This is a genomic window from Herbidospora yilanensis, from assembly GCF_001570565.1.
GTDB lineage: Bacteria > Actinomycetota > Actinomycetes > Streptosporangiales > Streptosporangiaceae > Herbidospora > Herbidospora yilanensis.
Genome location: NZ_BBXE01000038.1, coordinates 56,618 through 109,901 on the forward strand (window position 1 = coordinate 56,618; position 53,284 = coordinate 109,901).

General features: G+C 71.3%; 59 protein-coding genes (1 of these 59 only partly in view). 30 read left to right on the forward strand and 29 right to left on the reverse strand.

The window, feature by feature from the left end; all coding sequences use genetic code 11:
• Both pnuC and AW273_RS29520 read left to right on the forward strand, forming a co-directional pair.
• A protein-coding gene (gene pnuC / locus AW273_RS29515; protein ID WP_062355150.1) for a nicotinamide riboside transporter PnuC crosses the window boundary here: on the forward strand, window positions 1–383 show its 3' portion. Its footprint begins 235 nt before the window's first position; 383 of the gene's 618 nt are visible here — the last part of the coding sequence; its start codon lies beyond the left edge, outside the window; the stop codon is at window positions 381–383.
• Window positions 380–1,498 (forward strand): AAA family ATPase, encoded by a 1,119-nt coding sequence (locus AW273_RS29520; protein ID WP_062355154.1) that lies wholly within the window; start codon window positions 380–382, stop codon window positions 1,496–1,498. The genes pnuC and AW273_RS29520 overlap by 4 nt, the downstream gene beginning before the upstream one ends.
• On the opposite strand, the gene AW273_RS29525 is transcribed toward AW273_RS29520, so the two are convergent.
• The 4 genes from AW273_RS29525 to AW273_RS29540 are packed head-to-tail and all read right to left on the reverse strand — an operon-like array spanning window position 1,449 to window position 4,710.
• Window positions 1,449–2,123 carry a GNAT family N-acetyltransferase gene (locus AW273_RS29525; RefSeq protein ID WP_062355159.1) on the reverse strand — a complete coding sequence of 225 codons (675 nt, stop codon included), beginning with the start codon at window positions 2,121–2,123 and terminating at the stop codon, window positions 1,449–1,451. The genes AW273_RS29520 and AW273_RS29525 overlap by 50 nt on opposite strands.
• Window positions 2,123–3,091, reverse strand: coding sequence for an ABC transporter substrate-binding protein (locus tag AW273_RS29530; protein WP_062355162.1), 969 nt, complete (start codon window positions 3,089–3,091; stop codon window positions 2,123–2,125). Before AW273_RS29530 ends, AW273_RS29525 begins: the two co-directional genes overlap by 1 nt.
• 15 nt (window positions 3,092–3,106) lie before the next feature.
• Window positions 3,107–3,859: an amino acid ABC transporter ATP-binding protein gene (locus tag AW273_RS29535; RefSeq protein ID WP_062355165.1), complete on the reverse strand. Its 753-nt coding sequence runs from the start codon at window positions 3,857–3,859 to the stop codon at window positions 3,107–3,109.
• Entirely contained in the window at window positions 3,856–4,710 is an 855-nt protein-coding gene (locus AW273_RS29540; protein ID WP_062355168.1) for an amino acid ABC transporter permease, read from the reverse strand. The genes AW273_RS29535 and AW273_RS29540 overlap by 4 nt, the downstream gene beginning before the upstream one ends.
• Window positions 4,711–4,838: 128 nt before the next feature.
• On the opposite strand from AW273_RS29540, the gene AW273_RS29545 reads away from it, so the two are divergent.
• Complete coding sequence (locus tag AW273_RS29545) at window positions 4,839–5,678, forward strand: LLM class oxidoreductase (RefSeq protein ID WP_062355171.1); 840 nt, start codon at window positions 4,839–4,841, stop codon at window positions 5,676–5,678.
• Here the strand turns inward: AW273_RS29545 and AW273_RS29550 are convergent.
• Window positions 5,675–6,046, reverse strand: coding sequence for a hypothetical protein (locus tag AW273_RS29550; protein ID WP_062355174.1), 372 nt, complete (start codon window positions 6,044–6,046; stop codon window positions 5,675–5,677). The genes AW273_RS29545 and AW273_RS29550 overlap by 4 nt on opposite strands.
• Window position 6,047: 1 nt before the next feature.
• Entirely contained in the window at window positions 6,048–6,542 is a 495-nt protein-coding gene (locus AW273_RS29555) for a beta-class carbonic anhydrase (RefSeq protein ID WP_062355178.1), read from the reverse strand.
• Window positions 6,543–6,675: 133 nt separating this feature from the next.
• On the opposite strand from AW273_RS29555, the gene AW273_RS29560 reads away from it, so the two are divergent.
• Window positions 6,676–9,411, forward strand: a complete 2,736-nt coding sequence (locus tag AW273_RS29560; protein WP_062355181.1) for an alpha/beta hydrolase — start codon at window positions 6,676–6,678, stop codon at window positions 9,409–9,411.
• On the opposite strand, the gene AW273_RS29565 is transcribed toward AW273_RS29560, so the two are convergent.
• Window positions 9,372–10,061: a GNAT family N-acetyltransferase gene (locus tag AW273_RS29565; protein WP_062355194.1), complete on the reverse strand. Its 690-nt coding sequence runs from the start codon at window positions 10,059–10,061 to the stop codon at window positions 9,372–9,374. The two genes, AW273_RS29560 and AW273_RS29565, sit on opposite strands and share 40 nt — an antisense overlap.
• Window positions 10,062–10,109: 48 nt before the next feature.
• Window positions 10,110–10,646 carry a GNAT family N-acetyltransferase gene (locus AW273_RS29570; protein ID WP_062355197.1) on the reverse strand — a complete coding sequence of 179 codons (537 nt, stop codon included), beginning with the start codon at window positions 10,644–10,646 and terminating at the stop codon, window positions 10,110–10,112.
• Window positions 10,647–10,755: 109 nt separating this feature from the next.
• Between AW273_RS29570 and AW273_RS29575 the strand changes: the two genes are divergently transcribed.
• Window positions 10,756–11,307, forward strand: a complete 552-nt coding sequence (locus AW273_RS29575) for a 1,2-dihydroxy-3-keto-5-methylthiopentene dioxygenase (protein ID WP_062355200.1) — start codon at window positions 10,756–10,758, stop codon at window positions 11,305–11,307.
• Here AW273_RS29575 and AW273_RS29580 read toward each other — a convergent pair.
• The 3 genes from AW273_RS29580 to AW273_RS29590 form a co-directional block, all read right to left on the reverse strand.
• A complete protein-coding gene (locus AW273_RS29580; protein WP_062355203.1) occupies window positions 11,291–12,625 on the reverse strand; it encodes an NAD(P)/FAD-dependent oxidoreductase in 1,335 nt (444 codons plus the stop codon). The two genes, AW273_RS29575 and AW273_RS29580, sit on opposite strands and share 17 nt — an antisense overlap.
• 19 nt (window positions 12,626–12,644) lie before the next feature.
• Window positions 12,645–13,067: an ATP-binding protein gene (locus AW273_RS29585; protein WP_062355206.1), complete on the reverse strand. Its 423-nt coding sequence runs from the start codon at window positions 13,065–13,067 to the stop codon at window positions 12,645–12,647.
• A gap of 101 nt (window positions 13,068–13,168) precedes the next feature.
• A complete protein-coding gene (locus AW273_RS29590) occupies window positions 13,169–13,936 on the reverse strand; it encodes a SigB/SigF/SigG family RNA polymerase sigma factor (RefSeq protein ID WP_062355209.1) in 768 nt (255 codons plus the stop codon).
• Between the two features lie 185 nt (window positions 13,937–14,121).
• On the opposite strand from AW273_RS29590, the gene AW273_RS29595 reads away from it, so the two are divergent.
• Window positions 14,122–14,463 (forward strand): STAS domain-containing protein, encoded by a 342-nt coding sequence (locus tag AW273_RS29595; protein WP_232327662.1) that lies wholly within the window; start codon window positions 14,122–14,124, stop codon window positions 14,461–14,463.
• 7 nt (window positions 14,464–14,470) lie between these two features.
• On the opposite strand, the gene AW273_RS29600 is transcribed toward AW273_RS29595, so the two are convergent.
• Window positions 14,471–15,166 (reverse strand): GAF and ANTAR domain-containing protein, encoded by a 696-nt coding sequence (locus AW273_RS29600; RefSeq protein ID WP_231515257.1) that lies wholly within the window; start codon window positions 15,164–15,166, stop codon window positions 14,471–14,473.
• 68 nt (window positions 15,167–15,234) lie between these two features.
• On the opposite strand from AW273_RS29600, the gene AW273_RS29605 reads away from it, so the two are divergent.
• From AW273_RS29605 to AW273_RS29615, 3 genes are all read left to right on the forward strand, one after another.
• Window positions 15,235–17,010, forward strand: coding sequence for a SpoIIE family protein phosphatase (locus AW273_RS29605; RefSeq protein WP_062355216.1), 1,776 nt, complete (start codon window positions 15,235–15,237; stop codon window positions 17,008–17,010).
• 9 nt (window positions 17,011–17,019) lie between these two features.
• Entirely contained in the window at window positions 17,020–17,826 is an 807-nt protein-coding gene (locus AW273_RS29610) for an MEDS domain-containing protein (RefSeq protein ID WP_062355219.1), read from the forward strand.
• Between the two features lie 115 nt (window positions 17,827–17,941).
• Complete coding sequence (locus tag AW273_RS29615; protein WP_062355222.1) at window positions 17,942–18,985, forward strand: glycosyltransferase; 1,044 nt, start codon at window positions 17,942–17,944, stop codon at window positions 18,983–18,985.
• Between the two features lie 205 nt (window positions 18,986–19,190).
• Here AW273_RS29615 and AW273_RS29620 read toward each other — a convergent pair whose 3' ends face one another.
• Entirely contained in the window at window positions 19,191–20,204 is a 1,014-nt protein-coding gene (locus tag AW273_RS29620) for a PucR family transcriptional regulator (RefSeq protein WP_232327663.1), read from the reverse strand.
• Between the two features lie 83 nt (window positions 20,205–20,287).
• Between AW273_RS29620 and AW273_RS29625 the strand changes: the two genes are divergently transcribed.
• The 4 genes from AW273_RS29625 to AW273_RS29640 all read left to right on the forward strand — a co-directional run bounded on the left by AW273_RS29625 (window position 20,288) and on the right by AW273_RS29640 (window position 24,229).
• Window positions 20,288–21,199, forward strand: coding sequence for a proline dehydrogenase family protein (locus tag AW273_RS29625; RefSeq protein WP_062355226.1), 912 nt, complete (start codon window positions 20,288–20,290; stop codon window positions 21,197–21,199).
• On the forward strand, window positions 21,199–22,851 hold the full coding sequence (gene pruA / locus AW273_RS29630) for an L-glutamate gamma-semialdehyde dehydrogenase (RefSeq protein ID WP_062355229.1): 1,653 nt from the start codon (window positions 21,199–21,201) through the stop codon (window positions 22,849–22,851). Before AW273_RS29625 ends, pruA begins: the two co-directional genes overlap by 1 nt.
• A 15-nt stretch (window positions 22,852–22,866) precedes the next feature.
• Window positions 22,867–23,712 (forward strand): ROK family protein, encoded by an 846-nt coding sequence (locus AW273_RS29635; RefSeq protein WP_062355232.1) that lies wholly within the window; start codon window positions 22,867–22,869, stop codon window positions 23,710–23,712.
• Between the two features lie 124 nt (window positions 23,713–23,836).
• The gene (locus AW273_RS29640; RefSeq protein ID WP_062355234.1) at window positions 23,837–24,229 is read left to right on the forward strand and encodes a pyridoxamine 5'-phosphate oxidase family protein; all 393 of its coding nucleotides are present in this window, start codon (window positions 23,837–23,839) and stop codon (window positions 24,227–24,229) included.
• A 96-nt stretch (window positions 24,230–24,325) separates the two neighbouring features.
• Here AW273_RS29640 and AW273_RS29645 read toward each other — a convergent pair whose 3' ends face one another.
• From AW273_RS29645 to AW273_RS29665, 5 genes are read right to left on the reverse strand one after another with little or no spacing between them, the layout of a single operon-like run.
• Window positions 24,326–25,363: a YihY/virulence factor BrkB family protein gene (locus AW273_RS29645; RefSeq protein ID WP_063910148.1), complete on the reverse strand. Its 1,038-nt coding sequence runs from the start codon at window positions 25,361–25,363 to the stop codon at window positions 24,326–24,328.
• A gap of 19 nt (window positions 25,364–25,382) precedes the next feature.
• Complete coding sequence (locus tag AW273_RS29650) at window positions 25,383–26,243, reverse strand: LLM class F420-dependent oxidoreductase (RefSeq protein WP_062355237.1); 861 nt, start codon at window positions 26,241–26,243, stop codon at window positions 25,383–25,385.
• A 19-nt stretch (window positions 26,244–26,262) separates the two neighbouring features.
• A complete protein-coding gene (locus tag AW273_RS29655) occupies window positions 26,263–26,799 on the reverse strand; it encodes a DUF305 domain-containing protein (RefSeq protein ID WP_063910151.1) in 537 nt (178 codons plus the stop codon).
• Complete coding sequence (locus AW273_RS29660; RefSeq protein WP_062355241.1) at window positions 26,796–28,079, reverse strand: DUF1996 domain-containing protein; 1,284 nt, start codon at window positions 28,077–28,079, stop codon at window positions 26,796–26,798. Before AW273_RS29660 ends, AW273_RS29655 begins: the two co-directional genes overlap by 4 nt.
• Window positions 28,080–28,137: 58 nt before the next feature.
• Complete coding sequence (locus tag AW273_RS29665) at window positions 28,138–30,312, reverse strand: discoidin domain-containing protein (protein ID WP_232327664.1); 2,175 nt, start codon at window positions 30,310–30,312, stop codon at window positions 28,138–28,140.
• Window positions 30,313–30,742: 430 nt separating this feature from the next.
• Between AW273_RS29665 and AW273_RS29670 the strand changes: the two genes are divergently transcribed.
• Complete coding sequence (locus tag AW273_RS29670; RefSeq protein WP_157556298.1) at window positions 30,743–31,192, forward strand: hypothetical protein; 450 nt, start codon at window positions 30,743–30,745, stop codon at window positions 31,190–31,192.
• Here AW273_RS29670 and AW273_RS29675 read toward each other — a convergent pair.
• The 7 genes from AW273_RS29675 to AW273_RS29705 form a co-directional block, all read right to left on the reverse strand.
• On the reverse strand, window positions 31,182–32,132 hold the full coding sequence (locus AW273_RS29675; protein ID WP_062355247.1) for a serine hydrolase domain-containing protein: 951 nt from the start codon (window positions 32,130–32,132) through the stop codon (window positions 31,182–31,184). The genes AW273_RS29670 and AW273_RS29675 overlap by 11 nt on opposite strands.
• The gene (locus AW273_RS29680) at window positions 32,129–32,590 is read right to left on the reverse strand and encodes a Clp protease N-terminal domain-containing protein (protein WP_062355250.1); all 462 of its coding nucleotides are present in this window, start codon (window positions 32,588–32,590) and stop codon (window positions 32,129–32,131) included. The genes AW273_RS29675 and AW273_RS29680 overlap by 4 nt, the downstream gene beginning before the upstream one ends.
• A 1-nt stretch (window position 32,591) precedes the next feature.
• Window positions 32,592–32,810, reverse strand: coding sequence for a winged helix-turn-helix domain-containing protein (locus AW273_RS29685; protein WP_062355252.1), 219 nt, complete (start codon window positions 32,808–32,810; stop codon window positions 32,592–32,594).
• A 33-nt stretch (window positions 32,811–32,843) separates the two neighbouring features.
• Window positions 32,844–34,244 (reverse strand): rifampin monooxygenase, encoded by a 1,401-nt coding sequence (gene rox, locus AW273_RS29690; protein WP_062355255.1) that lies wholly within the window; start codon window positions 34,242–34,244, stop codon window positions 32,844–32,846.
• Between the two features lie 78 nt (window positions 34,245–34,322).
• Complete coding sequence (locus AW273_RS29695; protein ID WP_062355258.1) at window positions 34,323–35,072, reverse strand: lysophospholipid acyltransferase family protein; 750 nt, start codon at window positions 35,070–35,072, stop codon at window positions 34,323–34,325.
• 28 nt (window positions 35,073–35,100) lie between these two features.
• Window positions 35,101–36,741, reverse strand: a complete 1,641-nt coding sequence (locus AW273_RS29700) for a thiamine pyrophosphate-binding protein (protein ID WP_062355261.1) — start codon at window positions 36,739–36,741, stop codon at window positions 35,101–35,103.
• Window positions 36,738–37,511, reverse strand: a complete 774-nt coding sequence (locus tag AW273_RS29705) for a cyclase family protein (RefSeq protein WP_062355264.1) — start codon at window positions 37,509–37,511, stop codon at window positions 36,738–36,740. Before AW273_RS29705 ends, AW273_RS29700 begins: the two co-directional genes overlap by 4 nt.
• A gap of 120 nt (window positions 37,512–37,631) precedes the next feature.
• Here AW273_RS29705 and AW273_RS29710 point away from each other — a divergent pair, with 120 nt between their 5' ends.
• From AW273_RS29710 to AW273_RS29750, 9 genes are all read left to right on the forward strand, one after another.
• A complete protein-coding gene (locus AW273_RS29710) occupies window positions 37,632–37,922 on the forward strand; it encodes a hypothetical protein (protein WP_062355267.1) in 291 nt (96 codons plus the stop codon).
• Window positions 37,923–37,934: 12 nt separating this feature from the next.
• Entirely contained in the window at window positions 37,935–39,329 is a 1,395-nt protein-coding gene (locus AW273_RS29715) for a sensor histidine kinase (RefSeq protein WP_062355270.1), read from the forward strand.
• A complete protein-coding gene (locus AW273_RS29720) occupies window positions 39,326–39,988 on the forward strand; it encodes a response regulator transcription factor (protein ID WP_062355273.1) in 663 nt (220 codons plus the stop codon). Before AW273_RS29715 ends, AW273_RS29720 begins: the two co-directional genes overlap by 4 nt.
• A 90-nt stretch (window positions 39,989–40,078) precedes the next feature.
• Window positions 40,079–40,552, forward strand: a complete 474-nt coding sequence (locus AW273_RS29725; RefSeq protein WP_062355275.1) for a hypothetical protein — start codon at window positions 40,079–40,081, stop codon at window positions 40,550–40,552.
• Window positions 40,549–41,100 (forward strand): class F sortase, encoded by a 552-nt coding sequence (locus AW273_RS29730; RefSeq protein ID WP_198168426.1) that lies wholly within the window; start codon window positions 40,549–40,551, stop codon window positions 41,098–41,100. The genes AW273_RS29725 and AW273_RS29730 overlap by 4 nt, the downstream gene beginning before the upstream one ends.
• Before the next feature lie 56 nt (window positions 41,101–41,156).
• Window positions 41,157–42,149 carry a dihydroxyacetone kinase subunit DhaK gene (gene dhaK, locus AW273_RS29735; protein ID WP_062355281.1) on the forward strand — a complete coding sequence of 331 codons (993 nt, stop codon included), beginning with the start codon at window positions 41,157–41,159 and terminating at the stop codon, window positions 42,147–42,149.
• The gene (dhaL, locus tag AW273_RS29740; protein ID WP_198168427.1) at window positions 42,149–42,736 is read left to right on the forward strand and encodes a dihydroxyacetone kinase subunit DhaL; all 588 of its coding nucleotides are present in this window, start codon (window positions 42,149–42,151) and stop codon (window positions 42,734–42,736) included. Before dhaK ends, dhaL begins: the two co-directional genes overlap by 1 nt.
• Window positions 42,736–43,116, forward strand: coding sequence for a dihydroxyacetone kinase phosphoryl donor subunit DhaM (gene dhaM, locus AW273_RS29745; protein ID WP_062355283.1), 381 nt, complete (start codon window positions 42,736–42,738; stop codon window positions 43,114–43,116). The genes dhaL and dhaM overlap by 1 nt, the downstream gene beginning before the upstream one ends.
• A gap of 11 nt (window positions 43,117–43,127) precedes the next feature.
• Entirely contained in the window at window positions 43,128–43,511 is a 384-nt protein-coding gene (locus AW273_RS29750) for a cupin domain-containing protein (protein WP_062355285.1), read from the forward strand.
• A 24-nt stretch (window positions 43,512–43,535) separates the two neighbouring features.
• On the opposite strand, the gene AW273_RS29755 is transcribed toward AW273_RS29750, so the two are convergent.
• On the reverse strand, window positions 43,536–43,793 hold the full coding sequence (locus tag AW273_RS29755) for a Smr/MutS family protein (protein ID WP_062330266.1): 258 nt from the start codon (window positions 43,791–43,793) through the stop codon (window positions 43,536–43,538).
• Between the two features lie 106 nt (window positions 43,794–43,899).
• Window positions 43,900–44,328 (reverse strand): CBS domain-containing protein, encoded by a 429-nt coding sequence (locus tag AW273_RS29760; protein WP_062355288.1) that lies wholly within the window; start codon window positions 44,326–44,328, stop codon window positions 43,900–43,902.
• Window positions 44,329–44,462: 134 nt separating this feature from the next.
• Between AW273_RS29760 and AW273_RS29765 the strand changes: the two genes are divergently transcribed.
• A complete protein-coding gene (locus tag AW273_RS29765) occupies window positions 44,463–45,788 on the forward strand; it encodes an aminopeptidase P family protein (RefSeq protein ID WP_062355291.1) in 1,326 nt (441 codons plus the stop codon).
• On the opposite strand, the gene AW273_RS29770 is transcribed toward AW273_RS29765, so the two are convergent.
• A complete protein-coding gene (locus tag AW273_RS29770) occupies window positions 45,782–46,438 on the reverse strand; it encodes a L,D-transpeptidase family protein (protein ID WP_062355294.1) in 657 nt (218 codons plus the stop codon). The two genes, AW273_RS29765 and AW273_RS29770, sit on opposite strands and share 7 nt — an antisense overlap.
• 96 nt (window positions 46,439–46,534) lie before the next feature.
• Between AW273_RS29770 and AW273_RS29775 the strand changes: the two genes are divergently transcribed.
• On the forward strand, window positions 46,535–47,173 hold the full coding sequence (locus tag AW273_RS29775) for a 4'-phosphopantetheinyl transferase family protein (RefSeq protein ID WP_062355297.1): 639 nt from the start codon (window positions 46,535–46,537) through the stop codon (window positions 47,171–47,173).
• Here AW273_RS29775 and AW273_RS29780 read toward each other — a convergent pair.
• Window positions 47,170–48,108 (reverse strand): cation diffusion facilitator family transporter, encoded by a 939-nt coding sequence (locus AW273_RS29780; protein WP_062355336.1) that lies wholly within the window; start codon window positions 48,106–48,108, stop codon window positions 47,170–47,172. The two genes, AW273_RS29775 and AW273_RS29780, sit on opposite strands and share 4 nt — an antisense overlap.
• 60 nt (window positions 48,109–48,168) lie before the next feature.
• Here AW273_RS29780 and AW273_RS29785 point away from each other — a divergent pair, with 60 nt between their 5' ends.
• From AW273_RS29785 to AW273_RS29805, 5 genes are all read left to right on the forward strand, one after another.
• Window positions 48,169–48,624: a MarR family winged helix-turn-helix transcriptional regulator gene (locus AW273_RS29785; RefSeq protein WP_062355300.1), complete on the forward strand. Its 456-nt coding sequence runs from the start codon at window positions 48,169–48,171 to the stop codon at window positions 48,622–48,624.
• A 25-nt stretch (window positions 48,625–48,649) separates the two neighbouring features.
• Entirely contained in the window at window positions 48,650–49,288 is a 639-nt protein-coding gene (locus AW273_RS29790; protein ID WP_062355303.1) for an LppX_LprAFG lipoprotein, read from the forward strand.
• A 54-nt stretch (window positions 49,289–49,342) separates the two neighbouring features.
• Complete coding sequence (locus AW273_RS29795) at window positions 49,343–50,833, forward strand: MFS transporter (RefSeq protein WP_232327665.1); 1,491 nt, start codon at window positions 49,343–49,345, stop codon at window positions 50,831–50,833.
• 147 nt (window positions 50,834–50,980) lie between these two features.
• Window positions 50,981–51,433 carry a DUF6220 domain-containing protein gene (locus tag AW273_RS29800; RefSeq protein ID WP_062355310.1) on the forward strand — a complete coding sequence of 151 codons (453 nt, stop codon included), beginning with the start codon at window positions 50,981–50,983 and terminating at the stop codon, window positions 51,431–51,433.
• Window positions 51,430–53,284: multicopper oxidase family protein (locus tag AW273_RS29805; RefSeq protein ID WP_062355314.1), on the forward strand; the 1,855-nt coding region annotated here is incomplete at its 3' end. The genes AW273_RS29800 and AW273_RS29805, both read left to right, overlap by 4 nt.

Genomic DNA, 53,284 nt, shown 5'->3' on the forward strand with positions numbered 1-53,284 from the left:
GGCTCTTCGGCTGGTGGCAGTGGGCCTACGGCGGCGCGAACCGCACCGCCCTGCGGGTGTCCCGGACGGGCGCGGCCGAATGGGTCTGGCTGGGGCTCGCCGGAGTGGCGGTCACGGCCCTGCTGACGGCGGCGCTGTCGGCCTACACCGACTCGTCGGTCCCGTTCTGGGACGCGCTGACCACGTCGCTCTCGCTGATGGCGACCTACGGGCAGACGCGCAAGCGGGTGGAGTCGTGGTGGTTGTGGATCGCCGCCGATCTGGTGTACATCCCGCTGTACGCGTACAAGAACCTGTATCTGACCAGCGCCCTCTATGTGCTGTTCCTGGCGTTGTGCGTCATGGGGCTGCGGGCCTGGCGGCTGGTGGCGGTGGCCCGGTGAGCTTCGCGCACGGACTCGTCATCGGGAAGTTCTATCCGCCGCACGCCGGCCACCACCACCTCATCGACACGGCGGCGGAGCGGTGCGCGCTGGTCACCGTGGTCGTGGCGGCCAACGCGGTGGAGACGATCCCGCTCGCCGACCGCGCGGCCTGGTTGCGCGAGGCGCACCCCCAGCCCAACGTGGTGATCGCGCCGGTCGTCGACGACATCGAGATCGACTACGACGACCCGGAGATCTGGACCGCCCACGTGGACCTCTTCCGGTTCGCCCTCACCCTGGCGCACGGCCCCGGCGTGAGGGTCGACGCGGTGTTCAGCTCCGAGGACTATGGCGACGAACTGGCCCGCCGCTTCGACGCCGTGCACGTGCCGGTCGACCCGCCGCGGGAACGGCACCCGGTCAGCGGCACCCTGGCCCGCGAGGACCCGGTCGCGGCGTGGCCCTGGCTGAGCCCGGCGGTCCGGGCCCACCTGGCCAGGCGGGTGGTCGTCGTCGGCGCGGAGTCGACCGGCACGACCACGCTGACCCGCGCCCTGACCGCCCACTACGCCGCCCGCGGCGGCGTCTGGGCGGCCACCCGCTGGGTGCCCGAATACGGCCGGACCTACTGTGAGGAGAAGCTGGCCCTGGCCCGGCGGGCGGCCAAGCTCGCCGGAGAGCCCGAGCCGTGGATGGACGACCTGCGGTGGCGTCCCGAGGAGTTCACCGCCGTCGCCGAACGCCAGCTGGCCTGGGAGGACGCCGCCGCGCGGGTGGGTTCGCCGGTGCTGTTCTGCGACACCGACCCCTTCGCGACCGCCCTGTGGCAGGAGCGCTACGCCGGGACGACCACCGACGAGGTGTGGCGGATCGCCGACCGCGCCCGGCACGACCTGTGGATCCACACCAGCGTCGAGGGCGTCCCCTTCGAGCAGGACGGCTGGCGCGACGGCGAGCACCTCCGCCACGCCATGGACGGGCGCTTCCGGGAAGTGCTGGCCGCGCGCGGGATGCCGCACCTGGTCGTGTCCGGCCCGCCCGCCCGGCGGCTGGAGACCGCGGTGCGGGCGGTGGACGCGCTGTTCAGCCCGGCACCCGGACCTGGCGGAACAGCCGCCGCGCCCGGAGGGTGAAGCCGAGCTTCTCGTACAGGCGGATGGCGGTCACGTTCGACGCCGAGGCGTGCATGAACGGGGTCTCGCCGCGTGCCCGGATGCCGGCCGCCACCGCGAGCACCAGCCGGGTGGCGAGGCCCTGCCCGCGGAACGAGGCGTCGGTGCAGACCGCGCTGATCTCGGTCCAGCCGGGCGGGTGCAGCCGCTCCCCCGCCATCGCGATGAGCTTGCCCTCGTGGCGCACGCCCAGGTAGGCGCCCATCTCGATGGTCCGGGGCAGGAACGGCCCCGGTTCGGTGCGGGCCACCAGGTCGAGCATGTCGGGCACGTCGCCGGGGGTGAGCTCGACGGCCTCGCCGAAGGGCTCGCCCCAGACGGCGCTGCCGTCGAGCTGCACTCCTTCGATGTTCTGCACGATCTCCCAGCCGTCCGGCAGGGGCGCGTCGAAGGTCAGGCTGATCGTGCCGCCGGGGCCGGCGAAGGAGGCGATGGCCGCCCAGTCGTCCGGCTCCGGGTCGCCCGCGACCCCGATGAAGACCGACACGTCCGGCTGGTAGCGGCGCACGCCGCCCCGGACCTCGGCGAGGTGGGCGTGCGGGCCGGTCAGCGCGGCCCAGCCGGGGTTGTCGAGGACGTGCGCCATCAGCCCTCCTGCCGCGGCAGGCCGGGCGGGTTGATCTGCGACTCGGGGATGGCCTCGTTGCCCAGGCCCCAGCGGTCGAGCACCTTCTGGTAGCTGCCGTCCTTGATCACCGTGTTGAGCGCCTCGTTGAGCGGCTTGACCAGGCCGTTGTCCTTCAGGGTCATGGCGGCGATGAGACCCTGCAGGTCGGGCCCGGCGCCGGAGGCGGTGCCGACGATCTTGGTGTCCTTGCCGACGGCCACGTTGTAGGCGACGTTCGGGTTGGGGCCGAAGTAGGCCTGGATGCGGCCCGACTTCAGGGCCAGCAGGGCGTCGCCGTAGAGGTTGTAGTAGGAGATCTCGGCGGGCTTGAGACCCGCCGCCTTGTTCTGCTCGTCCCAGTCGAGCAGGATCTTCTCCTGGTTGGTGCCGGAGCCGACCGAGACCTTCAGGCCGGCGATGTCGGCGGGCTTGGCGATGGTGGTGATCGGGCTGTCGGCGGCCACCTGCCAGGCGAGCTGGTCGACGCGGTAGGTCGCGAAGTCGTAGACGTCCTTGCGTTCCTCGGTGACGGTCACGTTGTTGAAGACCGCCTCCAGCTTGCCCGACCTGGCGCCGACGAAGAGGTTCTCCCACGAGCTGATCTCGCTGGTGTACTCCAGGCCGAGCACGTCGGCGACGAGCTGGGCGAGGTCGGTCTCGACGCCGATGTAGGTGGTGTCGTCGTCGGCCAGGAAGCCGAGCGGGGGCGCGCCTTCGCCGCTGTGCCCGACGAGCAGCTTGCCGTCGGCGGCGATGGCCGGGGGCACCTGCGCGGCGATGGCGTCGACCTTCTGGGCGCGGATGCGCTGCTGGTCGGGGCTGGTGTTCACGCCGCCCCCGGTCTCCTGGGCGGCCGGCGCGGGGGCGGCGGCCGCCGGGGGCTCGGGGTCGGCGCCGCAGGCGGCCAGGACGGCGACGAGCAGCAGGGGGACGACGGTCCGGCGCATGATGAGTGATCTCCTTCAGAGGACGCGGCTGATGAACGCGCGGGTGCGTTCGTGCTGGGGGTGGTCGATGACCTGGCCGGGCGGGCCCTGCTCGACGACACGGCCCTCGTCGAGGAAGACGACGGTGTCGGCGGCCTCGCGGGCGAAGCCGATCTCGTGCGTGACGACGACCATGGTCGTGCCCGATCGCGCCAGGTCGCGCATGACGTCGAGGACCTCGCCGACCAGTTCGGGGTCGAGGGCGGAGGTGGGCTCGTCGAACAGCACGACCTTCGGGTCGAGGGCCAGGGCGCGGGCGATGGCGACCCGCTGGCGCTGGCCGCCGGACAGCGTGCCCGGGTAGGCGTCGGCCTTGTCGGCCAGGCCCACCCGCAGGAGCAGGCGGGTCACGGTCTCGGCGACCTCGGCCTTCGGGCGGCGCTGGGCCGAGAGGGGCGCCTCGGCGACGTTCTCCCGGACGGTCAGGTGGGGGAACAGGTTGAAGTTCTGGAAGACGAAACCGATCTTCGTCCGCTGCCGGAGGATCTCGCGTTCGGGCAACTCGTGCAGCACGTCGCCGGAGCGCCGGTAGCCGACGAGCTCGCCGTCGACGGCGACCGTGCCGGCGTCGACCTTCTCCAGGTGGTTGACGGTGCGGAGGAGCGTCGACTTGCCCGACCCCGACGGGCCCAGGACGACCGCGACCTCGCCGGGGCCGACCTTCAGGCTGACGCCGCGCAGCACGTGCAGGGCGCCGAAGCTCTTGTGCACCCCGTCGATCTCGATCATGAGCGGCCTCGTCCGTAGTGGCGTTCGATGTAGTGCTGGACGACCGACATGACCGTGGTCAGCGCGAGGTACCAGACGGCGGCGACCAGCAGCAGCGCGACCACCCGGCCGTTGCGCATGTAGATGACCTGGACCTGGTAGAAGAGCTCGGGCAGGGCCATGATGTAGACCACCGAGGTGCCCTTGACCAGGCCGATGATCTCGTTGCCGGCGTTCGGCACGATGCTCCGCATGGCCTGCGGCAGGATGATCCGGAAGAACCGCCGCACCCGGGGAATGCCCAGCGCGGCGGCGGCCTCCCGCTGGCCCGGGTCGACGGCGAGCAGCCCGCCGCGCACGATCTCGGCGGCGTAGGCGGCCTGGTGCAGCGCCAGCCCGAGCGCGGCGGCGGTCACCGGCCCGATGAGGTCCATCGTGCCCACGGAGAAGAACGACGGCCCGAACGGGATCCCGAACGACAGGCGCGGATAGAGCAGCGCCAGGTTGTACCAGAACAGCAGCTGCAGGATCAGCGGCACGGCCCGGAACACCCAGACGTACCCCCAGGCGACCGACGACAGCAGCGGGTTGGGCGACAGCCGCATCACCGCGAGCACCCCGCCGAGCAGGAAGCCGAAGACGGTGCCGAGGGCGGTCAGCTCCAGCGTGAGCAGCACCGCGCGGAGCACCGAGGGCGCGAAGAGGTACTGGCCGACCACCTCCCACTCCCAGGCCGGGTTGGTGACCAGTGAGTTGGCGGCCATGGCGAGCAGCAGCAGCACCCCGGCGGCGGCGAGCCACCGGAACGGATGCCGGGTGGGCGCCACCTTCGGGCCGGTGGCGTGCCGGACGGCCGGCGCGGTCGTGGTCATGGGGGGTGTGCCTCCTCTTCGGGATGTCTGAAGCTCAGCACAGGCGGACATTTCCGTCAAGTCCTACTTGTTAAGTGGGAAATTATTCCCTACTATTCCTGTAGGAAAAGTCCGTTCGAGGAGACCTCATGACTCTGCATCTGGCCGCCGCCCTCGACGGCGCCGGGTGGCATCCCGCCGCCTGGCGTGCCGAGGGCGCGAGCCCCGACGCCCTGTTCACCGCCGCCTACTGGACCTACCTGGTCCAGGAGGCCGAGCGAGGGCTGCTCGACTTCGTCACCTTCGAGGACACCATCCGGATGCGGACCTGTCCGGGCGACGAGGTGACCGGCCCGCTCGACGCCATGCTCCTGGCCACGGCGACCGCCCCGCTGACGTCCCGGATCGGGCTCGTCCCGGCGGCGAGCGGCGCCACCGCGGCCGCCGGGCTCGCCGCCCTCGACCGGGTCGGCCCCGGCCGCGCGGGCTGGCACACCTCCGGCGAACTGCGCCCCCGGTTGTCCGGACGCCCCCTGGTGACGACGCTGGCCGGCCCCGGCCTGCCGGTGGAGGTCGCGGCCCGCGCCGCCGACGTCGTGTTCGTCACCCCGCACGACCGCAGGGAGGCCGCCGGGCTGGCCGAGCGGGCCCGGCGGGCCGCGCCCGGCGTGACGGTGCTGGCCGACCTGGTCGTGTTCCTGGACGGCGCCGGCCAGAAGGACCGCCTCGACGACCTCGACGGCGCCGCCTTCGAGAGCGACGCCCACGTGTACTCCGGCTCGGCGACGGGGCTCGCCCACCTGCTGCTCGACTGGCGGGCGGCAGGGGTCGACGGCTTCCGGTTGCGGCCGGGCGTGCTCCCCCACGACCTGCGGTCGATCACCCGCCACCTGGTGCCCGCGTTGCGGGCCAGGGGCACGTTCCGCTCGGCCTACCCGGCGGGCGACCTGCGGGCCCGGTTCACCGAGCGGTACGCGCGGGTGTCCTAGACGAACTCCTGGCGGGGCGGCGTGACCGGCAGCCGCCCCACCTCGGCGGCGACGCCGAGGATGCGGGCGCGGGCCTCGGCCACGGCCGAGGCGGGGGCGTCGCCGTCGATCGCGCCCGCGGCCTCCGACAACGACAGGACCGCCTCGCGCAGCCGGGCGCGCAGTGAGTCGCTCTCGCGCCCGAGCGACGCCAGCCGGCCTTCGGCCGTGCCGAGCTCGATGGCCGCCGACAACACCTGGGCGAGCAACCCGGCCGACGCGCCGCGCCACTCCGCCAGCAGCCGTGTCCTGCGGTTTCGCGCCTCCGCGGGATCGGCGGCGGCGAGGAGGCGCAGCTCGCGCGTCAGGGTCCGGGTCGCGGGGGACATCTCAGGCCTTCACCTCGCGCAGGCGGCCGGTCTCGACCTCGTACACGAAACCCCGGACCGACTCCTTCCGGGGGATGAACGGGTCGGCGAGGATACGGCCGATCGACTGCCGGACGTCCTCCTCCGCGTCGGGGAAGGCCTCGGCGGACCAGTCGGGCCGCAGGCCCGTCTCGGCGCGGATCGACTCCTTGAAGCCGTCGTCGGTGAAGGTGACCATTCCACAGTCGGTGTGGTGGATCAGGATGATCTCGGTGGTGCCGAGGAGTCGCTGGGAGATGGCGAGCGAGCGCCGTTCGTCGGCGGTGACCACTCCCCCGGCGTTGCGGATGACGTGGGCGTCGCCCTCGGTCAGGCCGAGCAGTCCGTAGACGTTGAGTCGGGCGTCCATGCAGGCCAGCACGGCGACGCCCAGCGCGGGGGGCAGCGGGAGCGCGCCCTTGTCGAAGCCGGCGGCGTAGGTCTCGGCGTTGGCCAGGAGCCGGTCGGTGACGGTCATGGCAGCCACAGTTGCCTACAATTCCTACAGAGTCAATAGGAAATTACGGCGAAACATGATCAGGAGCTTGCGGTAACAAACCGCCCATACCGTCCGAATCGCAACACCCGGCTCGTACGAGTAAGGCTCCCCCTTGCGCAACTCCCTCCGCGGCACGGCCGCATTGATGTCCCTGGCCTGCCTGACCACGTTCACCGCCGCCCCCGCCTCCGCCTCCACCGAGGAGGACTGGAGCGTCGACCGCGTGGCGGGCGGTTACAAGGTCACCCTGAACCTGGACGAGAAGCTCCCGATCGACTCGAGCGCCCCCTCGCTGCTCGCCGACGGGAAGGTGCTCGGCCCGGCCACCGAGTCGGCCGACGGGAAGTCCCTCTTCCTCGTCACCGCCGACCCGGCCGTCGCCTCGGCCGGCGAGATCACCACCGACGTGCTCGACGCGCCCCCGGCCGCGACGGCGCGGGCGGCGGCCACCCTCGCCGAGGTCCAGAAGACCCTGCTCCCGGACGACCCCTCGACGACGGGACCGTTCCAGGTCAAGGAGGGCGTGTACGACTTCGGCGACCAGGCGATCCCGCTGCTCAACATCGGCGGCATCCGCGGCGAGCTCACCGGCAAGATCTACCTGCCGGTCTCCCGCGAGCGGAAGCCGCTCGTGATCTTCCTGCACGGCCGCCACACCTCCTGCTACGGCACCGGGGCCACCAACCCCAATCGCTGGCCGTGCAAACCGTCGCCCGACAGCACCTCGCAGCGCGCCACGATCCCCAGCTACATCGGCTACGACCTGCCGGCCCGCGCCCTCGCGAGCAACGGCTACGCCGTCGTGTCGATCTCGGCCAACGCGATCAACTCCAACGACAACCAGCTCGCCGCCGACTACGGCGCGCAGGCCCGCGGCCAGCTGATCCTCGACACGCTGACCATGCTGGAGAACGCCGACGACGGCGACCCGGTCGAGTACCACGACGCCTTCACGGGCCGTGACGTCACGCTGGCCCAGGCGCTGACGGGCGCGGTGACCCCGGCCGACCTGAAGCGGGCGTTCGACTTCCAGAACGTCGGCATCATGGGCCACTCGCGGGGTGGCGAGGGCGTGGTCGCGGCGGCCACGCTGAACGACGCGCTGCCGCTCTACCGGCAGTTCGGCATCAAGGCGGTGCTCCCGCTGGCGCCGGTCGACTATGACCGCATCTCGCTGCCCAACACCGTGACGGCCACGATCCTCCCGTACTGCGACGGCGACGTGGAGAACCTCATGGGCCAGCACATCGTGGACGACTCCCGGCACGGCTTCGACGACAACGTGCTGCGCTCGGCCGTGCTGACCCAGGGCGCCAACCACAACTTCTTCAACACGATCTGGACCCCGGGCCTGTTCCCGGCCAGCACCGGCGACGACTGGTCGGTCGGCGGCAACGGCGCCAACGACCCGGTCTGCAACCCTGCCGCGGCCACGACCCTGCGCCTGACCGCGCCGCAGCAGGAGAAGGTCGGCGCGGTCTACATGGCGGGCTTCTTCCGGCTCGTGCTCGGCGACGAGAAGCGGTTCCTGCCGCTGTTCGACGGCTCATCCGTCTCGGTGCCGTCGATCGCCTTCTCGGACGTGACCAGCGCCGCCACCCAGCCCGCCGCCTCGCGCACGGACCTGGCGACCTTCGAGAAGCCCGAGGCGAACGTCTCGGTCACCGGCGAGGCCGCGCTCTGCTCCAGCATGGGCGGCAACGGCGGCCTCCAGATCCCGCAGGACCAGCCGTTCTGCGCGACCGCGACCAACCAGGCCGCGCTCCCCCACTGGTCGCCCGCGACGTGGGCGTTCAACATCCCGTCGTCGCCGATGATGCGCCTGAAGTCGGGCACCGTCACCGTGGCGACCAGCGCCGACCTGTCCGGGTACGAGCAGCTGTCGGTCAAGGTCGCCGCCGACGAGACCGTGGCCACCTCCACCGACGTCACGATCACCGTCACCGACGGCGCCGGCAAGACCTGGTCGTCGCCGGTCTCGGCACTCAACTCCCGGGCCGTCACCCGGCTGCCCGGCTCCACCTCGGCCTGGCTGAAGAAGATCATCCTCCAGCAGGTCACCATCCCGCTCAGCACGACGGGCCTGAACCTGAAGGACGTCCGCCAGGTCTCCTTCACCGGTACGGGCGTCTACCTGTCCGACCTGTCGGCCGAGAACCGGGCGGTCGGCGCCCGGGTCCCCAAGCAGCAGGTCGCGGTGGACGTCGCGCCGGCCCGGGTCGACGAAGGTTCCGGCCCGGGCACGGCGTCGATCGCCGTGGCGCTGTCAGCCCCCGCCGACCACGAGGTGACCGGCTACGTCAGCGTCTTCGGCTCGGCCACCGGCCGCGCCGGGATCTCGATGAAGAAGGTCACGTTCGCCCCCGGCCAGACCTGCGTGACGGTCCAGGCGGGCACCCTCGGCGACACGGTCGCGACCGGCACGGCGTCCACGTCGTTCAAGGTCTCGGTCACCAACACGGCCGGCGCGGTCATGGGCGACGGGGGCTTCGGCACCCTGACCGTCCGCGAGGACGACGGCAACGTCACCACCCCTGCCTACGGCAAGCCCGGCGACGCGTGCGCCGAGTACCTCGCCTCGCTCAAGCCGGGCAACCTCATCGTGACGAACGCGGTCGTCGCGGGCGGCTCGAACCCGGTGACGGCGAGCGGCTACCGGGCCGGTGAGAGCGTGCAGTTCACCCTGGACGGCGCGGTCCTCGGCCGCGCGGTCGCCGACGCGTCCGGCACGGTCACGTTCACCGTGGCGATCCCGGCCGGCACCCCCGCGGGGAAGGTCACGATCAGCGGCGTCGGCGCGGGCTCGGGCTACACCGCCTCGGCGGTGTCCCGGGTCAGGGCCTCCTGAGGACGCAGCACCCGGAACGTCACCTCGCGGGTGACGGTGAAGCCGAGTGACTCGTACAACCGGATCGCATTGACGTTGGCGGTGGCGGCGTGCAGGAACGGCCGCTCGCCCCGGGCGCGAACGCCCGCCACCACCGCCGACACCAGCCGCGACGCCAGACCCCGCCCCCGGTGGGCGGGGTCGGTGCACACGGCGCTGATCTCGGTCCACCCGGGGACCCTCAGCCGCTCCCCCGCCATCGCGATCAGCCGGCCCTCCTCACGGAGGCCCAGGTAGAGGCCCATCTCGATGGTCCGCGCCGCGAACGGCCCCGGCTGGGTGCGCGCCACCAGGTCGAGCATCTCGGGCACGTCGCCCGGCCCCAGCACGCTCAGCCCGGGGTCGGCGGCCCCGGCCACGGCGCCACCCTCCATCTGGACGCCGGGCAACTCCAGGAACGTCTCCCAGCCGCTGGCCGCCGCGCCCCGGTTGGTCGTCAGCACCTGGCCGTCGAGGTCGGCCCAGTCGCCGGGCGTGAACGCGTCGGGCACCGCCGCGAAGGGCGACACGTCAAGGGGATAACGCCTGGTCCGGCCGCTGACGACGGCGAAATGGGCGTGCGGCCCGGTCAGGGCGGCCCAGACGGGGTTGGCGAGGATGTCGGTTTCCACCGCTCCATGATGGCCCGATGAGGCCGTCGAGCGGGCCTGGCGGTTCTTCTACGGGGCGTGGACCAGGCCCCACTCGTGCGACAGGGCCGAGTAGGTCACGACGTCGTGCCAGCGTCCCCGGGTCCGGAACACCTGGCGGAGTGTGGCCTCCGGCCGCAGCCCCGCGTCGAGCATGATGCGCTCCATCAGGACCTGGTCACGGCGGTGGGCGGCCCAGATCCGGTGGATGCCGAGGTGGGTGAAGGCGTACTCGATGAGCAGGCGGCCCGCCTGGGCGCCGCGGCCCTGGATCGGCGAGCCGGGCAGCAGCACCAGGCCGGTGATCATGGCGTTGCTGCCGTAGTCCTCCAGCAGCAGCCCGATCAGCCCGTGGACGGCCTCGCCGTCGGGTTCGGTGACGGCCAGGGTGATGCGCCGGTCGGAGCGCAGCCCGGCCAGGAAGGTGGCCCGCGCCCGGTCCTCGTCCATGCGGTCGACGCCCAGATAGCGGGTGAGGACGGCGCTCGTGTAGATCTGCGTGTAGACCTTCAGGTCGCCGGGCCGCAGGCTGCGGAGCCGGACGTCGCGTCCGCACAGATCGATCATCGGACGCGTCCTCCCAGGTCGGCGAAGTGTGTTGTCATGATCACGGAGCGTAGCAAATGCCGTGATCATGCTATGGCGATCACCGGGCCGTGGTGGTTCCCTGGGAGGCATGACCTATCTCACCGTCTACGGCGAAGACGCCGAGCTCCTGCAGCGGACCGAGAACCCGGCCGAGATCGCCGCCGTCCTGAGCGGGATCGGCGTCGACCTGCGCCACTGGGACGTCGTGGCGACCGGCCCGACCGCCGACGACGTGCTGGCGGCGTACGCCGAGCAGATCGCCGAGGTCAACGCCGAGGAGAGCTACACGTTCGTCGACGTCGTCCAGCTCGGTCCCGACGCCGACCCCGAGGTCGCCGCCGGGGCGCGGGCGAAGTTCCTCGACGAGCACACCCACGACGACGACGAGGTCCGCTTCTTCGCCCGCGGCGCCGGGATCTTCTACCTGCACGTGAACGGCAGGGTCCACGCCGTGCTGTGTGAGGCGGGCGACCTGCTGAGCGTGCCGGCGAAGACCACCCACTGGTTCGACATGGGCACCCGTCCCGACTTCTGCGCGATCCGCTTCTTCCACGACGACGACGGCTGGGTCGGCGACTTCACCGGCGACGCCATCTCGTCGCGGATCCCCGACTTCGACACGATCACCGCCGGGCGTTAGCGGTCTCCTCCTGGCTCCTGCTGGCGAACTCGAACTCCTCGCGGGGCCGGGCCAGCGCGCCCAGGGCGACGACCTCGCGCTTGAAGAACAGCGCCAGCGTCCAGTCCATCAGGATGCGGGCCTTCCGGTTGAAGGTCGGCATCCGGGTCAGGTGGTAGGTCCGGTGCATGAACCAGGCCGGGAAGCCGCGCACCTGGAGGCCGTAGACGTTCGCGACCCCCTTGTGCAGCCCGAGCGAGGCGACCGAACCCACGTTCTTGTGCCGGTAGGGCGTGCGCCTGCGGCCGCGCATGGTCGCGATCAGGTTGTCGGCGAGCCGCCTGCTCTGCCTGACGGCGTGCTGGGCGTTCGGCGGGCAGTACTCGCCGGGCCGGGTCAGGTCGGGGACCGCCGCGCAGTCCCCGGCCGCGAACGCGAAGTCGGTGCCGTCGACGAGGAGTTCGGCCGAGGTCGCCACCCGGCCCCGGTCGCCCGTCGGCAGGTGCCGGACCAGCGGGTTGGCCGTCACCCCGGCCGTCCAGACCAGCGTCTCGCACGGGATCGACTCGCCGTCGTCGAGGACCACGACGTCGTGCTCGATCGCCTTGACGCGCGTGTCGAGCCGCACGTCGATGCCGCGCCGGCGCAGCTCGTCGGTGGTCCAGGTGCCCAGCTCCGGCCCCACCTCGGGCAGGATGTGGTCGCTGGCCTCGACCAGGACCCAGCGCATCGAGTCGCGGCTGATGCCGTGGAAGTAGCGGCACGCGTCGGCCGTCATGTCCTCCAGCTCGGCCAGCGCCTCCACCCCGGCGTAGCCGCCCCCGACGAAGACGAAGGTGAGCGCGCGGGCCCGGACCTCCGGATCGTCGGTCGAGGCGGCCGTGTCGAGCTTGCCGAGGATGTGGTTGCGCAGGTGGGTGGCCTCTTCTACGGTCTTGAAGCCGATGCCGTACTCGGCCAGGCCGGGGATCGGCAGCGTCTTGGTGATCGACCCGGGACAGAAGATCAGATAGTCGTAGTCGAGCACCCGCTCGGGCCCCTCCATGGGCGCGAACCGGGCCGACTTCCCCGCCAGGTCGATGTCGCAGATCCGGCCGCCGAGGATCCGGCAGCGGGGCAGCACCCGGCGCAGCGACACCACCACATGCCGGGGCTCCAGGTTTCCCGCCGCCGCCTCAGGGAGGAACGGCTGATAGGTCATGTACGAGTCGAGGTCGGCGATGGTGATGCCGACTCTGCCCTGTTTGAGCTCCCTGCGCAGCCTGCGCTGGAGCCGGAGGGCGGCGTACATGCCGACGCTTCCCCCGCCGACCACCAGAATTCTGGATGAAGGGGTCATTCCAGACCCGTACCCCACCTCAGAGGGGGAAACGCATCACCACGGTCGACCCCGTTTCGCCGGTCACCACGCGCATGTCGCTGCTGAGCCGCCGGGCCACCCACAGGCCCATCCCGCTCGTCGCGTTCTCACGCGGCGGGGTGAAGCCCGGGGGCGACTCCGACGACAGATGCCAGTGCCGGCCCTCGTCGTGGACGTCGGCGACGAGGAAACCGGGCTCGAACGAGATCTTCAGCCGCGCCTTGGTGGCGCCGTGGGTGACGGCGTTGGTGGTGACCTCGTTGAGGGCGACGAGAAAGTCGTTCACCCGGTCTTCCGGCATCCCCCCACGTCGGGCCAGCGCAGCCGCGAACTCCCGCACGTCGGGCAGATCGGCGAGGGAGAACGTGATCTCCTTCGCGGCACCCGGTGCGGGAGGCGGCGCGACGCCGTCCTCGTTCACCCGCTAACGCCTTCCAGTAGTGGCGGCACTCCGAAGAAAGATACCCCGGGTCATCACGGCAGGTTGCCCGATATCCCGGAGAATCGGGTCGAAAACCGCCATTAGGCGACAAGCTCCGCACGCAACTGGTCGAGAACCTTCCGCAGAATCCGCGACACATGCATCTGGGAGATGTCGAACTCGGCGGCGATCTCCGCCTGCGTCATGTTGCCATAGAACCGTAGCAGCAGGATGTTCTTCTCCCGCTCCGGCAGCTCGTCGATGAGCGGCTTGACCGCCTCGCGGTCGATGAGGGTGGCCAGACTGTCGTCGCTGTCGGGGATCACCTCGCCCAGGGCGGCCGCGTCGTCGTCGGCGCCCATCGGCGCGTCGAGCGAGAGCGTGCTGTAGGCCGACGAGGCGTCCAGCGTGAGGAGCATGTCCTCCTCGGAGATGCCCATCCGCTCGGCCAGCTCGGCGACGGTCGGGAACCGGCCGTTCTCCTGGGTCATGTCGGCGACCAGGCGGTTGAGCTCCGACCGGCGCTCCTGGTAGATCCGGGGGACGCGGACGGCCCAGGTGCGGTCGCGGAAGTGCCGCTTGACCTCACCGGTCATGGTGACCATCGCGTAGCCGCGGAAGCTGTGGCCGAGGGCGGGGTCGAAGCCGTTGATGGCCTTCATCAGCCCGACGTACGCGGCCTGGAGAAGGTCTTCCATCGGCTCGCCCCGGTGCAGGTAACGCCGGGCGATGTCGCGGGCCATCGGGCGGTGCATCTCGACGATGATCTCGCGCAGCCGGGCGGCGCGCTCGTCGGTGGTGGCGGGCTCGTTCAGCTCGACGAGCAGGTCTTCGGCGGTGACTTCGGCGGCCATCAGGTCGGCAGACATGTCGCTGTCTCCTCAGGGGAAAACGCGAGACCCCTGAAAACGCAGAAAGATCCACGCAGACAGACGTCTCGCTCAAGAAAACGAGACGAAGCCCTCTGCTGGACCTCTTTCGCCATAATGCCCCGAATCGGGGCGTTACACAACTCCCCGGGGAACAGTAAGGTTGCGTCGAAGGAGGCGAGGCGGTGGCAACCCTGACGATGCGCTCGAGTGCCGTGGCGGATTTCGTGGTGATCCACATCGACGGAATCCTCGACGCCACCACACGGGAGCAGTTCTCCGACCACCTCGACGCGGTCGCCGACGACCACGGGCCCGACATGATCCTCGATCTGGGCGGCGTGACGTTCATGGACTCGCGGGCGCTGGGGTTGATCGTCCACCACTGGCAGCGGGCGACCGCGGCGGGCGGCCATTTCGCGCTGGTCAACGTGCAATATCCGGCCTCGAAGGTGATGTGGGTGACCGGCCTCGCGCAGCGGCTGCCCATGTTCGACACCGTCGACGAGGCCGTCGCCGCCGTCTAGTTCCCGTCTAGTTCTTCGCGTTCTTCTGCTGGTGCTCGGTGACCAGCAGCTTCGCCAGGTCGGCGACCTTGACCTGGTGGTGCTGGGAGATCCGGCGCAGTTCGTCGAAGGCCTCCTCGGGGCTGCATCCGCTGGCCTGCATGATGATGCCCTTGGCCTGGTCGATCAGGGCCCGGCCGGCCATCGCCTCCTGCATCTGGGCGGCGCCGGTCAGCACGTCGTCGAACTCCCAGATGTTGGCCAGCGCGACCGTGACCTGCTCGCGCAGCAGCTCGGTCAGCGCCACGTGGTCGGCGAACACCCCCGGCCGCACCCCGTAGAGCCCGATGACGACGATCGCGCCGTCGACCTCGACGGGCAGCACGAGGATCGAGCGCACCCCGTGGCGGACGGCCGCGGCGGCGTAGCGGGGCCAGCGCTGGTCGCGCATCACGTCGGCCACCACGATCGGCCGGCCGCTGCGCAGGGCCTCCCGCGAGGGGCCTTCGCGCAGGTCGCGCTCCCGGTCGCTGACGGCGATGAGTTCGCTGTGGGAGGACGCCAGCAGCACCCGGTCGTCCATCCAGAGCTCGGCGGTGCCGCCCGCGCAGCCGGGCACGCCCCGGGCGATGGCCTCGGTCACCCCGCGGAGCACGCTCTCGGCGGAGGTTCCCTCGGTCACCCGTCCGAGGGCGGCGAGATCACGGGCGAGAATGGGAATCACAGGGAAGACCATTCCCCTAGTTTGGGGTCTAATCATCCGATGACGGATGCGAGAGGGAGCACACACCGGTGACCGACCTGGAGCAGCGGCTGGGCGAGTTCGCGGCGCGCGTCGCCGACCTGCCCCGCAGCCCCGAGCTCGAGACCGCGGAAGGGCTCGTCCGCGACGCCCTGGCCGAGCTGGCCAAGGCGAAACGGCGGCGTGACGGCGGCCCCCAGCGCGAGCAGAAACTGCTCCGGCAGATCTACCGCACCCTCCCGATCCCGGTGATCGTGATGGACACCGGCGGGACCGTCCGCCGGATCAACAACGAGACCACCCGGCTGCTGGGCAGCCCGGCCGGATATCTGATCGGCCGGGCGTTCCCGCTGCTCATCGAGTCGTCCCGGCGGGCCACCTTCCGGGCGCGGTTCGCCGAGGCGCTGCGCAGCGAGGAGAGCACCACCTTCGAGACGCGGCTGGCCCACCAGGGCCGGGCCCACACGGTCCGGATGGTGCTGAGCCGCCTGCGCATGCCCGGCGAGCCGCAGGAGATGGTCGCCGCCGTCGCCCTGCCCACCGACGTGCAGCTCACCGGCCCCGACAGCGGGAAGGACACGCCCGACGAGTCGCTGTTCCTGGAGGCCGCCCGCCGCCACGAGCTGTCGGCCCAGCTCACCCGGCTGCTGCTCGACGACGAGAGCCTCCGCGAGCCGGTGGCGCTGATCCGCGCGGCCCGGCTGCTGGGCGCCGAGACGGCCGACTGGGTGATCGCCGACATGGTCCGCGACGGCGGCCTCCACCGCGCCGCCGTGATCGCGCCGTCGACCCAGCCGGTGGCCAAGCTCCAGCGGGCGATCGAGGCCCGCGACCCGGCCGACGCGCCGCTGGTGGCCCGGGTGCTGGCCACGCGCAGCGGGGTCGTCCACGAGATGCTCAGCGACGACGGCGTGCTCGGCGCCGACGTGCTGACCCAGATGAAGGCCGGTTCCCTGCTCTCGGTCCCCATCCAGGCCGACGACGAGGTCGCGGGGGTGCTGACGCTCGTACGGCTGAGAGACCGGCCCCCCTTCGGCCTGGCCGACCTGGGGCTCCTGGAGGAGATCGGCAACCACCTGGGGCTGGCCCTGCGGGCCCAGCGCAGCTTCCAGCGCAGCTCCAACGCCGCCGACGCGCTGCGCAGCGGCGTGCTCCCCCGGTCGCTGCCCGAGGTCGCCGGGTTCGAGACGGCCGCGATCTACCACCCCGGTTCGGCCATGCGGGCGATCGGCGGGGAGTTCTACGACGTCTTCCCGATGAAGGGCGGCTGGGGCTTCGTCATCGGCGGCGCGGCCGGGCGCGGCGAGGAGGCCGCCTCGGTGACCTCGCTGGTCCGCAACGGCGTGCGGGTGCTGAGCGCCTTCGAGCGCGACCCCGGAGAGGCCCTCCGCAAGGTCAACGACGCCCTGCTGGCCCAGCACACCGGCCTGTTCGTGATGGCCGCCGCCGGATTCGTGCGCGGCCGGAAGGTCCGCCTGGCCTCCGCCGGGCACCACCCGGCCGCGCTGCTGCAGCCCGACGGCGGGGTGCGCTTCACCGAGGGCGGCGGGGTGCCGCTCGGCTTCGAGGAGGGCGCCGTGCCGGCCACCGAGGAGCTGACCCTGGCCTCCGGGGAGACGCTGGTGCTCTACTCCGACGGCCTGGTCGGCACCCGCAGCTCGGCCGGGGAGAACTACGGCGAGGCGCGGCTGACCGAGGTGCTCGCGCGCTGCGTCAACCAGCCCCCCTCGGCGGTGGTCAAGGCGATCGAGGAGGACCACCGCGCCTTCTGCGACGACGAGGTCGTCGACGAGGTCACGGTTCTCACCCTGCGTCGTTCCCGCTAGCCTTGCCTGGTGCAGCCCGGTGACCACAGGTCCGTCGCCTATTCCGACGAGGCCGAGTTGGAGCCCGTGCTGGCCCCCTTCATCGCCGAAGGGCTGGCCGGCGCGGACAAGGTGCTGTATCTGACCGACGTGACCCACCCGGCCGTCGTCACGGGCCTGCTGCGCGGCTGGGGCGTCGACACCGCCGGGGCGGTGGCCTCCGGGCGGCTCGACATCCGCCGGCTTGAGGCCTTCGACCCGGGCGCGATGGTCGCCGACGTCGCAGCCGAAGCCGAACAGGCCAGGTCAGAGGGCTATCGAGCGCTGCGGGTGACCGGCGAGATGAGCTGGGCCGTCCGGGTCGGCACCGACCGGCTGGCCGAGTTCGAGGCCGGCATCCAGCGGGTCTACGACACCGGCGCGGCGCTCGGGGTGTGCCAGTTCGACAAGCGGCTGTTCGCGCCCGGCATGCTGGCCGACCTGCTCCGCCGCCACCGGCCCGACGACGGCGATCTGCTGCTCGAAACGGCCCTGCTGCGCATCCGGCGGACGTCCGGGCCCGACGGCATCCAGGTCGAGGGAGAGATCGACGCGACCTCCGCGGCCGATCTGGCCCGCCAGCTCTCCCGGGCGACCCGAGCCGTTCCGGGAGATCTTCACGTCGACCTCGACGGCGTCACGTTCATCGACCTGGCCGGGCTGCGGGCCCTGGTCGACACCGCCAAAGGCCTCGGTGACCAGCGCGAACTCGTGCTCGGCCCGGTGCCCGACCACGTCAACCACCTGATGCGCCTGATCGGCTGGCACACCGCGCCGGGCCTCCGGATCGACTTCTAAGTCATCTGAAAACTTGCGTTTAAAGCTCTTCGGTGTACGGTAAAGACCACAACACAGTTCGTGCCTAAGACGCAGGCACACCCCTTTCATCGCGCTTATCGCCATGAGGTGTGCCATGCATATCGCCATCGTCGCCACGAACAACCTCTCCGTCACCGCCCCCGCCGTCGCCCGTGAGCTGGGCCGGGGCCACGAAGTCACCGTCTACACGCGAGACGACGCGCAGATCAAGGGCGTCCGGGTCGAGCGGGTGCCCGCCGGGCCCGACAAGGAACTGTCCGAGAGCGACCTGCTCCCCTACATCTCCGACTTCAGCGACGGCCTCAAGCGGCGCTGGCACGCCGAGCGCCCCGACGTCATCCACGCCCACTCCTGGACCGGCGGCCTCGCGGCCATCGCCGGGTCCGACGGGCTCGACGTCCCGGTGACCCAGACCTTCCACCACGACGACCGGCCCTCGGCCCAGGTGCTGCGCCTGGAGCGGGCGATCGGCCGCCGGGCCCGCGCCGTGATCGCGGCCTGCGCCGGCGAGGAGTCGCAGCTCATCCAGCTCGGCGTGCCGCGCCGGAACATCTCGATCGTGCCGCGCGGCGTCGACATCGAGCGGTTCCGCCGCCAGGGCCCCGCCTTCCCGCGCGACGGCCGTCCGCGCCTGCTCCACGTGGGCGCCACCGGCGCCGGCGCGGTGGTGAACTCGCTGACCACGATCCCCGACGCCGAACTGGTCGTGGCCGGCGGCGACGACCCGGCCCTGGAGCGGCTGCGCATGCTGGCCCGCGACCGGGGCGTCGAAGACCGGCTGACCCTCCTCGGCGAGGTGCCCCACAACGCGATGCCGAAGCTGATCCGCAGCGTCGACGTCGCCCTGTCGCTCCAGCCGGCCGTGCCGACCGGCACCGCCGCCCTGGAGATCATGGCCTGCGGCGTCCCGGTGATCGCCTCCGCGGCCGGAGCCCACCTCGACTCGGTCGTCGACGGCGTGACCGGCTTCCTGGTCCGCCGCCCCGCCGAGGTGACGGCCCGGATCCGCGACCTCCTGGGCGACCGCACCCTGCGCTCGGCCCTCGGCTACGCCGGCGCCGACCGCGCCCGCTCCCGCTACTCGCTGGAGCGGGTCAGCCAGGAGCTCCTGCGCGTCTACGAGAGCGCCTGCGCCTGAGCCCTCTCCCCTGAGGGAACACCGAGCGCCCGCGATGCTCCGGCCATCGCGGGCGCTCGTTTGTGTTCTTCCGTTACGGCTCCCGCCTGGCCGGCGCCGCTCGCCGCCCCCCGCACTCACCGCGACCGGCGCCCCTCAGCCGCTTCGGCGACCCCCGCGACGGACCTTCGACCGGCGTTTCGACGACCTTGCGGGCGGCCCCGCTTCACAACCTCCGGGCCTTCAGCGACAGGTGCAGCAGCAGCCGGTCCTGGCCGTCCGACAGGTCCTTGCCGGTGAACTCGGCGGCGCGGCCCAGGCGGTAGTAGAGGGTCTGGCGGTGGATGCCCAGGGCGGCGGCCGTCTGCTGCACGTGGCCCGCACTGTCGAGGTAGGTCTCCAGCGTGGTGGCCAGCTCCTCCGGGAGGGCGGCCGACTCGCCTGCCAGTTCGGCGAGCTCGTGGTGGGGCAACCTCACCAGGTAGCGGTAGACGCCCAGTTCCGACCAGTGGGCGACGGACTCTCCCGTCTTCTCGGCCACCCGCAGGGCGTTCAGGGCCTCCCGCCAGCTCTCCCACGCGTCCTCCGGATCCTGGCGGGGGTCGCCGGCGCCGACCGGGACGCCGTACATGGCGGTCAGGCGGGTGGCCGCCTCGCGGGCGCGGACCGGTGGGGCCAGGAACGCCGGGTGCGCGCCCGCCTGGCCGGTCAGCACGTCGCGCGGCAGGGACCAGGAGACGGGCACCTCGGCCGGGCCGGCCGCCACGGCGAGGGCGACAAGGGGGCCCTCGATCCCCCGGGCGGCCTCGGCGCGGGCCTGCGGGTTCGGGGAGAACAGGTCGTCGAGGGGGGCCCGCCGGATCTGGGCCTCGTGGGCCAAGGCGGCGGCGAGGCGGGCGAACAGCGGCGCGGCCCGGCCGAGCAGGCTGTCGGGCAGCTTGCCGCTGTCCAGCAGCCACAGGTAGCCGTAGGTGACGCCCTTGTGCCGCAGCGGGACGCAGACGCGGGCCAGGAAGCCGGGGGCCTCGGGGATGCGTACGGGACGGTCGGCCGCGGCGATCCCGTAGGCCTCGAAGTGGGCCCGGGTCGCGGCGGTGGCGCGGCGGCGGAGGATGGACTCCTGGCGGACCTCGTCGACCACGCCGCTCTGCACGCCGTAGGCCACCAGCTCGAAGGCGCGGTCCTCCACGGTGACCGACGCGTCGAGCAGGCGGGCGATCTCGTCGACCAGGTCTTGCATGAAGACATTATTGTGCATTTGTCTGAAGAGACTTGGCCGGATGTCCGTGGAAGGGTACTTTCCGGGCGAATTACGCTGTGTGCATGCTCGGTTCCACACTCCTCGCCGTGTCGAGGAATCCGCTCGCGCGCAAGGCCGTCACGGCCCTGCCGCCTACCCGGCGCGTCGTCGACCGGTTCGTCGCCGGAGAGGCCACCGCCGACGCGGTGGCCGCGGTCGACCGGCTCACCCGGTCGGGGCTCATGGTCACCATCGACCACCTGGGCGAGGAGGTGCGCGACACCGACGCCGCCGTGACGACCACGAAGGCCTACGTGGAGCTGCTCGACGCGCTCGCCCCGCTGGGGCTGGGGCACCGGGCGGAGGTGTCGGTGAAGTTGTCGGCCGTCGGGCAGGCGCTCGACGACTCGATGGCGCTCGAACACGCCCGGGAGATCTGCGAGGCCGCGCTCGCCGCCGGGGCGACGGTCACCCTCGACATGGAGGACCACACCACGGTCGACTCCACCCTGGGCATCCTGCGCGACCTGCGGGCCGACTTCTCCGACGTCGGGGTGGCCGTCCAGGCCTACCTGTTCCGGAGCGAGGCCGACTGCCACGACCTGCGCGACTCGCGGGTCAGGCTGGTGAAGGGCGCCTACCGCGAGCCGTCGTCGGTGGCGTACCAGAAGAAGAACGACGTCGACCTGGCCTATGTGCGCTGCCTGAAGGTGCTCATGGCAGGCGCCGGGCACCCCATGGTGGCCACCCACGACGACCGGCTGATCTCCATCGCCGAACTGCTCGCCGACCGGCACGACCGGGCCCGCGACACCTACGAGTACCAGATGCTCTACGGCATCCGCACCGACAAGCAGCGGGCGCTCGCCAACTCGGGCGCGCTGGTCCGCGTGTACGTGCCCTACGGCGACGACTGGTACGGCTACTTCATGCGCCGCCTGGCCGAACGACCGGCCAACGTGGCCTTCTTCCTACGTTCTCTCGGGGGTAAGTGATGGACGCCGTCTCCACGGTCCCGGTCCCGGTCAACGAGCCGGTCCGGTCCTACGGCCCCGGCAGCGCCGACCGCGCCATGCTGGAGGGGCGGCTGAAGGAGCTCGCCGCCACGAGCATCGACCTGCCGATGACGATCGGCGGCGAGCGCCGCATGGCGGGCGGGGCCCCCATCCCGGTGGTCCAGCCGCACAATCACGCCTCGGTCCTCGGCACGACCAACGACGCCACCCCCGCCGACGTCCAGGCGGCCGTCTCGGCGGCCCTGGCCGCGGCCCCGGCGTGGCGGGCGCTGAGCTTCGACGAGCGGGCGGCGATCTTCCTGCGCGCGGCCGAGCTGCTGGCCGGGCCGTGGCGGGCCACCCTGAACGCCGCGACCGTCCTCGGCCAGTCGAAGTCGGCCCAGCAGGCCGAGATCGACGCGGCCTGCGAGCTGATCGACTTCCTGCGGTTCAACGTGGCGTTCGCCCGGCAGCTCCTCACCGAGCAGCCCGTCTCCTCCCCCGGCGTGTGGAACCGGATGGAGTACCGGCCCCTTGAGGGCTTCGTGCTGGCGATCACGCCGTTCAACTTCACCGCCATCGCCGGGAACCTGCCCGCCTCGGTGGCGCTGATGGGCAACGTGGTCGTCTGGAAGCCCTCGCCGACGCAGCAGTTCGCCGCCCACTTCACGATGGCGCTGCTGGAGGAGGCCGGCCTGCCGCCGGGCGTGATCAACCTGGTGACCGGCAACGGCGCGGCGGTGTCGGAGGCGGCGATGACCCACCCGGCGCTGGCCGGCGTGCACTTCACCGGCTCGACCGCGACCTTCCAGCACCTGTGGGCGACGGTCGGGGCCAACATCGGCCGTTACCACGCCTACCCGCGCCTGGTCGGCGAGACCGGCGGCAAGGACTTCGTGCTCGCCCATCCCTCGGCCGACCCGGCGGCGCTGACGACGGCCCTGATCAGGGGCGCGTTCGAATACCAGGGCCAGAAGTGCTCGGCGGCGTCGAGGGCCTACGTGCCGCGTGCGATGTGGAACACGATGAAGGACGACTTCGTGTCCCTCGCCGAGTCGCTGACCGTGGGCGACGTGGCGGCCGACCTGTCGACGTTCATGGGCGCCGTGATCGACGCCCGCGCCTTCGCCAAGCACAAGGCGGCGATCGACCGGGCCCGCGCGGCCGACAACATCGCGGTCCTGACGGGCTCCTACGACGACACCACCGGCTACTTCGTGAAGCCGGCCGTCCTGGAGTGCGGCGACCCGACCGACGAGATCTTCACGACCGAGTACTTCGGCCCGATCCTCGCCGTGCACGTCTACGACGACTTCGAGGCCACCCTCGCCCAGCTGGAGTCGGCCACGCCGTACGCCCTGACCGGCGCCCTGATCGCCCGTGACCGCTACGCCATCGCGTCGGCCTCGGAGAAGCTCCGGTACGCCGCCGGCAACTTCTACGTGAACGACAAGCCGACCGGCGCCGTGGTCGGCCAGCAGCCGTTCGGCGGCGCGCGGGCGTCGGGCACCAACGACAAGGCGGGCTCGATCCTCAACCTGATCCGCTGGGTCAACGCCCGGACGATCAAGGAAACGTTCGTGCCTCCGGTGGTCGTGCCGCCCTATCGGGGCGACATCCCGCAGACCGGCTGGCAGCAGCCGGAGCTCTGACGGCAGACTGTCGGGGTGATCAGGTACGGAGCCGTCGAAGCGGGCGGTACGAAATGGGTGTGCGCGCTCGCCGACACCGACGGAAACATCGTGGCCACCGAGGTGGTCCCGACGACGACCCCCGACGAGACCATCCCGGCCGCCGTCGACTTCTTCCGGCGTCATCCCGCCCCGGCGGCGGTCGGCGTCGCCACGTTCGGCCCGGTCGACCTGTCGACCGGGCACATCACGGCCACGCCCAAGCCGGGCTGGTCGGGGGCCGACGTGGTGACGCCGTTCCGTGACGGGCTGGGCGTGCCGGTCGGCCTCGACACCGACGTCAACGGGGCGGCGATCGGCGAGTGGCGCTACGGCGCGGGGCGCGGGCTGCACACCCTGGCCTACATGACGGTCGGCACCGGCATCGGGGTCGGGGTCGTCGCCGACGGGCGGCCCCTGCACGGGCGCACCCATCCCGAGGCGGGGCACATGCTGGTGCCCCACGACAGCAAGCGCGACCCGTTCCCGGGGGCGTGCCCCTTCCACGGCGACTGCCTCGAAGGGCTGGCGTCGGGCACGTCGATGCGGCAGCGCTGGGGGCGGCCCGCGCAGGAGCTCGGCGACGGCGAGGCGTGGGAGCTGGAGGCCGACTATCTGGCGAAGGCCGTGCACAACCTGGCCTCGGCCCTCTCCCCGCAGGCCGTCATCATCGGCGGCGGGGTGGGCGGGCGGCCGGGGCTGCTCGACCTCGTGCGGGGGCGGGCGGCCGAGCTGGCCGGGGGCTACCCGCTCGACACGCTCATCGTCGCGCCGGGGCTGGGCGGCCTGTCCGGGGTGACGGGCGCGGCCGAACTGGCCCGCCAGGCGCTGAACGCCACCTGACGACCGGAGACCGGCCCCGTTTTCCGGGGCCGGCCGCCGGCCCGTGCGTGAAGGACCTTCGGCCCGTCCGGCCCGGGCCCATCGGCCATGTCCGCGGGCCCGCGGAGCCGCCACAGTGGAGGCCATGAGCACCCTGCGCAATCTCACCGCCGACGAATGCCTCGCCCTGATCGCCCCGGGCGGCGTCGGCCGGATCGCCTTCACCGGCTCCCACGGGCCGACCATCCTCCCGGTCAACTACCGTCTCGATGGCGACCGGATCGTCCTCCGCACCCGCACCGGCGGCGCGATGGACGGCGACCTGCGCACCGGCATCGACGACCTGGAGATCGTGGTCGCCTTCGAGGTCGACGCGATCGACCCGGAGCACCGGGAGGGCTGGAGCGTGCTGGTCCAGGGCCCCTGCCACCACACGCCCGGCACGCCCGGCGCGCCGGGCGGCTCGTGGGTCGACGGCCGCGACCACCTGATCACCATCACGCCGCAGCGGGTCACCGGGCGGCGGCTCGAAGGCTAGGCGTAGAGGTCGGCCGGTCCGACCAGCTCCCAGACGAGAGAAGTACAGTTCTCATAACTGTACTTCTTTCACAAACCCGCAGGTGGGTGGTCGTCCTCAGCGCCGCCGGGTGAGCTTGGCCAGCAGTGGCCGGGCGGCGGCCAGCAGCGCCGTGCCGACCGCGCCGACCAGGGGCTCCCGTTCCTCCTCCTTCGAGGGGCCGGGGTCGGGCAGGGCTGGTTCGGTCTGGTGGGTGCGCGAGGCTTCGAGCTGGGCCGCGAAGGCCAGGCCCAGGAACAGCGCGATCGAGGTCAGGAACGACCAGAGCAGCAGCGCCATCACCGCCGTCAGCGGGCCGTAGGTCTCGCCGAAGCCCTCGTTGAGGCTGGTGTAGAGGGTCAGGCCCAGAGTGAAGGTCGTCCACAACACCAGGGTGACCAGCGCGCCGAAGGCCAGCCACGTGTGGCCGGGCTGGCGGCGCCGGGGCGCGGCGCGGAAGATGACCGAGGTCGCCACCAGGGCCAGCAGGAAACCCAGCGGCCATCTGACCAGGTCGAAGGCGAAGCGCAGGGCGTGGCCCCAGTCGTACACGCGGGTGAGGGCCTCTTTCAGCGCGTCGCCGCCGACCATGATGACGAAGCCGGCCACCATGAACGAGCCTGCGGTCGTCGCCAGGACCAGCCCGCGCAGGTATTTGCGGTGGAAGGGGCGGTCGCGTTCGATGCCGTAGATGCGGTTGGCCCCGCGTTCGACCTGGGCCATGGTGCTGACCAGAGCGAACACGGAGGTGCCGAGGCCCAGCCACAACGCGACCGCGTCGGAGCGCGAGCCGCCGTCGAGGATGTCGCGGACGGCCGCGACGCCCTCTCCCGGGCTCAGGTGGCTCAGGGTCAGCGCCAGGACCTGGCCGAGCTCCTCGGTGTGGACGACCGAGGAGAGCCCGACCAGGGCGATCGCGCCGGGGATGACCGACAGGCACATCTGCAACGCCAGGGCCCGCGAATGGCTCATGCCGTCGCCGTAGCGGAAACGCGTGAACGAGTCGCGGGCGAGCCGCCAGGCGCCGTAGGCGCGCAGGGCGGCCCAGGCGTCGTCGGCCGACAGGTCGTCGCCGGTCATCGACTGGGTTTGGGGGACGAGGGTGGCTGAGCCCACGCCGCCAAGTTACCCAATCTCAGATCAACTGCACGACCGGGATCACCTCGGAGCCGATCTGCTCCAGCGGGGTCAGCTCGTACACCCCCTTGACCTGGCCGATCGCCATTCCGAAGCCCATCTCGGCGAAGCCGCCGAGGTCGTCGACGATCTTCTGGACGCCGTGCGTGGTGTCGTAGGCGTAGTAGACCGTCTTCTGGATGTCGTCGTAGTCGCGGCCGACCGCCTCGCAGTGGCCGCGCAGCACGTCGAGCTTGTGCTGGAGCTCGTCGGACGGGAACAGGTTGCAGGCGTCGCCGTACTGGGCGACCAGGCGCAGCGTCTTCTTCTCGCCGCCGCCGCCGATCATGATCGGCGGGTGCGGGCGGGTGATCGGCTGCGGGGAGTTCAGCGGCCGGTCGAGCTGGAAGTGCCTGCCCCGGTACGGGCTCTCGTCGCCGCCCCACATGCGGTGGCAGATCTGCAGCGCCTCTTCGAGCTGCTCGAAGCGTTCGGCCAGCGGCGGGAACGGGAAGCCGAGGCCCTTCGACTCGTCCTCGTTCCAGGCGGCCCCGATGCCCAGCCAGGCCCGGCCCCCCGACAACACGTCGAGCGTGGTCACGATCTTGGCGAGCAGACCGGGCTGCCGGTAGATCACCCCGGTGATGAGGGCCAGCAGCCGCGCCCGCGAGGTGTGCGCGGCGATCCAGCCGAGGGTGGTGTACGCCTCCAGCATGGGCTCCTCGGGAGCGCCCACGCCGCGGATCTGCCAGAAGTGGTCCATCACCGCGATGGTGTCGAATCCGGCCTGGTCGGCGGTGGTGACGATCTGGGCGAGCCGGTCACTGAGCACCGGGTCGCCGGGGTACGTGAAACTCGGGATCTGAAGTCCAACCTTCATGCTTACCTTCTTACCGCCATTACCCCGCAATTCCGGTTAGGGCGGCGAGCTGCTCGGTACGCGCCGCCGTCATGTCGGCCGCCAGGTCGAGGGCCTCCACGGCCGCGCCGGCCTTCTGCTCGCTGGCGGTCACCATGGCCGACTGGTCGAGGTGCCCCTTCAGGCTCTTGACCAGGATCTTGTCGAACGCCTTCCCCTTCGCCCTGGCCGCCGCCTCGATGACGATCGGGGTCGGCATGCCCGGCATGTCGTGCCCCTCGTGCGGGTTGGGGCCCGCCTTCGCGCTGGTCAGGATCGCGCGAAGACGGGCCAGCTCAGCCCGGTGGCCCCGGCCGACGGACCCCGCCAGGTCGGCGAGCGCGGGGTCCGCGGCCCGGCCGGGGGCCAGGTCGAGCACTTTCAGCACCCGCTCGTTCATCGCCGCCATGAGCTGCGCCCACGCCACGTCCGTGGGGTTGTACGCGGCCACCCTCACCACCGGCTTCGGCGGGGGCGGCGCTTCCGGCGTACAGGAGCAGAGCGCGAGAATCAGGGCGGCGAGAACGAGCCTTCTCATGGGCGGCCGTTGGCCCCGCACTTGATGACGGGACGGATGCAGTCACGCACCCGCTGCCACATCTCGGCCTCGGGCCAGGCGTTGAAGAAGTCGCCGTGCATGGTGAATCCCCGGCCCGACGAGAGGCGGATCCGCGACGGATCGCCGTTGACCGGGTAACGCAGCACCTGGCGCAACTTCGGCACGGGGACCGGGTGGGTCGACGGGCACGCCTGGTTGACCGGGTAGGCCATGTGGCTCTTGTGGTCGGGCGAGTCGAGGTTCACCCCGTCCCAGCACTGCGGGAAGTCCAGATACGACTCGAGCATCGTCCCGGCCGGGCAGTTCACGAAGTCCTTCGACGCGCCCGCCTCGTTGGCGTGCAGGCACGACCACCGGGCGATCGTCGTGCTGTCGGGCGCGGTGGCCTTGGCGTTGCCCGCGACGATGCGCAGGCCCAGCGGCAGCGGCTGGATCTGCGCCGTGATGTCGGGCCGCACACCCTCACCCAGGTAGTAGAACGTCGTGATGACCGGTTCGACGGGCTGGTCGTCGACGTACAGCGTCGGCACCCAGTACGACGACAGGTCGATGCGCGGGTTGCAGTTGGAGTCGCCCGCGAGGAGCGTCTCGACGGTCGAGTTGGCGTTCGTCGTCAGGTTGCCGAAGAACGAGTGCATGTGCGAGGCGCCCGGCAGGTTCGGGTAGATGATCGGGTCGTCGGGCAGCCGGTGCGTGAACGGGCAGTCGGCCAGGAACTCCGACACCCGCACGATCGGGCCCTGCGGCTGGGTCGGGGTGGGCGATGGCGACGGCGACGGGCCGCCGCCGGGGCCGTACACCTCGAACTCGAACAGCGAGACGCCGTAGGGCGTGGCGCGGGCGGTGGTGTGGACGCGGATGTAGCGGGCCGACGTCTGGGTGAAATTGATCGTCTGCACGCCGCCGGTCTGGGCGGTGCGGGTGGCCGCCGTCGCCCAGGTCGTGCCGTCGGACGAGGTCTGGATCTGGTAGGCGGTGGCGTAGGCCGCCTCCCAGCGCAGCACGACCTGGTTCATCGCGGTCGCGGCGCCGAAGTCGACGCGCAGCCACTGCGGGTCGGAGAACAGGCTCGACCACCGGCTGCCGACGTTGCCGTCGACGGCGTTGGCGGCGACGAAGCCGCCCTCGACCGACGAGGCGGTGGCGGTCTTGCCCTGTGAGATGGGGGCCGCTTCGGCCCGTTGGGTGACGATCGTGAGCATCGCCAGGATCAGCACGCCGATGGCGGCGATCCTGGCCCACGTGATGGTCAGGGACATCGCGTACTCCAATGGTGGGGGGTGCTCCCCGGGGGCGTCGAGCCCCCGGGGAGGTGGATCACTGGTACACGCGCACGTAGTCGACGAGCATCTGCTTCGGGAAGCCGGTGGAGGCGTCCGGCGGACCCGGCCAGTCGCCGCCGACGGCGAGGTTGAGGATGATGTAGAACGGGTGGTCGTACACCCACGGCCCGCGGGTCGCCTCGACCTGGGCCTTGCTGAGCGCGAAGACCTGGCGGCCGTCGACGCTCCACGTCATGCCCTGGCTGTTCCAGTCGAGCGACCACACGTGGTAGTCGTCGGAGAAGTCGGCGCCGCTCGGAAGGGTGTTCGGCGCCCCGATCCCGCCGCCGCCGTTGTAGGCCGGCGCGTGGATCGTGGTGTACGACGTCTTCACGTCCTTGCCGAGCACCTCGACGATGTCGATCTCGCCGTTGTACGGCCACGGCCGCCCGGTCAGGAAGTCGGCGCCCATCATCCAGAACGCCGGCCACAGGCCGTTGCCCTTGGGCACCTTGATCCTGGCCTCGACCCGGCCGTAGGTGAAGTGGAACTTCGTGCCGGTGTTCATGCGGTGGGAGGTGTACTGGCAGGTGCCGCCCGGACAGGACGACCCCGGCGTGACCTCCTGGCGGGCCTCCATGACGAGCTGCCCGGCGCCGTTCATGTTGGCGTTGTTGTTGCTGGTGTAGTACTCCAGCTCGTTGTTCGGGCCGGTGCCGGGGTCGGGCCGCCACTTGGCCGCGTCGGGCTTGCTGCCCGCCGGGCCGTCGAACTCGTCGCTCCAGACGAGCTGCGGGGGGTTGCGCGGGTCGGGCGGCGCGGCGGGCGGGGTGGTGGGGGCGCCACCGGTGCCGTACACCTGGAACTCCCACAGGCTGTAGCCGTAGGGGGTGGCGCGCTGGGTGCCGTACATCCGGACGTAACGCCCGCTCCCGGTCACGGGGATCGACTGCTTGAAGCCGGTCCCGGTGGTCGTGGAGTAGATGTTGGTCCAGGTGGCGGCGTCGTTGGAGGTCTGGATGTTGAACGACCGCGCGAACGCCGGGTCCCACTGCAGGACGACCCTGCTGATCTGGGCCACCGCGCCGAGGTCGACGTAGATCCAGCCGGGGTCGACCCAGCCCGTGGTCGAGCTCGTCGCCCAGCGGCTGGCCGGGTCGAGGTCGAAGGCGCGGGCCGGCGTGCACTCCCAGCAGTTCCCGTCGCTCTGCGACGTGGAGGCGACGGCGGGCTTGTTGTACGAGAGCAGCCGCTCCCCGCCCGGGTCAGGTGACGGAGAGGGAGAAGGGCTGGGACTCGGGGACGGGCTCGGCGACGGCGACGGCGACGGGCTGGTCGTCGTGCCGGTGCGGACCTGGATCTCGAACAGGCTGACCCCGAAGGGCAGCGCCCGGTTCGACATCACGATCCGCAGGTAGCGGCCGCTGCCGCTCAGCGTGATGTTCTCCGTGCCGCCCGCGCCGGTCGTCGTCGAGTGGATCTGCGTGAACGTGGTGTTGTTCGGCGAGACCTCCACCTGGTACGTCCGCGCGAACGCGGCCTCCCACACCAGCGTCAGGCCACAGATCGCCGTGGTGGCACCGAGGTCGATCGTCACCGACTGGGGCTCGCCGTAGGCGCTGGCCCACCGCGTGCCGGCGACGCCGTCGACGGCGTTGGCCGCGACGAAGGCGCCCTCGGTGGAGGTCGCGGTGATCGGCTTGCCGAGGGCGGCGTTGCCGCCGCACGTGCCGGTCGGGCCGGTGGACCCGTAGATCTGGAACTCCCACAGGGAGTAACCCCAGGCGGTGCCCCTTTGGGTGCCGTACATCCGGATGTAGCGCCCGGTGCCGGTCACGTTGAGGGTCTGGACGCCGCCCGTGCCGGCGGTGGTGGTGTGGACGGTCGTCCAGGTGGTGCCGTTGGCGGAGGTCTGGATCTGGAACGCCCGCCCGTAGGCGGCCTCCCAGTTCAGCACGACCTGGCTGATGGTCGCCGAGGCGCCCAGGTCGACCTGGATCCACTGGGGATCGGAGAAGGCACTGGCCCACCGGGTGCCGGTGCTGCCGTCGACGGCGGCGGACGCCGCGAAGGCCCCCTCGACCGAGGAGGCGGTGGCGGTCTTCCCCTGCGAGAGCAGGGCGTCGGCGGCCTGGGCCGGCTGGATGGCGACGTAGGAGGCGAGCAGCGCCAGCGCTGCCGCGATGAGCACGCCCAGGCGTAACCGGCCCGGACTGCGCGATGAACTCAACGTGTCTCCTCGGGAGGGCGGGGGGTGAAGTTCGGGGAGCGCTCCCTGGGCCCTGAGGTTCTCCTTTTGTTCCGATATCTGTCAAGTATCAAATTAACTCTGACGTAACGAAGACGAAAGAGTTAACCGGCTCGGAGAGCGCTCTCCAGAAGCGATCATGGAACTGACGATTGGCGTTTGAGCTTTGAATATCCAATGGAACGATTCCCGCTAACGTCACGCGGCGATTCACTGACTGCGGCCGGCGGGAGCCATTGACGAGCACAGCCGGCACGGGTCACCCTGATGAGGGAACGTTCTCTCCATGATCATTAAACCGCCTCACAGGGCGGTCGTCATAGATCTGTGAACCAGCCTGTACGTCCACTAGACCTATAACGATTCGATGACACAGCGGTTTTTCACCATCGCGGTACGTAGTGTCAGCGTCATGTCCGAAACAGAGCTCGAGATCACCCCGGCCCTCTTCGACGCCAATCCCGACCTCGTTCCGGCCCTCCTCCGGGAGACCCACCGGACGTATCTCCCGCACCACGACGAGGTCCGGCTCGAACCTTCGGCCGTGAGCGACGAGTCCGTTCGCGTCGTCACCCTCCGGAAGGAGGGCGCACCCGTGCTGGGCTGTGTCATCACCTTTCCGGATGGTGACGACTCCCAGGCACACTGGTCCTGGCCCTCCTATGCGACAGATGTGCGCGCCCGCCACGAGTGCCCGGTGGTGCTGATGGTGATGTGGCCGTACAGATCGTCACCGGAGCGTGTGTTCAACCCCATCGTCCTGGGACCGTCTTCAGTGATCACGCCCCACGTGGTCAGGCCGGACGACCTGCCGTCGGCGATCCGCCGCCTCCAGAAGGAAGGCGGCCTGCTCACCGGCTGAAGGCGGCTTCGAGCAGGTCCGTGAAGACGGCGATCGGGTCTGACCAGTCGCCGTTGGTGTTGGCGACGACGATCTTCCGGCCGTCGCGGCTTCCGTACGCGTAGGTCCACGAGCCGAAGATGGCGCCGCCCATCCCCCACACCGTCTCTCCTCCCGACAACGTGAGCGACGAGACGCCCAGGCCATAGCGGCCGGTTGCCAGCCAATCGGTCGTGGGCACCGTCGTGAACATCTCGTTCTGGAGGTGCGGGGGGAGCAGGTCGCCGCGCAGGAGGGTGGTGAAGAAGTCGGCCAGGTCGGGGATGGTGGAGATCATCCCGCCCGCCGCCCAGAAGGGCGCCGGGTTCAGTTCCGTGAGGTCGTAGGTCTCCGCGTCCGGGGAAGGGTCGTGGAGGCGGCTGTAGTGACGGCCGTGCGGGCCACGGAAGCCCGCGTCGTCTCCGACCGGCAGATAGGTGCCGGGAAGGGCTTCCGTGATCCGGCCGAGCGCCTGGCTCAGCGGCCGGCCGGTGATCGTTTCGATGAGCTGACCGACGAGGGCGTAGTTGGTCTGGGAGTAGTGCCAGCCCTCGCCCGGCCGGAACGCCGCGGGCTTCGCCAGCCCGATGGCGATCAACTGGGCGGGGGTCGGGCATTCGTACTGGTTGACCTCGTCCTGGAATCGCAGGTAGTCGGCCAGGCCGCTGGTGTGCGACAGGAGTTGCCGCAGGGTGGCTCCGCCCGGCTGCGGGTCGTCGAGGCCGGCCAGGCCGTCGGCGACCAGGGTGAGCATGAGGGTGGCGACGAAGGTCTTGGTCGCGCTGCCGATGCGGAACTCGTGGTCGCGGGCGCGGGGCGCGCCGGCCGTGCCGAACCAGTGGTCGTCGCCGTCGCGGATCTCGGCGGCGATGCCGGGCAGACCGCCTTCGGTGACGGCGCGGTCGAGGATGTCCTGGATCATGCCGCGTCTCCGGCGAGCCGGGCGATCAGGGCGGGACGGTCGAACCCGGCCAGGGCCAGAGCGCGGGGGACGGTGCCGATCTCGGCCTGCAGGATGCCGAGCAGCAGGTGGACCGGGCGCAGGTCCTTCTTCGTGCGGGCGCGGGCGAAGCCCCGGTCGAACGCGAGTTTGGCCGAGGCGCCCAGGGTGGTCGGCGGGTCGCCCACGCGGGTCGGCTTCGGCAGGTGGTAGACCGCCGCCGAGACCCCGACCGTCTGAAGGCTGTGCTCGAACTCCTCCCGGAGCGCGGCGCGAATCTGGTCGTATCCGAGCCCGGCCGCGATGAGCTCGGTGTTCTCCCCCACGACGGCGATGCCGAGCAGCAGATGGCAGGCTTCCAGGGTGGCCGAGCCGTCGTCGAAGGCCTCCAGTCGGGCTTGCTGGATGACGGAGTTCAGGTAGTGGTCGATGGCGGCCACGTCAACGCCTCCTCAGGGACACACCGGCTTCGATGAGCCGTTTGGCGTGTTTCTTGTGGACCGCCTGTCGGGTGATGCCCAACGCCTCGGCCACCTCGGGCCAGCTCCATCCGTCGCGCATGGCCTGCTCGACGGCGGCCTCTTCGAGCTGGTCGGCGAGACGGCGGAGCGCGGCGACGGCGGCCAGGGCGTCGGCGGGATCGGTGAGTTCCGGCGGCATGCGAGCAACCGTAGTTGACTAATTTCGAATTAGTCAACCCGAGTTGCTAAGCCCGAACCACTTCTCCAGATGGGTGTTCAGCTCCTTCTGGTCGTCCCCCACCCAGGCCACGTGCCCGTCCGGCCGCAGCAGCGCCGCGGGGACGCCCACGTCGACGCCTACCACGTCGACCCGGTCGCGCCAGCCCTCGGCCGACAACCGCCCGGCCGGGTCGGCGAGCACTCCCCGTCCGCCGTGCATCGACGCGTATAGGGACCCGTGGTCGCGCATCCGGCGGCCGACCAGTTCGTGGTCGGAGCCGAAGTCGTACCGCACGCCGATCGCGGTGATCTTCTCCAGCAGGAAGCGGGTCACGTTCTCGAAGTCCATCAGCTCCGACATCAGGGCGCGCACCGCCCGGGGGCCTGGCTCGGTCGACAGCAGCAGCATCTGGGCCGCCGTGTTGACCAGCACGTCGGCCGCCACCGGATGGCGTTCGGCGTGGTAGGTGTCGAGCAGCCCGTCGGGGGCCCACCCGTTGACTTCGGCGGCGAGCTTCCAGCCCAGGTTGAAGGCGTCCTGCACGCCGAGGTTGAGGCCCTGTCCCCCGGTCGGCGGGTGGACGTGCGCGGCGTCGCCCGCCAGCAGCACCCGGCCGACGCGATAGTGCTCGGCCAGCCGGGTGGCGTCGCCGAAGCGGGAGAGCCAGCGGGGCGAGTGGGCGCCGAAGTCGGTGCCGGCGAAGGCCACCAGCTGGCGGCGGAAGTCGTCGATGGTCGGCGGAGCCGAGGAGACCTCCGCGGCGGGCACGCCGACCCGGTAGACGCCGTCGCCCTGCGGGATCGCGCCGAACTTCAGTTCCGTCTTGCGGACCTCGGCCACCACGGCCGCGATCGTCTCCGGTGACGCGGTGAGTTCCATCTCGCCGAGCAGGGTGTCGACCCGGCTGGGTTCGCCGGGGAAGGCGACGCCGAGCAGTTTGCGCACGGTGCTGCGGCCGCCGTCGCAGCCGACCAGGTAGCGCGCCCGCAACGAGGCGCCGTCGGCGAGCAGGGCGGTGACGCCGTGGTCGTCCTGGGTCAGGCCGGTCAGTTCGGCGCCGCGCCGGATCTCGGCGCCGAGGCCGGTGGCGTGCTCGGTCAGCAGGCGTTCGGTCACCACCTGCGGGATGCCCAGCAGGTAGGGGGAGGCGGTGTCGAGTTCCACCGGCCACGGCTTGACGATGCCGGCGAAGTGGCTGGTGAGCGGGTATTGCTGACCGTGGGCGAGGAACCGGTCGAGCAGGCCGCGCTGGTCCATGATCTCAAGACTGCGGACGTGGAGGCCGAGCGCCTTGGAGTGGGTGACCGGTTCGGCCAGCCGCTCCACGACCACCGCCTCGACGCCGTGCAGGCGGAGTTCGGCGGCCAGCATGACTCCGGTCGGCCCCGCGCCGACGATGATGACGTCAATCATGAGCGGTGATTTTGCAGCACACCCCGGGTCTTGTGGCAAGACCCGGGGTGCGCTATAGCTTGGTAGTGGCGGGGAGGTTCAGTCGCCGCGGTTCTCGCGTTCCTTGCGCTCCGCCTCGTCCATCGCCGCCGCCTCTTCGGGCGTCGGGGCCGTGCCGCCGAGATGGGCGGGCTGCCACCAGGTGCCGGTTCCGTCGTCGGGGTAGGACCGCTGGGCCTTGTCGACCAGTTCCGACAGGCGGCGGTGGAGTTCGGCGGTGGCGGCGTCCATGTCTTCGCGGCGCTGCGGGCGCATCGGCTCGCCGATCGAGATCGTGACCGGGATGTTCCGCTGCATGATCTTGCGCGGGCGGCCCTTGGTCCAGAGCCGCTGGGTGCCCCACAGCGAGATCGGGACCAGCGGCACGTTGGTGGCGGCGGCCATGCGGACCGCGCCGTTCTTGATGTCCTTGACCGTGAACGACCGGCTGATGGTCGCCTCGGCGAACACGCCCACGACCTCGCCCGCCTTGAGGGCCTTCAGGGCGGCGATGTAGGCCCCGGCGCCCTCGGCGCGGTCGACCGGGATGTGGTGCATGCCCCGCATCAGCGGCCCGGAGATCCGGTGGTCGAAGACCTCCTTCTTCGCCATGAACCGCACCAGCCGCCGCGACGGCCGCGCCGCGAACCCGGCGAAGATGAAGTCGAGATAGCTGATGTGGTTGCTGACGAGGACGGCCCCGCCGGTGGTCGGGACGTTTTCGGCACCCTCGATGTTGATCTTCATTCCGAGGACCTTGAACATCGACAGGGCAGCCCCGATCACCGGGGGATACACGATCTCAGCCATGCGAGAACCGTAACCTACGCGCGCCCGGTCAGTGCCCCTTGAACGCCTCCTCCAGCCACCATGAGCCGCGTTCCCGCGTCACCTTCGCGTGCACGAGAAGCGGCAGGTCACGGGGCCCGTCGAGCCACTCACGCACCGAATCCAGATCGGCCGGGGCGCGCACCGTCACGGCCGCGCAGCCGAACCCGCGCCCGATGGCGGCGAGGTCGACCGGCGGGAAGGTGACGGTGTCGTGCGGGGCCCCGTGGAAGTGGTGGACCTCGGCGCCGTAGCCCTCGTCGTCGTACACCACGACGACCATCGGCAGCCCCAGCCGCACGACGGTCTCGAGCTCGGCGATCCCCATGAGCGCGCCGCCGTCGCCCAGCGCGGCGACGGGCAGCCGGTCGGGCCGCGCGAGGGCCGCGCCGATGGCGGTGGCCAGCCCGAGGCCGATCGACTGGAACGACTGGGTGAAGCAGAACCCGTGTTCGTCGGGCACGTCCAGGAACATCGCCGGATATCCCATGAAGTTGCCCGAGTCGACCGACACGATCCGCTCGGCCGGCAGCAGTTCGTCGAGGCGGATCGTCAGCGTGCGGGGGTCGATCCGCCCCCCGCCGCTCTCGTCGTCGTAGGCGACGTCCTGCCAGCGCCGCCCGGCCGCGATGCGCGCGGCCAGCTCATCGCTCCGGTATCCGCCGCGCCGATCGGGCATCAGCTCCGTTACGGCTGTCGCACACCCCGCGACCTCCCCGACGACTCCGAAGCTCACCGAACGGTGCGCCCCCAGCGCCGAGGCGTCGAGGTCGACCTGCACCACCGTGGCCGACGGGGAGATGAGCGCGCCGTGCCGCATCGTCCACATGTTCAGCGCGCAGCCCCAGCCGACGATGAGGTCGGCGTCCCGGATGAGCTCGGCCGCGAGCGGCGTGGCGAACCCGCCCGAGACGTCCAGGTCCCAGGGGTTGCCCTTGAACAACCCGCGCGCGACGGCGGAGGTCGCCAGCAGCGCCCCGGCCCGCTCACCGAGCAGTTCGAGCTCCCGCCGGGCCCGCCGGGCCCCGCGTCCCGCGACGAAGACCGGCCGTTCGGCGGCGGCGAGGACCTCGGCCAGCCGCTCGAACGACCCGAGGTCGGCGGACAGGGGCGGCGTGTCCTCCGGAGCCCCGAGGGGCTCGACCGGCCCGGCGTCGGCCTCGCCGGCCTCGTGTCCCTGCACGTCGAGCGGCAGGTTCAGCAGCACGGCCCGCCGCTCCCGCAGGGCGAGGCGATAGGCCGCGACCGCCTCCGCGACGGCCGTCTCCGCCGACGTGACGCGCCAGGACAGGGCGCCGACGGCGTGGGCGAGCGCCGCCTGGTCGACCCAGAAGTTGGAGAGCGGCGAGGTCACCTCACCGGCGAGCACCAGCAGCGGGGTGCGGCTCTTGGCCGCCTCGGCCAGCCCGGTGATCATGTTGGTCAGCCCCGGCCCCTGGTGCACGGTCACCACGCCGACCTCGCCCGACATGCGGGCGTAGGCGTCGGCCATGGTGGCGGCGCCGCCCTCGTGCCGGGCCGCGACGTAGCGTGCTCCCCCGGCCACGAGCGCGTTGGTCACGTGGAAGTTCCCCGAGCCGACGACCCCGAAGACGGTACGGACCCCCTCGGAGGTCAGCGCCCGCCCGATCGCCTCGTCGACGTTGGTCACCGCTCGACCAGCGCCAGGACACGCACCGGCGACCCCGACCCGCCCGCGATCGGCAGCGGCGGCGCGACCACCACGGCCCCGGTGGCCGGCAGCCGGTCGAGGTTGCGGAGCTGGGTCAGGCCGTACTTCCCGGCGCCGAGCAGGAACGAGTGGCACGGGAAGGCCGGGTCGAAGGAGTGGGCGGCGCCCGCGTCGGTGCCCACCGTCTCGACGCCGAGCCCGACGATCGGGGTCTGCTCGGCCAGGTAGCGGGCGCACTCGACCGAGACGCCGGGCGTGTGCGGGCCCGTCTCGTCGGCGTTGAGGAACTCGGCCTGGTCGTGGGCGCGGACGTCCCAGCCGGTCCGGTAGAGCAGCCAGCCGCCCTCGGGCAGCGGCCCGTGCTCGGCCTCCCACGCCTTCACGTGGTCGATCTCCAGCAGGAAGTCGGGGTCGGCGGCGGCCTGCGCGGCGAAGTCGAGCACGACGGCGGGCGCGAGCAGCTTCGACGGGGCGACCTGTGAGACGTCCTCGCCGTCGCGGGCGGTGACCCAGTGGACCGGGGCGTCGAAGTGGGTGCCGGTGTGCTCGCCGGTCGAGATGTTGTTCCAGTACCACCCGGGGCCGCGGTCGTCGTACCGGCTGATCTCCCGCAGCGTGAACGGCACGGTGTTTCCGAACGGCTCGGGCAGCATCAGGATCGGGGTCGACTCGGCCAGCGGCGCGGTCAGGTCGATCACCTCGATCGAACCGCCCTTGATGCCTTCGACGAGATCACGCAGCACCGACATGAGAGAACCCTTTCCTCGACCTTTCGGTGATCTTCCTACAGGTTCGGCGACACGGGGAAGATGAGAGTCTTCTCATCGTGCTCCCATGATCTTCTCCCGAAAGGGCCCGACACTGGGGCCATGGGTCGCAGGGTGTCGGTGTTGTCGCTGATCGCCGGGGCGGTGGTCGCCGCGCTGGCCGTGTCCGGCGTCTTCGCGGCGTTCGGCGACGACGGCCCCCAGTTGGGCGGCCCCGTCGTCGTCACGGTCGAGCCGTCCGAGACGGCCGCCCCCGCCGAAGAACCCACGCCCCGCCCGTCGACGTCCCCGGCGAAGAAGACTCGTGGCGAGCCGGTCAGACCGCCACCCCCGAAGCAGGGCGGAGACGACGACGGAGATGACGACGACGATGACGACGGTGACGACGACTGATCGCGGGGTCCGATGAGCGCCCGTGCCCGGATCGTGGGCTGGATGCTCTTCCTGGTGGCACTCGCCCTGTCGGTGTCGTTGTCGGCGACCTGGAGCATCCTGCTCGGCCGCCTCGACGCCCGCGTCAGCGCCGAACTGGAGAACGAGACCGAGAAGCTCCGCCGGCACGTCGCCAACGAGACCGCCGGCGGCCCGCCCGCCAGCGTGAAGACGCTGCTCGACGGGTGGTTGTCGGTGAACCCGCCCGACCGGTGGGAGACCTACTTCACGGTGGTCGGCGGCCGCATCGAGTCGATCCCCGGCGGTGACCGGCCCCCGGCCGCGCTCGACGCCGACGAGGACCTCGTGCGGAAGGTCGCGCGCGTCACCGAACGGCCGGTGGCCGGCTGGACCGACAGCACGGCCGGGCGGGTGCGCTACGCGGCGATACCGGTCCAGATCACCGGCGACCCGGCGGTCGGGCAGTTCGTCGTGGCCGTCTTCTACGACCGCCACCGCGAGGAGGTCGTGGCGTCGGTCCAGGTGCTCGCGATCACCGGCCTGGCGGCGCTGGCGCTCGCGGGCGCGGCCGGGTGGTTCGTGGCCGGACGGGTGCTGGCCCCCATCCGGCTGGTGCGCCAGACCGCCGAGGCCATCTCCGACAGCTCCGACCTGACCCGGCGGCTGGAGGTCACCGGCAACGACGACGTGGCGGCGCTGGCGGCGACCTTCAACCACATGCTCGACCGGCTCGACCAGGCCTTCGCCGCGCAGCGCAGGTTCGCCGACGACGCCGGCCACGAACTGCGCACCCCCATCACCGTGATCCGGGGCCACCTGGAGCTGATGGGCGACGACCCGCACGACCAGCGCGACACCCTGGCCCTCGTCAACGACGAGCTGATCCGGATGAACCGCCTGGTCGACGACCTGCTGACGCTCGCCAAGGCGGGCCAGCCCAACTTCCTCACCCTGGAGCCGGTCGAGCTGGCCGAGCTCCCGGTGGCCGTGGTGGCCCGCGCGCGCGGCCTGGCCGACCGCAAGTGGCGCGTCGACGAGGTCGCCGAGGAGTACACGATCGCCGACCGGCAGCGGCTCACCCAGGCGCTGATGCAGCTCACCGCCAACGCGGTGCGGCACACGCAGGAGGGCGACCTGGTCGCGGTCGGGTCGGCGGTCCGCGACGGGCAGGTCGTGTTGTGGGTGCGCGACAGCGGCCCGGGGGTGCCCGTGGACGACCGCGAGCGCATCTTCCAGCGGTTCGAACGCGCGCGCATCGCCGGTGAGGGCTCGGGCCTCGGCCTGTCGATCGTGCGGTCGATCGCCGAGGCGCACGACGGCCGGGTGTTCGTGATGGACGCGCCCGGCGGGGGCGCCCAGTTCGTCCTGACGTTTCCGATGGTGGCGGAGAAAGTGGAGATGGCGTGAACAACATCCTGATCGCCGAAGACGAGGACCGCATCGCCGCGTTCCTGGAGAAGGGCCTGCGGGCCAGCGGATTCGTCACCACCGTGGTGACCGACGGCCTGGCCGCCTACGAGCACGCCAGGGCGGGCCACTACGACCTGATGATCCTCGACCTCGGCCTGCCGCTGAGCGACGGCTTCACCGTCTTACGCCGCCTGCGGGCGGCCCGCGCCGAGATCCCCGTGATCATCCTGACCGCCCGCGACAGCGTCGGCGACACGGTCGCGGGCCTGGAGGGCGGCGCCGACGACTACATCGCCAAGCCGTTCGCGTTCGAGGAGCTGCTGGCCCGCGTCCGGCTGCGGCTGCGCGCCGAACGCGCCCCCGAGGCGACCGTGCTGCGCGTCGGCGACCTGGCCCTCGACCTGCGCACCCGCCGCGCCCACGCGGGGGAACGCTCCATCGACCTGTCGACGCGGGAGTTCGCGCTGGCCGAGGCGTTCTTCCGGCATCCGGAGCAGGTCCTGTCGCGGGAACAACTCCTCAGCCAGGTCTGGGGCTTCGACTTCGACCCCGGTTCCAACGTCGTGGACGTCTACGTGCGCTACCTGCGCCGCAAGATCGGCTCCGACCGCATCGAGACCGTGCGCGGCACCGGCTACCGCCTCAAGGCCCGATGAGACCGCTCTAACCCGGCTCTCAGAGAGGCCCAACCCCCGCTCACAACCCTGATCTCAGCACCGGAACACGACCCCGAACAGGGAGCTGAGATGAACCTCGAAGCACGCCGGGCCCTCCTGGCCCTCGCCGCCTTCGCCACCGTGGGCTGCACCACCGCCGCCCTCCCGTCCACCGCCCACGCGGCCCCCGTGTGGACCACCACCGCCACCGACGACGATGACGACCGAGGCGGAGCCGACGACGACGAACGCCCCAGCGGCGGTGTGGAGACCGGCAAGGGCGGCGCGTCCGACGACGATGACGACCGCGACGACGACCGCGACGACGACCGGCCACGCGGGGGCGTGGACACCGGCTCCGGCGGCACCCAGGACGACGACGATGACGACCGCCCCAGTGGCGGCGTCGACACCGGCATGGGGGGCGCGGCCGACCTGCGGTTCGTCTCGGCCGAGGAGGGCACGAGCCCGTGGGTGCCGCTCGGCATCGCCGGGATGGCCGGCGTGGGTGCCGTCACCGGTCTGATCGTGCTGGCCCGGCGGCGTCAGGGCGCCGGGTCGTGAGGGCGTACACGATGAGGGCGGGCGCCTTCCTCGGCGGTGCGCTGCTGCTCGCGGCGTGCGCCGGGGAGGGCGCGCCGCCGGCGCGGGCGGCCCTCGCGGCCGCGAGTGAGGACGTCGCGGACCCGGCCCGGGTCCGGATCCCGGCCATCAGGGTCAACTCCAAGATCATCCCGTTGAGGCTGGACGGGAAGGGCAAGCTCATCGCCCCGAAGCGGTTCGACGTCGCGGGGTGGCACAGGTCGGGCCCGGAGCCGGGTGAGAAGGGCGTGGCGGTCATCGCCGCGCACGTCGACTCGACGTCGGGCCCGGCGGTCTTCTACCGGCTGCGCGAACTCAAGCCCGGCCACAAGGTCACCGTCGACCGCGCGGACGGGTCGAGCGTGACCTTCACGGTCTACCGGGTCGCCCGCTATCCCAAGAACGGCATCCCGGACCGGCTCGTCTACGCCTCCGGCGGCGGCGCCCAGCTCAGGCTGATCACCTGCGGCGGCGTCTTCGACCGCGCGCGGCGCTCCTACCGCGACAACATCGTGGTGTTCGCCCGCTGATCGCCGGGAAGGGGAAGCCGTGAGGAACGGCTTCCCCTCTCGCCGTGGAGGCACCCGTGAAGAAACTCATCAACGCCGTCGGCGACGTCGTGCCCGACACGCTCAGGGGCATGGCCGCCGCCCATCCGTCGCTGCGTGTCGACGTCGGGAACCGGATCGTGCTGCGCGCCGCCGGCCCCACCCCGGGCAAGGTCGGCCTGGTCTCGGGCGGCGGCTCGGGCCATGAGCCGCTCCACGCGGGCTTCGTCGGTTACGGCATGCTCGACGCCGCCTGCCCGGGAGAGGTCTTCACCTCGCCCGTCCCGGACCAGGTGATCGAGGCCACCAAGGCCGTCGACGGCGGCGCGGGAGTGCTCCACATCGTCAAGAACTACACCGGCGACGTGCTCAACTTCGAGATGGCGGCCGAACTGTGCGCCGAAGAGGGCGCCCACGTGGTGAGCGTGCTGGTCGACGACGACGTCGCCGTCCAAGACTCGACCTACACGGCGGGCCGCCGCGGCACCGGCGCGACGCTGTTCGTGGAGAAGATGGCCGGCGCCCTGGCCGAACAGGGCGCGCCCCTGGAGGCGGTCGCCTCGATGGCCCGCACGGTCGACGCCCGCAGCCGCTCGTTCGGCGTGGCGTTCTCGGCGTGCACGGTCCCGGCGGCCGGCAAGCCGACCTTCGACCTGGGGCCCACCGAGATCGAACTCGGCATCGGCATCCACGGCGAACCGGGCCGCTCGCGGGATCGCCACCGGGAGGCCCGCGAGCTCGTCCGCCTGGCCATGGACGCCCTCAACGCCGACCTGCCGTTCTCCGGCGACGTGCTGGTGATGGTGAACGGCATGGGCGCGACCCCCCTCATGGAGCTCTATGTCGCCTATGGGGAGGTGGACGCGTACCTGCGGGAGAAGGGCGCGACCGCCACCCGGTGCCTGGTGGGCGACTACGTGACCAGCCTCGACATGGCCGGGTTCTCGATCACGACCTGCCTGCTCGACGCGGAGCTGACCTCGCTCTGGGACCACCCGGTGGAGACCCCGGGCCTGCGGTGGGGGCGCTGATGGACACGGCCTTCTTCCTGCGCTGGATCGCGGTCGTCACCGAGCGGGTCCGCGCCGAGCGCGACCACCTGACCGACCTCGACCGCGCGATCGGCGACGCCGACCACGGGGTCAACCTCGACCGGGGCTTCACCGCCGTCGAGGAGGCCCTGGCGGGCCGATCTCCCGAGACCCCCGCAGACGTGCTGACGACCACGGGCACGACCCTGATCCGCAAGGTCGGCGGGGCCTCCGGTCCTCTGTACGGCACTCTCTTCCGCACTCTCGGCCGTTCGGTCGGCGACGTGGCCGAGGTCAGCCGGGAGGCGCTGGCCGAGGCGTTCGCGCAGGGCCTGGCCGCCGTCATGAAGCTGGGCTCGGCCCAGGAAGGCGACAAGACGATGATCGACGCGCTGGCTCCGGCCATACCGGAGATGAGAACCTCCTTCGACGCCGCGGCGCGGGCCGCCCTCGACGGCGCGCGGGCGACGACGCCGCTGCTCGCCCGCAAGGGCCGCGCCAGCTACCTGGGCGAACGCAGCATCGGCCATCAAGACCCCGGCGCGACGTCCATGGCGATCGTGATCGACGCGCTGAGGGCCGCCTGATGGTCGGCATCGTGCTGGTCTCCCACAGCGCCGGCCTGGCCGAGGAGGCGGCGGCCCTGGCCGTCGGCATCGCCGGCGAGGACGCCCCGATCCGCCCGGCGGGCGGCACCGAAGACGGCGACCTGGGCACCAGCCTGACCAAGCTGGAGGAGGCCGTCGCCGAGGTCGACCAGGGCGACGGCGTGGTCCTCATCATGGACCTGGGCAGCGCCGTCCTCACCGCCCGCGCCTTCGTCGAAGACCGCGCCGATGTGGTGCTGGCCGACGCCCCCTTCGTCGAGGGCGCCGTCAACGCCCTGGTCACCGCCGGAACCGGCGCCCCGCTCGACGCGGTCGTGGCCGCCGCCGAGGAGGCCAGGACGATCGGCAAACTCTGCTAACCTCGCCGCTCGTGACAGAACGGGTGTACGTAGGCAACGCGAACGCCGACGCGCTGCTCGACCGAGGCTGGCTGCTCGGCCACTTCCGGCCCACCGGAGACGCCCGGCACAGCGACGAGGTCGAGATCAAGTGGGGCGTCCACCCGGCGGGCGAAGAACGCACCCAGTGGGTGAGGGGCGAGTCCCGCACGGCGATGATCGTCCTGATCAGCGGCCGCTTCCGCATGGAACTGCCCGGCCGGAGCGTGGTGCTGGAGAAGCAGGGCGACTACCTGGTGTGGGGGCACGGGGTCGACCACTCGTGGGTCGCCGAGGAGGAGTCGGTGGTCCTGACGGTCAGATGGCCGTCTGTCCCGGGCTACCGGGCCCCGGCTGCGCCGAGTCGGGGTCGGTGACGGTGCGGACGACGATCAGGTCGATCACTTGTTGTGCCGGAAGTACACGAACAACCGGCCGTGGTTCTTCGCGTCCTTGTCGATCCGGTGATAAAGCGCCTTGATCTCCTTCTGGTCGAGGAACCGCAGCACCTTCTTCTTGAGCTGGCCCGATCCCTTCCCGGGGATGATCTCGACCTCGGTCGCCTTCTTGTCGATGGCCTCCTGGATGATCCCGCGCAGGGCCCGGTCGATCTGGTCGCCCTTGTTGAAGATGTCGTGCAGGTCCAGCTTCAGCTTCATGGTCGGGAGTCTAGGTCGCGGCCACCCGCGGACACCAGGCGGCGACGCCGTCCGGTGGCACGGCGACGGCCCGGCGGGACTGCCGCCGGGCCGTGTTCCCAGGAGGTCAGCCGTGCAGATAGCCGACGAGGTGGGCGCGCTCGGTCTCCAGTTCCTCGATCGCGCTCTTGACGACGTCGCCGATGCTGACGATGCCGATGAGGCGTCCGTCCTGGACGACCGGAACGTGCCGGAAGCGGTGAACGGTCATGGTCTTGCGTAGATCTTCAACGTTCTCGTCGGGGCCGCAGGTGCGGACCTCGACCGTCATGATGCTGGAGACGGGCTCGCTGAGCACCGCTCCGCCTCGCATGTGCAGGTGCCGGACGATGTCCCGCTCCGACACGATGCCCGCGATCGCGTGGCCGTCGGCGGAGACGACCACGGCGCCGATGTTGTGCTCGGCCAGCAGGCTGAGCAGGTCGGTCACAGTGGCATCCGGGGGAACGGTCACCACGTGGGCGCCCTTTCCCTGCACGATCGTCCCGATGAGCAATCGACACCACCCTTCTGCTTGTCTCCTCAGGCAACAACTTGTGGTGACGCTGCGTCAAGAGCGGGGCCGGATTTTTCACATTCCCCGAAATCACTCTTAATGTGCTGGTGGAATGTGAAATACCATGCGTCGTCATGACGACCGAGAACACCGGTTCCCATGACCTCCCGATCACGCCGGAGCTGGCCGCGTTCATGACGACGGGCTGGGCCGACACAGGTCAGGACGACCTGCCGCAGGTGCCCGTGGCGGCGTACACGCGGAAGAGGAGGGCCAGGCTGGCCCAGCGGTTCCCGGGTGAGCGGCTGGTGATCCCGGCCGGCGACCTGAAGGTCCGCAGCAACGACAGCGACTACCGGTTCCGGGCCCACAGCGCCTACGCCTATCTGACCGGCGCGCGGGAGCCCGCCGACGTGCTGGTCATCGAGCCGTCCGGCGAGGCCGTGCTCTACCTGCGGCCCCGCTCGCCCCGCTCCCAGGGTGAGGAGTTCTACCGCGACCGGCGGTTCGGGGAGTTCTGGGTCGGCCGCCGCCCCGATCTCCGGGAGGCCGCTTCCCTGTACGGCCTGGAGACCGCCCACATCGACGACTTCCGCCCGGGTGGGCGCACCCTCGACCAGGACGCCGAGCTCACGTCGTACCTGTCGGAGATGCGGCTGATCAAGGACGAGCACGAGATCGCCGAGCTCCAGCACGCCGTCGACGCGACCACGCGGGGCTTCGAGGACGTCGTCCGCGCCCTCCCCCGGGCGCTCGGGCACCCCCGGGGCGAGCGCTACGTCGAGGGCATCTTCGGCCTGCGGTCGCGGCTGGAGGGCAACGCGACGGGTTACGACTCGATCGTGGCCTCGGGCGCGCACGCGTGCGTGCTCCACTGGATCCGCAACGACGGCCCCCTGGACCCGGCCGACCTGCTGCTCCTCGACGCGGGCGTGGAGACCGACGGCCTCTACACCGCCGACGTCACCCGCACCTTCCCGCTGTCGGGCCGGTTCTCACCGGTCCAGCGCCAGGTCTACGACCTCGTGTACGACGCCCAGAACGCCGCCATCGCCACCCTGCGGCCGGGGGCCCGCTTCCGCGATTTCCACCTGGCCGCGATGCGCGTGATCGCCGACGGCCTGGCCGGGTGGGGCCTGAAGTCCGACTTCGAGACGGGGCTCTACCGCCGCTACACCCTGTGCAGCAGCGGCCACATGCTGGGCCTGGACGTGCACGACTGCGCGAAGGCCAGGGCCGGGACCTACCTCGACGGCGTGCTCGAAGAGGGCATGGTGCTGACCGTCGAACCCGGCCTCTACCTGCAGCCCGACGACCTGACGCTGCCGCCGGAGCTGCGCGGGATCGGGGTGCGGATCGAGGACGACCTGGTGATCACCGCCGACGGGGCCCGCCTGATGTCCGGCGCGCTCCCCCGCTCGTCCACCGGGATCGAGGCGTGGCTGGAAGGCCGTCAGTAGATCCACACCCTCCCGCCGATCGGCAGGCTGCCGGACTTCCACAACCAGTTCATGGCCTCGTACGACACCCGGACGCACCCGTGCGAGGCCGGCTTCGGCGGGACGTACGCCGACCCGTGGATGGCGTAGCCGCCGTGGAAGTACTTGGGCCGGTAGAGCACCCCCAGCGGGGACTTCTCCATCTTGTTCACCTGCCGCTGCACGGTGAACACGCCCCGGGGCGTGGTGGCGATCTTGCCGCCGCCGTACGGCTTGCCGTTCCCGCCGGAGGTGTTGAAGACCTTCACCACCTTGCCGCCCCTGACGACCATCAGGAGCTGCCGCCCGAGATCAACCTCGACGAGGTCCCCGCTGGTGCTGCGCGCGACGGGCACCCAGCCCCGCCGGATCCTGCGGTCGACCTCCTCGTTCCAGCGGGCGGTCGTCCTGAGCCCGTTGACCTTCTGGACGGCGAACATCGCCTGCGCCATGTCGGGCCCGTAGTAGCCGTTCCACGGTCCGGTGAAGTACCCCAGAGCGGACAGATCCTTCTGCAGCCGCCGGTTCGCCGCGCTCGTCGTGCCCGGTTTCGGGACGTCCGCCTGGTGACGGTGCGTGACCTTGTGCGGCCCTCGGTCGGCGTGCGCGGCGGCCGCCGGCGCCGCCCCCATAGCGGCTCCCACCAGCACAACCAGACATTTCGAACGGCTCATTGCTTACCCCCCGTAGTTCACTTGATCGACATATACCTCCAATACGCTGAGGTGATGCGCGCCCCTCTGGCCGTCGCCGGTTACACCGACGAAGTCCTGGACGCCGTCGGCGGGACGCTCACGGAGACCGAGCGGGCCCGCGCCGACCGGTTCACCCGGGAGCAGGACCGGCTCGATTTCGTGGCCGCCCACCTGCTGGTCCGTTACTGCGCGGCGAAGATCCTCGACGTGCGCTCGTGCGTGCTCACCCTCGAACAGCGTTGCGACCGCTGCGGTCGGCCTCATGGCCGCCCCTTCATCACCGAGGCCCCCGGGTTGTCGGTCAGCCTCGCCCACACCGCCGGGTACGTCACCGCCGCCGCGGGGTCCGGGAAGGTCGGCGTCGACGCCGAGCACGCGACCGGCGGGCAGGCCGACGAGAACCTGGTCGCGCTGGCCCTCACCCCGGCCGAGGCCGGGCTGGTCGGGATGGACAACCGGCGGCTGATCCGCCAGTGGGTGCGCAAGGAGGCACTGGTCAAGCGGGGTGAGCTGGCCCTCGACCGGTTGCGGGAGGCCGATCTGTCGAAGGTGCCGTTCGAGGGGCACGCACACGAATGGGAAGGCCGTCACCTGGTCGAGTGGACGGCCGGGACCGTGATCGCCACCGCGATCTTCGACGAGCCCGGCGAGCTCCAGATCATCGGCGGCTAGAACCGGTCTTCCGCCGAGGAGGTCGGGTCGAGGAACACCTCGCGGATCTCCGGGAAGTCGCGCCGCAGCCGCCGCTCCACCTCGGCAGAGGCCGATTCGAGCGCCGCCCCGGTCGCCTCGTCGACGAAGTCGACGCGGGCCGCGACCAGGATCCGGTTGGGCCCGATGACCACGGTCAGCAGCTCGATCACCCGCTCGATCTCGGGCCGCACCTCCAGGTGGGCGAGGATGCGCCGCTCCAGCGCGACCGACGCCGACCGGTTCAGCAGCAGGCTGGCGTTGGCCCTGATCAGGGTGACCGCCACGAACAGCAGCAGCAGGCCGATGGCGACCGACCCCGCGCCGTCCCATGCGGTGTTCCCGGTGAGCTGGGTCATGCCGAGCCCGCCGAACGCGATCAGGATGCCGGTCAGCGCCGCGCCGTCCTCCAGCACCACGGCCTTCAGCATCGTGTCGGAGGTCCGTCTGAGCAGCGCGAACGGCCGCGTCTCCCACCGCGTGGCCGACGTGCGCAGTTGCCGCAGCCCCTGGAACATCGAGACGCCCTCAAGCACGAACGACACCGCGAGCACGACGTAGGAGACGGTGAAGCCGGTCAGCTCCTCGCCGTCGAAGATGGTGTGGAACCCGTGGGTGATCGAGAACCCGGCCCCGACCACGAGGGTGAAGCAGGCCGCGACCAACGCCCAGAGAAACGCGGAGTTGCCGTAGCCGAGAGGATGCCGCCGGTCGGCGGGCCGCTCGCCCCGCTTGATCGCGGTGAAGAGCAGAACCTCGGTCACCGTGTCGGCGGCGCTGTGGGCGGCCTCCGACAACATGGACGCCGAGCCGCTCAGCAACCCCGCCACCAACTTGGCGACCGCGATGGCGAGATTGGCCCCACCTGCGACGATGACCGTGAGAAGGGAGTCACCGCCACCGGTTTTGTCGTTCATGTTCGACATCGTGTCATGCTCCCGTGTACGACGGTGACAGACGATCTTTAGACTGGTGGGATGGCAGACCCCCGCTGGCTGACGGCCGACGAGCAGAGAGCGTGGAGGGCCCATCTGACGGCCCACCGGCTCCTCACCCACCGCCTCGACCGCGAGTTGCAGGAACACGGGCTGTCGTTCAACGACTACGAGATCCTGGTCAACCTGTCGGAGAGCCCCGACCACCGGATGCGGATGAGCGACCTGGCCGACGCGACGGTCCAGTCGCGCAGCCGCCTGTCCCACCAGATCTCCCGCATGGAGCAGGCGGGCCTGGTGACCAGGGAACTGTGCGAAGACGACCGCCGTGGAACGTTCGCCGTCCTTACCCTCCACGGCTACCACACGATCGAACGCGTCGCCCCCGACCACGTGGCCGGGGTGCGCGCCCACTTCATCGACCTGCTCAACCCCGACCAGATCCGGGAGGTCGAAGAGATCTACACACCCGTCGTGGCACATCTCCAGGGGAGGTAGCGCCCGGGGGGCTAGCATCCCTGGCGTGAGAAGAATCCTGTGCTTGGCGGCCTTGGTGGCTTTCGTCACGGCCTGCTCCTCCTCGACGACCGAGGGCGGCCTCCCGGCGGCGCCCGACGTCCTGAAGAAGTCGGCGGCGGCCATGAGCGCCGTCAAGACGGTGGCCTTCTCCCTGACGACCGAGGGCGACCCGCCGATCCCCGTGAAGACCGCCGAAGGCGACCTGACCCGCGAGGGCGACGCCAAGGGCAAGCTCCAGATCATGATCGGAGCGCTCCAGGAGCTGGAGTTCGTCCTGGCGGGCGACGCCGTCTACATCAAGGGCCCGACGGGCGGCTTCCAGAAGTCGATGTCCAGGGCCCAGCTCGCGGCGCTCTACGACCCGAGCGCGGTGGTGACGGCGGTCCCGACCCTGTTGTCGTCGGCGAAGGGCGCGACGATCGAGGGCGAGCAGAACGGGGTCTACACGGTCAAGGTGACCCTGCCGGGCGACCCGCTGAAGAAGATCGTCCCCGGCGTGACGGGCGACCAGCCGGGAACCCTGATGATCGACAAGGCGACGAGCCGCGTGACGGCCATCGACCTGCCCCTGAACGGCGGCACGGTCAAGGTCGCCCTCACCGACTACGACGCCCCGGTGACGATCGAGGCCCCGGCGGTCTGACTCTGGACGACGAGGCGTGCGTGGCCGTCTGTTTCAGCGGTTAATCTCGGCCTCGTGGAGTCTGTGGAGGAGGAGTCCCGGGTCGTTTCGGCTCGGTCGAACCGGCGGGTCGTCCTCGGGGTCACCGGGGCCGCCGTGCTGCTGGCCGCGCTCGACGCCTATGTCGTCGTCACCGTTCTGGTCGACATCGCGGCCTCGGCGAACGTGCCCGTCAACCGGCTGGAGCGGGTCACCCCCGTGGTCACCGGCTTCCTGCTCGGCTATGTCGCCGCGATGCCCCTCCTCGGGCAGTTCTCCGACCGGTTCGGGCGGCGGGCGGTCATCCAGGTCTGCCTGGCGGGGTTCGCCCTCGGGTCCCTCATCACGGCGCTGGCGGGCTCCGTCCCGCTGCTCACCGCCGGGCGGGCGGTCCAGGGCGTCGCGGGCGGGGCGCTGCTGCCGATCACCATGGCGCTCATCGGCGACCTCTGGGACGCCCGCAGGCGGCCCACCGCCCTCGGCGCGGTGGGGGCGGCGCAGGAGCTCGGGGCGGTCCTGGGGCCCCTCTACGGGGCGGGGCTCGCGGTGGTGCAGGTCGGGTTCCTCGACGGGTGGCGCACGATCTTCTGGGTCAACCTCCCGCTGACCGCGCTGGCGGCGGTGGCGGTGCACCGCTACGTACCGGCCGGAACCCGGACCGCCACCAGGGTCGACGTGCCGGGCGGGGTGCTGCTGGCCCTGGGACTCGGGCTGCTCGTGGCGGGGCTCTACAACCCCGAACCGGGCGAGCGGGTGCTCCCCTCGTGGGGGCTCCCGGCCGTCGTGGCGGGGGCGGTCGTCCTGGTCGTGTTCGTCGTCTGGGAGTTGCGGACGCGCACGCGCATCCTCGACCTCACCGGCATCCGCAAACGGCCCGTCTTCGCGACGCTGGGCGTCAGCTTCCTGGCGGGGGCGGCGCTGCTGGTGACGCTGGTCGACGTGCAACTGGTGGCGCAGACGCTGCTCGGCGCCGACGCGACCGGCGGGGCGCTGGTGCTCACGCGGTTCCTGGTCGCGCTCGCCGTCGCGGCGTTCGCGGGGGGCACGCTGGCGCGCCGGTTCGGCGAACGGCCGGTCACCGTGGCGGGCATGGTCGTCGCGACCGCCGGTTACGTCCTGATCAGCCGGTGGCCGGTCGTGCCGGGCGGGTCGTCGATGGACGTCGACCTCGTCGTCGCCGGGCTCGGCCTGGGGCTGGTGATCGCGCCGGTCAGCTCGGCCATCCTCACGACCATCCCGGCCGTCCAGCACGGCGTCGCCTCGGCCGCCGTCGTGGTCGCCCGCATGATGGGCATGCTGCTCGGCGTGGCGGCGCTGTCGGCCTACGGGTTCCACCGGTTCCAGACCCTCACCGCCGACCTCGACACCCCCCTGCCGTTCGGGGTGTCGCCCGAGACGTACCAGAAGCAGCTCGACGTCTACACCCAGGCGGTGCAGGCGGCCCTGCACACCGAATACTCGGAGATCTTCCTCATCACGGCGGTGCTCTGCGGCGTCGGGGCCGTGGTGGCGCTGGCGATGGAGTAGGGGGATACTCAAGCCGCCTCGGCAGAGCGGGGCCAGGATCGCAGAAGGCCGCGATCCCGGGCGTTCAGGACGCCGGTCCCATGTGCTCGGGACACCCTTTGGCCCACAGTTGGCGCCAGCGACACCACTCTGTCTGGGGGATCCCATATGCGTAAGGTCTTCTTCGGCTTCACGGTGATCATGTTCATCTCCGTGATCGCCCAGTTCTACTTCGCGACGTTCGGCGCCTTCGAGCGGCCCACGCCCGCCTTCGGCGCCGAGGACGCCGCGATCATGCCGCACATCCTCAACGGCACGATGGTCCTCCCGCTCCTGTCGATCCTGACCACGATCGTGGCGGCGATCGCCAAGGCCGGGGGCCGTCTCATCCTGCTGTCGATCACGCCGCTGCTGCTGGTCGTCGTCCAGTTGTTCGTGATCTTCGAGCTCGCCGCGATGCTCGGCGCCGAGGAGAACAGCACCAGCACCGCGAGCCTGGTCGTGCTCGGTTTCCACGCCCTCGACGGCGTGGCGATCCTGTGGGCGTCGGTCGTGCTGATGAAGAAGGCCCGCGACCTCACCAAGGCCGCGGCGTCCGCGCCCCAGGCCGCCGTCGCGTGACCACCGCGCTCGCCGGCGGCCTCGACCAGATCGTGGTGGTCGTCGCCGCCGTGGTGTGGGCCGCCGCGGCCGGTTTCGCGTTCGCCGCGTTCCGGCCGCCGCACGACCCTCGGTTCCACCTGGCCGCCCTGGCGCTGAGCGCCGGGGCGGTCGTCGTGAGCGGGGTGCGGGTGGTGCTCACGGTGCGGCTCATGCAGGCGGGGTGGTGGTTCGTCGCCGAGAAGGTGCTGCTGGCCCTGCCTCTGCTGCTGGTCCCGATGGTGTACGCCCTCACGACCACCGTCCCGGCGCTCCTGCGGCGGGACCGGGACCCGAAGAAGGCCTACCCGCTGATCCTCACCGCCATCGGCGCCATCATCGGGGTTGCCTGCGACGTGATCGTCTCCTACCCGGTGACCCTGTCGTCGGCGCTGGTCGTGATGCTCGTCGGGGGCGGCGCGGCGGCACTGGCGTGGCGGCTGGTCGCGGGCGGAGGCGGCGACCGGAGGCGGATCGCCGGGTTCGCGGTGGCGCTGACCGGCATCGTGTGGGCGGTCACCGGCAGCCTCTCCGGCACGCCGATGCACGCGGGCCACGACACGGCCGCCGGCGGCGTCTCCGTCGCCACCCTGCGCGGCCCCGCCGACCCGGACGCCCGCGAATACACCCTGACGGCGAAGCCGTCGAGCCTGACCGTCGGCGGCCGGACCGTGGAGACCTGGTCGTTCAACGGCCAGAACCCCGGCCCGACGCTACGGGTCAGGCAGGGCGAGACGCTGGAGGTGACGCTGCGCAACGAACTGCCCGGCGACCAGGGCGTGACGATCCACTGGCACGGCTACGACCTGCCCGCCGGCGAGGACGGCGTGCCCGGCGTCACCCAGGACGCCGTCAGGCCCGGGGGCGAGCACGTCTACCGCTTCAAGGCCGACGACCCCGGCACGTACTGGTATCACTCCCACCAGAACTCCAGCGTCGCCGTGGCGAAGGGCCTGTTCGGGCTGCTGATCGTGGAACCCGCCGACGGCGACCACACGGTGGCGATCCACTCCTACGGCAACGTCCAGACCCTGACCTTCGACGACCGGCCGCCCACCGACCGGCAGGTCACGGCCGACATCCCGCCCGGCACCCCGGTCCGGCTGCGGATCGCCGACACGAACAGCACGCCGGTCACCCTGGGCCTGTCGGGCGTGGACTTCCTGCTGCGGTCGGTCGACGCCCGCGACGTCGCCGGCGCCACGCCGCTGAGAGACCGGCGCGTCAAGCTGGCCGCCGGGGGCCGCTACGACCTGGCCTTCACCATGCCCGACGGCCCGGTCATGCTGAGCGTCGAGGGCCATCCGGGCCTGGCCCTGAACGGCCAGACCGCCCCGGCGACCGGTGAGCCGCTCGACGTCACCCGCTACGGCGCCCTGCCCGAGCCGCGCGCGGAGTTCGACCGGGAGTTCGACCAGGAGATCGTCTGGGTGCTCGACAAGACGTTCGCCATGGTCGACGGGGTACCGAGGCTGGCCCACACCGTCAACGGGAAGGGCTATCCGAACATCCCGACCCCGGTCGTGCGCGAGGGCGAACGCGTCAAGATCACGATCGTGAACCGTTCGGGCGACCTGCACCCGATGCACCCCCACGGCCACCACGTCGAGGTCCTGTCCCGCGACGGCCGCGCCGCCAACGGGATGCTCGTCGACACCTTCGACGTCGAACCGGGCGAGGTCTGGGTGGTCGCGCTGACCGCCGACAACCCGGGGTTGTGGATGTCCCACTGCCACGACCTGGCCCACGCCGTCCAGGGCATGGAGTTCCACGTGGCGTACGAGGGGATCACGACGCCCTACGACATCGGTGGCCCGGCGGGCAATCACCCCG

What these genes read in the sequence shown, in the direction of transcription:
- AW273_RS29710 (WP_062355267.1), top strand. Translation starts at nt 37,632, where the DNA reads ATGGGTCGCAGGGTGTCGGTGTTGTCGCTGATCGCCGGGGCGGTGGTC.
- AW273_RS29535 (WP_062355165.1), bottom strand. Translation starts at nt 3,859, where the DNA reads ATGATCGAGATCGACGGGGTGCACAAGAGCTTCGGCGCCCTGCACGTG.
- AW273_RS29625 (WP_062355226.1), top strand. Translation starts at nt 20,288, where the DNA reads ATGCTCGGTTCCACACTCCTCGCCGTGTCGAGGAATCCGCTCGCGCGC.
- AW273_RS29655 (WP_063910151.1), bottom strand. Translation starts at nt 26,799, where the DNA reads ATGAGAAGGCTCGTTCTCGCCGCCCTGATTCTCGCGCTCTGCTCCTGT.
- AW273_RS29765 (WP_062355291.1), top strand. Translation starts at nt 44,463, where the DNA reads ATGACGACCGAGAACACCGGTTCCCATGACCTCCCGATCACGCCGGAG.
- AW273_RS29570 (WP_062355197.1), bottom strand. Translation starts at nt 10,646, where the DNA reads ATGATCGATCTGTGCGGACGCGACGTCCGGCTCCGCAGCCTGCGGCCC.
- AW273_RS29575 (WP_062355200.1), top strand. Translation starts at nt 10,756, where the DNA reads ATGACCTATCTCACCGTCTACGGCGAAGACGCCGAGCTCCTGCAGCGG.
- pruA (WP_062355229.1), top strand. Translation starts at nt 21,199, where the DNA reads ATGGACGCCGTCTCCACGGTCCCGGTCCCGGTCAACGAGCCGGTCCGG.
- AW273_RS29780 (WP_062355336.1), bottom strand. Translation starts at nt 48,108, where the DNA reads ATGAACGACAAAACCGGTGGCGGTGACTCCCTTCTCACGGTCATCGTC.
- AW273_RS29615 (WP_062355222.1), top strand. Translation starts at nt 17,942, where the DNA reads ATGCATATCGCCATCGTCGCCACGAACAACCTCTCCGTCACCGCCCCC.
- AW273_RS29660 (WP_062355241.1), bottom strand. Translation starts at nt 28,079, where the DNA reads ATGTCCCTGACCATCACGTGGGCCAGGATCGCCGCCATCGGCGTGCTG.
- AW273_RS29715 (WP_062355270.1), top strand. Translation starts at nt 37,935, where the DNA reads ATGAGCGCCCGTGCCCGGATCGTGGGCTGGATGCTCTTCCTGGTGGCA.
- AW273_RS29685 (WP_062355252.1), bottom strand. Translation starts at nt 32,810, where the DNA reads ATGCCGCCGGAACTCACCGATCCCGCCGACGCCCTGGCCGCCGTCGCC.
- AW273_RS29770 (WP_062355294.1), bottom strand. Translation starts at nt 46,438, where the DNA reads ATGGGGGCGGCGCCGGCGGCCGCCGCGCACGCCGACCGAGGGCCGCAC.
- AW273_RS29670 (WP_157556298.1), top strand. Translation starts at nt 30,743, where the DNA reads ATGTCCGAAACAGAGCTCGAGATCACCCCGGCCCTCTTCGACGCCAAT.
- AW273_RS29555 (WP_062355178.1), bottom strand. Translation starts at nt 6,542, where the DNA reads ATGACCGTCACCGACCGGCTCCTGGCCAACGCCGAGACCTACGCCGCC.
- dhaM (WP_062355283.1), top strand. Translation starts at nt 42,736, where the DNA reads ATGGTCGGCATCGTGCTGGTCTCCCACAGCGCCGGCCTGGCCGAGGAG.
- AW273_RS29775 (WP_062355297.1), top strand. Translation starts at nt 46,535, where the DNA reads ATGCGCGCCCCTCTGGCCGTCGCCGGTTACACCGACGAAGTCCTGGAC.
- AW273_RS29695 (WP_062355258.1), bottom strand. Translation starts at nt 35,072, where the DNA reads ATGGCTGAGATCGTGTATCCCCCGGTGATCGGGGCTGCCCTGTCGATG.
- AW273_RS29545 (WP_062355171.1), top strand. Translation starts at nt 4,839, where the DNA reads ATGACTCTGCATCTGGCCGCCGCCCTCGACGGCGCCGGGTGGCATCCC.
- AW273_RS29725 (WP_062355275.1), top strand. Translation starts at nt 40,079, where the DNA reads ATGAACCTCGAAGCACGCCGGGCCCTCCTGGCCCTCGCCGCCTTCGCC.
- AW273_RS29650 (WP_062355237.1), bottom strand. Translation starts at nt 26,243, where the DNA reads ATGAAGGTTGGACTTCAGATCCCGAGTTTCACGTACCCCGGCGACCCG.
- rox (WP_062355255.1), bottom strand. Translation starts at nt 34,244, where the DNA reads ATGATTGACGTCATCATCGTCGGCGCGGGGCCGACCGGAGTCATGCTG.
- AW273_RS29705 (WP_062355264.1), bottom strand. Translation starts at nt 37,511, where the DNA reads ATGTCGGTGCTGCGTGATCTCGTCGAAGGCATCAAGGGCGGTTCGATC.
- AW273_RS29540 (WP_062355168.1), bottom strand. Translation starts at nt 4,710, where the DNA reads ATGACCACGACCGCGCCGGCCGTCCGGCACGCCACCGGCCCGAAGGTG.
- AW273_RS29530 (WP_062355162.1), bottom strand. Translation starts at nt 3,091, where the DNA reads ATGCGCCGGACCGTCGTCCCCCTGCTGCTCGTCGCCGTCCTGGCCGCC.
- AW273_RS29675 (WP_062355247.1), bottom strand. Translation starts at nt 32,132, where the DNA reads ATGATCCAGGACATCCTCGACCGCGCCGTCACCGAAGGCGGTCTGCCC.
- AW273_RS29785 (WP_062355300.1), top strand. Translation starts at nt 48,169, where the DNA reads ATGGCAGACCCCCGCTGGCTGACGGCCGACGAGCAGAGAGCGTGGAGG.
- AW273_RS29550 (WP_062355174.1), bottom strand. Translation starts at nt 6,046, where the DNA reads ATGTCCCCCGCGACCCGGACCCTGACGCGCGAGCTGCGCCTCCTCGCC.
- AW273_RS29580 (WP_062355203.1), bottom strand. Translation starts at nt 12,625, where the DNA reads ATGACCCCTTCATCCAGAATTCTGGTGGTCGGCGGGGGAAGCGTCGGC.
- AW273_RS29590 (WP_062355209.1), bottom strand. Translation starts at nt 13,936, where the DNA reads ATGTCTGCCGACCTGATGGCCGCCGAAGTCACCGCCGAAGACCTGCTC.
- AW273_RS29800 (WP_062355310.1), top strand. Translation starts at nt 50,981, where the DNA reads ATGCGTAAGGTCTTCTTCGGCTTCACGGTGATCATGTTCATCTCCGTG.
- AW273_RS29525 (WP_062355159.1), bottom strand. Translation starts at nt 2,123, where the DNA reads ATGGCGCACGTCCTCGACAACCCCGGCTGGGCCGCGCTGACCGGCCCG.
- AW273_RS29755 (WP_062330266.1), bottom strand. Translation starts at nt 43,793, where the DNA reads ATGAAGCTGAAGCTGGACCTGCACGACATCTTCAACAAGGGCGACCAG.
- dhaL (WP_198168427.1), top strand. Translation starts at nt 42,149, where the DNA reads ATGGACACGGCCTTCTTCCTGCGCTGGATCGCGGTCGTCACCGAGCGG.
- AW273_RS29640 (WP_062355234.1), top strand. Translation starts at nt 23,837, where the DNA reads ATGAGCACCCTGCGCAATCTCACCGCCGACGAATGCCTCGCCCTGATC.
- AW273_RS29620 (WP_232327663.1), bottom strand. Translation starts at nt 20,204, where the DNA reads ATGCAAGACCTGGTCGACGAGATCGCCCGCCTGCTCGACGCGTCGGTC.